This is a genomic window from Actinomadura sediminis (genome assembly GCF_042675525.1).
GTDB classification, from domain to species: domain Bacteria; phylum Actinomycetota; class Actinomycetes; order Streptosporangiales; family Streptosporangiaceae; genus Spirillospora; species Spirillospora sediminis.
On record NZ_JBHTJA010000008.1, the window covers coordinates 55137 to 112807 of the forward strand.

At 70.8% G+C, this 57671-nt stretch carries 47 protein-coding genes, 1 pseudogene and 2 CRISPR repeat arrays (2 of these 50 cut by a window edge); of the genes and pseudogenes, 27 read left to right on the forward strand and 21 right to left on the reverse strand.

Going from position 1 to position 57671, the window contains the following annotated elements; translation table 11 throughout:
- Together fxlM and ACFQ11_RS06915 are read left to right on the forward strand one after the other, a co-directional pair.
- On the forward strand, window positions 1-436 hold the end of the coding sequence (gene fxlM / locus ACFQ11_RS06910) for a methyltransferase, FxLD system (RefSeq protein ID WP_378297044.1). Its footprint begins 1628 nt before the window's first position; the window shows 436 of its 2064 coding nt (coding positions 1629-2064); the start codon falls outside the window, past its left edge; its stop codon occupies window positions 434-436.
- Window positions 437-438: 2 nt separating this feature from the next.
- Window positions 439-1569 carry a hypothetical protein gene (locus ACFQ11_RS06915; protein WP_378297046.1) on the forward strand — a complete coding sequence of 377 codons (1131 nt, stop codon included), beginning with the start codon at window positions 439-441 and terminating at the stop codon, window positions 1567-1569.
- 597 nt (window positions 1570-2166) lie between these two features.
- Here the strand turns inward: ACFQ11_RS06915 and ACFQ11_RS06920 are convergent.
- The 8 genes from ACFQ11_RS06920 to ACFQ11_RS06955 form a co-directional block, all read right to left on the reverse strand.
- Window positions 2167-2460, reverse strand: coding sequence for a superinfection immunity protein (locus ACFQ11_RS06920; RefSeq protein WP_378297047.1), 294 nt, complete (start codon window positions 2458-2460; stop codon window positions 2167-2169).
- A gap of 20 nt (window positions 2461-2480) precedes the next feature.
- Window positions 2481-3350 carry a hypothetical protein gene (locus ACFQ11_RS06925; protein ID WP_378297048.1) on the reverse strand — a complete coding sequence of 290 codons (870 nt, stop codon included), beginning with the start codon at window positions 3348-3350 and terminating at the stop codon, window positions 2481-2483.
- Window positions 3351-3372: 22 nt separating this feature from the next.
- Window positions 3373-5346 carry a toprim domain-containing protein gene (locus tag ACFQ11_RS06930; RefSeq protein WP_378297050.1) on the reverse strand — a complete coding sequence of 658 codons (1974 nt, stop codon included), beginning with the start codon at window positions 5344-5346 and terminating at the stop codon, window positions 3373-3375.
- Complete coding sequence (locus ACFQ11_RS06935) at window positions 5343-6296, reverse strand: DUF2637 domain-containing protein (protein WP_378297051.1); 954 nt, start codon at window positions 6294-6296, stop codon at window positions 5343-5345. Before ACFQ11_RS06935 ends, ACFQ11_RS06930 begins: the two co-directional genes overlap by 4 nt.
- Window positions 6293-6583 (reverse strand): hypothetical protein, encoded by a 291-nt coding sequence (locus tag ACFQ11_RS06940; RefSeq protein ID WP_378297052.1) that lies wholly within the window; start codon window positions 6581-6583, stop codon window positions 6293-6295. Before ACFQ11_RS06940 ends, ACFQ11_RS06935 begins: the two co-directional genes overlap by 4 nt.
- Window positions 6584-6745: 162 nt before the next feature.
- Window positions 6746-8557 (reverse strand): relaxase/mobilization nuclease domain-containing protein, encoded by a 1812-nt coding sequence (locus ACFQ11_RS06945; protein ID WP_378297053.1) that lies wholly within the window; start codon window positions 8555-8557, stop codon window positions 6746-6748.
- Window positions 8558-8572: 15 nt separating this feature from the next.
- Window positions 8573-8905, reverse strand: coding sequence for a hypothetical protein (locus ACFQ11_RS06950; RefSeq protein ID WP_378297055.1), 333 nt, complete (start codon window positions 8903-8905; stop codon window positions 8573-8575).
- A gap of 275 nt (window positions 8906-9180) precedes the next feature.
- A complete protein-coding gene (locus ACFQ11_RS06955; protein ID WP_378297056.1) occupies window positions 9181-9756 on the reverse strand; it encodes a hypothetical protein in 576 nt (191 codons plus the stop codon).
- A gap of 321 nt (window positions 9757-10077) precedes the next feature.
- On the opposite strand from ACFQ11_RS06955, the gene ACFQ11_RS06960 reads away from it, so the two are divergent.
- Complete coding sequence (locus ACFQ11_RS06960; protein ID WP_378297057.1) at window positions 10078-11022, forward strand: DUF6924 domain-containing protein; 945 nt, start codon at window positions 10078-10080, stop codon at window positions 11020-11022.
- An 8-nt stretch (window positions 11023-11030) separates the two neighbouring features.
- Here ACFQ11_RS06960 and ACFQ11_RS06965 read toward each other — a convergent pair whose 3' ends face one another.
- The 3 genes from ACFQ11_RS06965 to ACFQ11_RS06975 are packed head-to-tail and all read right to left on the reverse strand — an operon-like array spanning window position 11031 to window position 15132.
- A complete protein-coding gene (locus tag ACFQ11_RS06965; protein WP_378297058.1) occupies window positions 11031-12278 on the reverse strand; it encodes an MFS transporter in 1248 nt (415 codons plus the stop codon).
- Between the two features lie 47 nt (window positions 12279-12325).
- Window positions 12326-14119, reverse strand: coding sequence for a S9 family peptidase (locus ACFQ11_RS06970; protein WP_378297059.1), 1794 nt, complete (start codon window positions 14117-14119; stop codon window positions 12326-12328).
- A 17-nt stretch (window positions 14120-14136) separates the two neighbouring features.
- The gene (locus tag ACFQ11_RS06975; protein WP_378297060.1) at window positions 14137-15132 is read right to left on the reverse strand and encodes a hypothetical protein; all 996 of its coding nucleotides are present in this window, start codon (window positions 15130-15132) and stop codon (window positions 14137-14139) included.
- A 275-nt stretch (window positions 15133-15407) separates the two neighbouring features.
- On the opposite strand from ACFQ11_RS06975, the gene ACFQ11_RS06980 reads away from it, so the two are divergent.
- From ACFQ11_RS06980 to cas2e, 9 genes are all read left to right on the forward strand, one after another.
- Window positions 15408-16121, forward strand: a complete 714-nt coding sequence (locus ACFQ11_RS06980; RefSeq protein ID WP_378297062.1) for a hypothetical protein — start codon at window positions 15408-15410, stop codon at window positions 16119-16121.
- Between the two features lie 151 nt (window positions 16122-16272).
- Window positions 16273-17087: a CRISPR direct-repeat array (repeat unit 28 nt; unit sequence GAACCATCCCCGCGTGCGCGGGGCCGAG).
- A gap of 145 nt (window positions 17088-17232) precedes the next feature.
- A complete protein-coding gene (cas3, locus tag ACFQ11_RS06985; RefSeq protein WP_378297063.1) occupies window positions 17233-20133 on the forward strand; it encodes a CRISPR-associated helicase Cas3' in 2901 nt (966 codons plus the stop codon).
- Window positions 20134-20357: 224 nt separating this feature from the next.
- A complete protein-coding gene (gene casA, locus ACFQ11_RS06990) occupies window positions 20358-21968 on the forward strand; it encodes a type I-E CRISPR-associated protein Cse1/CasA (RefSeq protein WP_378297064.1) in 1611 nt (536 codons plus the stop codon).
- Between the two features lie 43 nt (window positions 21969-22011).
- Complete coding sequence (gene casB, locus ACFQ11_RS06995) at window positions 22012-22608, forward strand: type I-E CRISPR-associated protein Cse2/CasB (RefSeq protein WP_378297065.1); 597 nt, start codon at window positions 22012-22014, stop codon at window positions 22606-22608.
- 52 nt (window positions 22609-22660) lie between these two features.
- The gene (gene cas7e / locus ACFQ11_RS07000) at window positions 22661-23794 is read left to right on the forward strand and encodes a type I-E CRISPR-associated protein Cas7/Cse4/CasC (protein WP_378297066.1); all 1134 of its coding nucleotides are present in this window, start codon (window positions 22661-22663) and stop codon (window positions 23792-23794) included.
- Between the two features lie 11 nt (window positions 23795-23805).
- Entirely contained in the window at window positions 23806-24594 is a 789-nt protein-coding gene (gene cas5e / locus ACFQ11_RS07005; protein ID WP_378297067.1) for a type I-E CRISPR-associated protein Cas5/CasD, read from the forward strand.
- A gap of 7 nt (window positions 24595-24601) precedes the next feature.
- A complete protein-coding gene (gene cas6e, locus ACFQ11_RS07010; protein ID WP_378297068.1) occupies window positions 24602-25348 on the forward strand; it encodes a type I-E CRISPR-associated protein Cas6/Cse3/CasE in 747 nt (248 codons plus the stop codon).
- Complete coding sequence (gene cas1e / locus ACFQ11_RS07015) at window positions 25349-26374, forward strand: type I-E CRISPR-associated endonuclease Cas1e (RefSeq protein ID WP_378297069.1); 1026 nt, start codon at window positions 25349-25351, stop codon at window positions 26372-26374. It abuts the gene before it with no gap.
- Complete coding sequence (cas2e, locus tag ACFQ11_RS07020) at window positions 26371-26682, forward strand: type I-E CRISPR-associated endoribonuclease Cas2e (protein WP_378297070.1); 312 nt, start codon at window positions 26371-26373, stop codon at window positions 26680-26682. Before cas1e ends, cas2e begins: the two co-directional genes overlap by 4 nt.
- An 18-nt stretch (window positions 26683-26700) precedes the next feature.
- Window positions 26701-27033: a CRISPR direct-repeat array (repeat unit 28 nt; unit sequence GTCGGCCCCGCGCACGCGGGGATGGTCC).
- A gap of 556 nt (window positions 27034-27589) precedes the next feature.
- Here cas2e and ACFQ11_RS07025 read toward each other — a convergent pair.
- Window positions 27590-28774, reverse strand: a complete 1185-nt coding sequence (locus ACFQ11_RS07025; protein ID WP_378297072.1) for a serine hydrolase domain-containing protein — start codon at window positions 28772-28774, stop codon at window positions 27590-27592.
- A gap of 92 nt (window positions 28775-28866) precedes the next feature.
- Here ACFQ11_RS07025 and ACFQ11_RS07030 point away from each other — a divergent pair, with 92 nt between their 5' ends.
- Together ACFQ11_RS07030 and ACFQ11_RS07035 are read left to right on the forward strand one after the other, a co-directional pair.
- The gene (locus ACFQ11_RS07030) at window positions 28867-29553 is read left to right on the forward strand and encodes a TetR/AcrR family transcriptional regulator (RefSeq protein WP_378297074.1); all 687 of its coding nucleotides are present in this window, start codon (window positions 28867-28869) and stop codon (window positions 29551-29553) included.
- Between the two features lie 475 nt (window positions 29554-30028).
- A complete protein-coding gene (locus ACFQ11_RS07035; RefSeq protein WP_378297075.1) occupies window positions 30029-32788 on the forward strand; it encodes an ATP-binding protein in 2760 nt (919 codons plus the stop codon).
- A gap of 4 nt (window positions 32789-32792) precedes the next feature.
- Here the strand turns inward: ACFQ11_RS07035 and ACFQ11_RS07040 are convergent, their stop codons facing one another.
- Window positions 32793-33809, reverse strand: a complete 1017-nt coding sequence (locus tag ACFQ11_RS07040; RefSeq protein ID WP_378297077.1) for an alcohol dehydrogenase — start codon at window positions 33807-33809, stop codon at window positions 32793-32795.
- A 197-nt stretch (window positions 33810-34006) separates the two neighbouring features.
- Between ACFQ11_RS07040 and ACFQ11_RS07045 the strand changes: the two genes are divergently transcribed.
- From ACFQ11_RS07045 to ACFQ11_RS07060, 4 genes are all read left to right on the forward strand, one after another.
- Entirely contained in the window at window positions 34007-34591 is a 585-nt protein-coding gene (locus ACFQ11_RS07045; protein WP_378297078.1) for an ASCH domain-containing protein, read from the forward strand.
- 228 nt (window positions 34592-34819) lie between these two features.
- On the forward strand, window positions 34820-35734 hold the full coding sequence (locus ACFQ11_RS07050) for an alpha/beta fold hydrolase (protein WP_378297079.1): 915 nt from the start codon (window positions 34820-34822) through the stop codon (window positions 35732-35734).
- 85 nt (window positions 35735-35819) lie between these two features.
- The gene (locus ACFQ11_RS07055) at window positions 35820-36275 is read left to right on the forward strand and encodes a MarR family winged helix-turn-helix transcriptional regulator (protein ID WP_378297081.1); all 456 of its coding nucleotides are present in this window, start codon (window positions 35820-35822) and stop codon (window positions 36273-36275) included.
- 149 nt (window positions 36276-36424) lie between these two features.
- Window positions 36425-36646 (forward strand): CsbD family protein, encoded by a 222-nt coding sequence (locus ACFQ11_RS07060; protein ID WP_378297082.1) that lies wholly within the window; start codon window positions 36425-36427, stop codon window positions 36644-36646.
- Between the two features lie 22 nt (window positions 36647-36668).
- On the opposite strand, the gene ACFQ11_RS07065 is transcribed toward ACFQ11_RS07060, so the two are convergent.
- Together ACFQ11_RS07065 and ACFQ11_RS07070 are read right to left on the reverse strand one after the other, a co-directional pair.
- Window positions 36669-37748 (reverse strand): type I phosphomannose isomerase catalytic subunit, encoded by a 1080-nt coding sequence (locus ACFQ11_RS07065; protein ID WP_378297084.1) that lies wholly within the window; start codon window positions 37746-37748, stop codon window positions 36669-36671.
- Window positions 37745-38584, reverse strand: a complete 840-nt coding sequence (locus tag ACFQ11_RS07070) for an SDR family oxidoreductase (RefSeq protein ID WP_378297085.1) — start codon at window positions 38582-38584, stop codon at window positions 37745-37747. The genes ACFQ11_RS07065 and ACFQ11_RS07070 overlap by 4 nt, the downstream gene beginning before the upstream one ends.
- Window positions 38585-38803: 219 nt before the next feature.
- Here ACFQ11_RS07070 and ACFQ11_RS07075 point away from each other — a divergent pair, with 219 nt between their 5' ends.
- The 3 genes from ACFQ11_RS07075 (at window position 38804) to ACFQ11_RS07085 (ending at window position 41127) form a co-directional block, all read left to right on the forward strand.
- On the forward strand, window positions 38804-39640 hold the full coding sequence (locus tag ACFQ11_RS07075; RefSeq protein ID WP_378297087.1) for a metallophosphoesterase family protein: 837 nt from the start codon (window positions 38804-38806) through the stop codon (window positions 39638-39640).
- A 30-nt stretch (window positions 39641-39670) separates the two neighbouring features.
- Entirely contained in the window at window positions 39671-40138 is a 468-nt protein-coding gene (locus ACFQ11_RS07080) for a macro domain-containing protein (protein WP_378297089.1), read from the forward strand.
- Window positions 40139-40239: 101 nt separating this feature from the next.
- On the forward strand, window positions 40240-41127 hold the full coding sequence (locus tag ACFQ11_RS07085) for an AurF N-oxygenase family protein (protein ID WP_378297091.1): 888 nt from the start codon (window positions 40240-40242) through the stop codon (window positions 41125-41127).
- A 91-nt stretch (window positions 41128-41218) separates the two neighbouring features.
- On the opposite strand, the gene ACFQ11_RS07090 is transcribed toward ACFQ11_RS07085, so the two are convergent.
- From ACFQ11_RS07090 to ACFQ11_RS07100, 3 genes are all read right to left on the reverse strand, one after another.
- Window positions 41219-42241, reverse strand: a complete 1023-nt coding sequence (locus ACFQ11_RS07090; protein WP_378297092.1) for an alpha/beta hydrolase — start codon at window positions 42239-42241, stop codon at window positions 41219-41221.
- Between the two features lie 132 nt (window positions 42242-42373).
- Window positions 42374-44218 (reverse strand): DNA helicase RecQ, encoded by a 1845-nt coding sequence (recQ, locus tag ACFQ11_RS07095; RefSeq protein ID WP_378297093.1) that lies wholly within the window; start codon window positions 44216-44218, stop codon window positions 42374-42376.
- A gap of 35 nt (window positions 44219-44253) precedes the next feature.
- Complete coding sequence (locus ACFQ11_RS07100; protein WP_378297094.1) at window positions 44254-44913, reverse strand: HAD family hydrolase; 660 nt, start codon at window positions 44911-44913, stop codon at window positions 44254-44256.
- Between the two features lie 166 nt (window positions 44914-45079).
- Between ACFQ11_RS07100 and ACFQ11_RS07105 the strand changes: the two genes are divergently transcribed.
- Window positions 45080-45541: a hypothetical protein gene (locus ACFQ11_RS07105; protein WP_378297095.1), complete on the forward strand. Its 462-nt coding sequence runs from the start codon at window positions 45080-45082 to the stop codon at window positions 45539-45541.
- 92 nt (window positions 45542-45633) lie between these two features.
- A complete protein-coding gene (locus ACFQ11_RS07110; protein ID WP_378297096.1) occupies window positions 45634-46023 on the forward strand; it encodes a phage holin family protein in 390 nt (129 codons plus the stop codon).
- Between the two features lie 72 nt (window positions 46024-46095).
- On the opposite strand, the gene ACFQ11_RS07115 is transcribed toward ACFQ11_RS07110, so the two are convergent.
- From ACFQ11_RS07115 to ACFQ11_RS07125, 3 genes are all read right to left on the reverse strand, one after another.
- Entirely contained in the window at window positions 46096-50295 is a 4200-nt protein-coding gene (locus tag ACFQ11_RS07115; RefSeq protein ID WP_378297097.1) for a hypothetical protein, read from the reverse strand.
- 116 nt (window positions 50296-50411) lie between these two features.
- Window positions 50412-51422: a hemolysin family protein gene (locus tag ACFQ11_RS07120; protein ID WP_378297098.1), complete on the reverse strand. Its 1011-nt coding sequence runs from the start codon at window positions 51420-51422 to the stop codon at window positions 50412-50414.
- On the reverse strand, window positions 51410-52765 hold the full coding sequence (locus tag ACFQ11_RS07125) for a hemolysin family protein (RefSeq protein WP_378297099.1): 1356 nt from the start codon (window positions 52763-52765) through the stop codon (window positions 51410-51412). Before ACFQ11_RS07125 ends, ACFQ11_RS07120 begins: the two co-directional genes overlap by 13 nt.
- Window positions 52766-53072: 307 nt before the next feature.
- On the opposite strand from ACFQ11_RS07125, the gene ACFQ11_RS07130 reads away from it, so the two are divergent.
- The 4 genes and pseudogenes from ACFQ11_RS07130 to sucD all read left to right on the forward strand — a co-directional run.
- Window positions 53073-54305, forward strand: coding sequence for a hypothetical protein (locus tag ACFQ11_RS07130; RefSeq protein WP_378297101.1), 1233 nt, complete (start codon window positions 53073-53075; stop codon window positions 54303-54305).
- Window positions 54302-55636: pseudogene (locus tag ACFQ11_RS07135) on the forward strand (protein kinase domain-containing protein); the annotation flags it as partial. The gene ACFQ11_RS07130 and the pseudogene ACFQ11_RS07135, both read left to right, overlap by 4 nt.
- A gap of 383 nt (window positions 55637-56019) precedes the next feature.
- The gene (gene sucC / locus ACFQ11_RS07140) at window positions 56020-57198 is read left to right on the forward strand and encodes an ADP-forming succinate--CoA ligase subunit beta (protein WP_378297102.1); all 1179 of its coding nucleotides are present in this window, start codon (window positions 56020-56022) and stop codon (window positions 57196-57198) included.
- Between the two features lie 2 nt (window positions 57199-57200).
- Window positions 57201-57671 carry the 5' portion of a succinate--CoA ligase subunit alpha gene (gene sucD, locus ACFQ11_RS07145; protein ID WP_378297104.1) on the forward strand. It continues 417 nt past the right edge of the window, so 471 of the gene's 888 nt are visible here — the first part of the coding sequence; the start codon lies at window positions 57201-57203; its stop codon lies beyond the right edge, outside the window.

Sequence of the window (57671 nt, forward strand, 5' to 3'; positions counted from 1 at the left end):
GAGCTGGTCCGGAGTGATGTTCCCACCGGACGTCTCGTTCGAATGGCTCGACCTCTGGCTGTGCCTGCGCCTCGACAACCCTCTGATGAGGATGAACGTCCAGCCCGCGGCCAAAGAGCGCGGCCAGGTCACTCCCATGTTCGGCTGGGGATCGATGGCCACCGTCCACGACCGCGACCTCGCCTACCTCACCATTCGCCCCGCTGCTCCCGGCCAGGACGGCGGCAAGCTTTACGAAGTCGGCGCCATCGGCCACGGCCCGTCCGCCGGCCACTTGGTGGACCGCGTGAACGCGGAGATCCGCACCTGGGACGAGCTGTACCGCGACCGCAGCGTCCGGTTCGAGATCCCCGACACTCCGACGAACACCGACCAGGCCAGAGGCCGGTTCGTCCTGGAGCGTCCCCACCACCCCATCACCGTCATCTGGGAGTGACGATGCTCGATCCGGCCACGGCAGCGCTGCGCTGGTTTCCGCTCGTCGCACGCTCGCGACCACGCTGCTTGCCACTCGACGTCCGGATCAGTGGGCTATGCGCCCAGGCAGATGCCGCCGCCCGGGACCAAGACCCGGCGGCGGCGTCCACCGTCTTCAATCAGGCCGCCCTGCTGGCCTCCGATGTCGGTTTGCACGACCTGGCCCGAGACTGGTGCCACCAGCACGCCGCCGCCTACCTGCGCGCCGTCCCCTTGGACGCCGCGTCGGCACGCCGTGCGCTCGAACCTTTCGTCAACATCGCCCGCCTGCACATCAGAGCCGGCAATGGTGACGCGGCACTCCAACTTCTAAACGACCTCACCAAGGCGGTCACGTCTCGCACAGACACAATCATCGACGGCCAGCCGCTGCCCGGCTCGTCCCTAACCTCTTCGCCGCGCGACCACGCTCAACTACGCCAGTGGCTCTGGACGGTGAACCTCGCCGACGGAACCCGCGCCCTCACCACCGCGGGCCGCTGGAACGTCGCCCTCGACCACCTGCATAAACACAACGGCATTGGACAACGAATGCTGGATGGCCGACAGGTCGCCGTCATCGCTCGGATTCTCTCCAATGACCGGGCCATGGCTCAGCAACTGCTTGCTCAGACGGCCCCGGGTATGCCATGGGAAAATGCAGTGACGGCCTGCCTTGCTGTCCTTGGCAGCTCAAGGGTGGCCCAGGATAGCAGCGCATTGCTACAGCACTGTCAAGCCCTGGACTGTCCATCGGACTTGGTGGTCTTCAACACTCGCCTGTGCCTGTTCGCCCTCGGCCTCCTCCGCAACACCGAACATCCAATCGGGGTTCTCGTCGACAACACGGTCCAGCGAGCCATCGACGCGCGCGACGGATACGCGGCTCGCGAGGTCCTGGCAAACGATACTTGTGTGGCTTCGATTGCAAGCCGTCAGGTAAACGATCTAAGCAGAATCATCGAAGACTGTGGTCTAAAAGGTTGCGACGCCCCTCGTGTCTTCCGCGTGGCACTTTCGAAGGCGCTCGCCATCAGCAGATCTGTAATTCTGGCACATGGGAAATCGGTCGTCATTGAGACTGATCTCGACTTTAGTGACGGCTTTGGATGACCAATGACCGAGATTCCCTTTGTGGACGTCCAGGGCGTTCTCGTAGACCATCCCCGCGTGTGCGGGCCGAGCGGCCCGGGAACAGGTGCAGGTACTCGGGGACGGAACCATCCCCGCGTGCGCGGGGCCGAGCAGATCTACGGCGCCGAGAACCGCCTCTACACCGGACCATCCCGCGTGCGCGGGGCCGAGAAACGGGGGTCCTTGTAGTCCTGGCAGGACTCCGAACCATCCCCGCGTGCGCGGGGCCGAGCGTCGCTTCTTCGTCTCCACCAGACCGATGAACGAACCATCCCCGCGTGCGCGGGGCCGAGGCGGCGAGCCCGGCCCGGATGCGGGTCATGGTGGAACCATCCCCGCGTGCGCGGGGCCGAGGCGGCCGCGCTGACCACGGAGCAGCAGGCGGCGGAACCATCCCCGCGTGCGCGGGGCCGAGGCTTTCTGAGCTGGGACTTTAACAGAGGGGAGACGTTCTTTCATTTAGTTGCGTCACGCAACCCATGCTGGCGACCTTAGTCGACGATCTTGGAGCCTTGAGTTGCGAAACCACAGGCCGTGCCCGTGCGGAGCCGTTGTCAGCGGTTGAGAGATCACGCACTAGGGCCTCTTGAAGGGACGGAGTCGTCGTCCTGCGGCGACCGCTGGTGAGGGCAGCTCGCCGGTCGACCTCCGGCTTGGCTGGGGGGAGCGGCGCGGCCATCGGATCGCGAAGTAGAGGGCGATGGGCCACCCGATGACGGTCGCGCAGAACAGGACATTGAGCAGGACGATATACGCCAGGTCGTCCGCGCCTCGCGCGAGTGCGATGAACGTCGGCAGGACGGCGAGCACCACCAGGACCGTGATGAGTCCCAGCCCGAAGATCCAGTCCGACGGAATCTGCGAGATCATTCTTGCTCTCCAATCGATGCTCAGAGGTTCCGTCGCCGGTTTCGGTCCGGTGTGAGGGCATCGGGACGCCGCGCTGGTGACGTCTGGACGGGCTGCTTCGCGGTCATCGCCAGCGCCTCGTCAATGGGGAACGGGAAGTCCTCGGCGGCGGGCCCGGAGCCGAAGGCGCCACGTTGCCGAGCGGATTCCGTGGGTACCGGGACGGCCCTGGCGATGATGTGCTCCGGCAGGTTGGTGGTGACCTCCAGGACCGTCCGCAACTCCTCTGGTTCGGGCTCCCGGCCCTCGGCCTGCAGCCGAGCCTTGAGGTTGTCCGCTATCTGGCGCCCACGCTGCTCCTGGCGGGCCTCATCCCACTCCGTGCGGTCGGGGCCGTGCATGGTGGCCGCCCAGTTGTCTCCCATGCCTTCGTGGAGTGCCTGGCGCGGCGCAGCCGGTTCGCCTGTGTGAATGTTCGGATCCCGGCTGAAGAAGGGCGCAGCCTCACGCATCGCAGTGAGCGGGTCCTTGTTCTCGTTCCGGATGCGGTCGTAGTGGCTCATCGCATGCGGATGCAGTTCACGGAGCCGTGCCTCGCACTTGCCGACGGCTGAAGCGGCCGACGCGTTCTCCGGTGCGTACGGGACGGCCGCGCCCCAGACCTCGGCCACCTCGAGCAGGCTCGCCTGGCGGAGCCACCTGCGATCGTGCGCCGGCGACCATCGGGATTGGGCTTCGGTCAGAGCCGTCCTCCGCGCATGTGCCTCGGCGGATTGCTCCGCGAGCCTTAAACGGCTGCGGCGCCGGTCCCATGCTTCTTTGGCGCCGACGGCCAGGGTGACGATCTGGACGATCCGCTGGCCGCTGTGGGTGAGCCCCTCGTTGATGGGATCGGGGTGCTGCTGGGTCATGTCGTTCTCCACTGTTCGTGCGTCATCTGGAATGGGATCGCCGGGACGGTTTCGGTGCGCGTCCCGAAGTGGCGCGCGGCGCTGGGCCGCTGTCTGCTAGCGGCGGTAAAGGGAAGTCATCCGCGGCCGGCGCGACGCCCGGCTCCGGACTGATGGCTGCAGCAACGGCGGCGGTGACCTCGGTGACTTCCACCTGGGTACGAACGGAGACGCGGACGACCTGCCGGCTGATCTGGGCGGGCGGCAGATCAGCGATGAGCCGAGCGGCGGCCCGTGCCGCGGTCAGCCGGCTCTCGATGAACTCGAGCGTCCCCCCGAACCGCTCGATCGTCTCATCGACTACCAGGTCGACCAGAGGTACTGCTGATTGTAGTGCCTCAGTTACGGAATGGCGTGAATCGTGGGAAAGGAGGTCGGCGGGGTCTAGGCCGTGCGGAAGCACGGCCGCATCGACCGGCCAGGTGACGTCTTGGAAGGTTCGCCATGCGCGCACGGCTCCGGCTCGTCCGGCCGGGTCGCCGTCGAGTGCGATGACGAGTCCCTGGGCGTCGAGGTCCGCGATGGCCGCGAGGGAGCCAAGGTGAGCTGGGCTGATCGCCGTTCCACATGGTGCGACCGCCGCGTAGGTCTGCGGCTTGACGGTGTTGACCGCGATCGCATCGAGCGGTCCCTCGACGAGGAGCGGGCGCGCGGGACCCGCGAGTTGTCCACGCACCTCATGCAAGCCGAAGAGGAGCTCGCGCTTCTTGAACAGGGCCGTCACCGGCGTGTTGAGGTACTTGGGCCCCTTGCCTTCGTCCCGTCGGCGACCGATGAACCCGACGACCGCGCCTTCACGGTCACGGAGCGGGAACAGCACGCGGTCCCGCAGCACGTCGAAGGGCTCCGCGTCGTCCGTCTGCCGCGCGAGACCGGCTTCGACGAGCGTGCGGTCGTCATGACCCAGCTCGCGCAGGTGCCGGACAAGCGCTCTATGTGCCCTTGGCGCTTGCCCGATCTCCCAACGTTCCTGGACCTTCGCGCTGAAGCCACGGCGGGATAGGTAACCAGTGCCCCAACTACCGAACAGGTTCCGCCGGTAGAAGCGGTGGGCGTCAGCCAGCGCGGCCAGCAGCTCTTCTCGCTCCGGCCTTGCCTGCTCGCCGGGCTCCGGCATGGACGTCTTCCGCGGCGCCTCGCTCGCTCCACCAACGGATATGGTCGCCGGAGCTACGGCTGGCTTCGGTGAACCATCTTCCAGCCGACGCCGGAGTCTCGTGGCCGTACGGACGATGCTTTCCCCGACCGCTCGGACGGCAGCGGCAGGAGTTGCTCGCGCGTCCGTTCCCGCCCACGACTCCGCGGGCGCGAAACGCAGGTGGTCGACGGGCAGCCCCATCTCGGCGAGCAGCATGTAAGCGACCGAGTCGGCGATGACGCGGCGGACGCCATGGCATCCCGCCGGCTGACCGTGGGCCCCATCCAACTGCCCCTTGGGCTGGAGGACGTGTGCGAGCTGGTGGGCGAGCAAGGACGCGGCGGATACGTCGTCCAACTCTGGAGGGAGAACGAGCCGCCGACCTGGATGTCCGAGATACGTCCAGCCTCGCCCGCGGTCCACGTAGAGGTCGAGGTCTGCGGCGATCTGCAGCAGCCGCTCCAACCCCTCGGGGAGCCTCTCTGCCGGTAGGTCCAAGGGGTTGCCGTCTGTCTGCTCGATATCGAAAACCGAGCGAACCTTGCCTCGCGTCGAGAGGATGCGGATCCCGGTCTCTCCCCTGCGGACCTGCCGCCCCACCTTCCGCCATCCTTCATACGAGCGGACGTCGGTGGCGGTTCGCCTCTGCGCCGGGATCAGCAACGTGTTGGTGAACCCGTACCGCCCATGCCGGCTCGCGTTCTCCAGCCAGACGTTCCACGGCAGCTCCCCGCTGACGAGGCGGACCACCGCGTGGGCGGCGATGCCTTCAAGAACGTCCAGTCGTCGCTGCTGCTCCTCCGGATCAGGGGCCGTCATGCCGAGCCTCGCTTGGCCGCCTCGGCACGAACAGCGGCGATCATCTCGACGAGCCGATCGTTAGCGATCGTGTGGCCGCGTTCCCGCAGGTGATGCCCGAGGCGGTCTCGGGTGAAGCGGAGGCCCGCCTTCTCGACCTCCTGATAGAGCTCGCGAGCGATAGCCATCAGGTCGTCCCCTTCAGGCGTCTCCTCCTCGACTGCCTGTTCCCCGCTGGCGAGACCGTCCGTCAACTCGTCGGGCAACCTTCGCAGTGACAACCGCTCGGTCAGCGGCGCCTGCCATCGCCACGCCCATCGGCCGTACTCCTGCTTGAGCTCCGAGACCGCCAGGAGGTGGCGGTACTCCAGTTCTAGGCCCTCCCTATATCCGGTGATGTGCCACAGCACCATGCGGCGCCACAGCAGCAGGCTGGACATCGGCGCGAGCATCCAGCGCGCTGCCGGAACCCGCTCCACGCGCGTGCCGGACGACAGGCCGACCCAGCGCCGGATCAGGTGCCGCACTCCCTCGACCACGGTGATGAAGAGCATCGGCATCGCGGCGTTCATCACGCTTCCGGCCAGATCTCCGCCCGCCGCCGCGATGTTCACGAGGACCGTTCCGGCGATGTAGGCCCAGGCCACCCAGCGCAACACCGGCCATGGCAGATCGAGGTACTCCATCAGCAGGTCCCACGCCAGCAGGATCAGGATCCCGACGTCCATGCCGACAGGGACGATCCAGGCCAGCTCGCCGAAGTGCGGCTCGGCCATCTCCCGAACCGTCGCGAATGACCCGACGCCGCCGAGTACCGCGAGAGCGAGAGTCAGGGGAGCGACGACGATGACCACAACCTTGACGACCGTGGCTCGCATGCCGTCCGGCGACATCACCTTCGTGAGCTTGTCGTCGGTAACCGCGGCCTGCGGCCCGGGAGGCGGCGCATCCCCTCCATGCTTCGAGGTCAACGCTGACGCCTCTCGCCCATCCAGGCCAGCAGGCGAGCGACGTGCCGCACCTCGTCGGTCGTGCCGAGCAGCCGACCGTGGGCGGTCACGTAGACGTAGGTGTCTTCGGCGCCCGCGCACAGGACGGTCTCCGACCATCCGCCGCTCCGGACCCTCAACTGCCAGCGCCCGTTTCGCGGCTTACGGACCCTCACCTTCGCACCGTTGCACTTGAGCTCGTAGTGGAGGCGGAGCAGACGAGCACGCCGTCTCTTGAGCTCCACCTGCCCGTTGACTCTCTGCCTCATCAGCGATCCCCCGTGACGTCGGCTGATGAACTCAGCGCTCGTTAACTAAAGTCGTTGATGTGACGATGCATCAGCGATCCGAGATGGTCAACCAACATGGATCACCTGGCGTGTCAGGCAACTTTGATCAGAGGACTGCGCCCGCCGAGGTAAGGCAACAACTCACCGGCCTCGACTTCGGTTTCGGGGCGCAGGGGGCGGCGCACCGCCCATCGATCCTCGTGGAACCGCCCCACGCGAGGGTGCCCACGAGCGCGGGAAGTCGGCCACGGCAAGACGGCCTGGCGCGAACGTGTGTTCGAACACGACATTCCGGCCCAGGGGGCTTCCGGTTGTTGCTCCAACGCGGCCGAGGTGCCGGACAGCTCTCCGAGCCGCGTCGGCCTGCGCCTGCAGACGCTGGAGTCGGCGGACGTGGGCGATGGTGTCCAGCAGCGCGATCAAACTGCTCACGAGCATGAGGACCGTGATCGTCCCTGGGTCTTTGCAGCCCGCCAACACAAGCAGCCGGGTCGCTGTACGCAGGGCGTTTCCTGCGGAGTTTGGCCTAGGGATGCGACCGTGCGGTGCACGGGCGGCACGGTCGTAGGCTTCGGCAGCGCGCCGGAGATGCCGGTTTCCGGTGGCCTTAGCTGCAACGTGCAAGGTGTCGGAGGCCGCCCAGCAGGCGTCTTGAGCGGCGTACGGGTTCGTGACCATGTGCCTGCGGAGCTGCGCTGTCGCATAGGCCGCCGCACGGGCCGCGTCCTCGTAGAACGACTGCCGTTCCTCGGGGGAGAGATCGTTGCCGGGCACGCGGTCCCGTGGGACAGGCAGCGAAGCCCTCCAGCGCCGTTGCAGGCGAGGAAGGGACAGATCGGCCGCGAGCCGACCGCCGGAGAGCCACAACGGTTCCTCGCCGTCGGAACGAATCGGCAATGCGACGGTATAGCCGGTGATCTCGTCCGGTTCGGACTGGCTGAATCGTCGCTTGACCAGCAATCCGTCTTGCTCGAGTCGGCGAAGGAACGCGTCGACGGTCCGCGCTTCGTCCGCCGCCCGGCGGACGGTCGTCCGCAGTACGGCGCGCGCCGTCCGCGCCGACACGTTCCGTCCGGACAGCGGACCATGCCCAGGCGAGGGCCGCCGTTCCGGAGTCCAACGGTGACGCAGTTTGGGCAGCGTGAGGTCGCTCGCCAGTTTCCCGCCGCCGTACCAGACGGGCCGTCCGGAGGCGGCGAGATCGTCGGCGAGCGCGACCGCGTACCCGGTCACCTCTCCGGCTGGGCGCGTGCTGTACCGCTTCCGAACAACCACACCATCGGTCTGCAAGCCGGCGAAGAACTCGTTCTCCGTCCGCGCTGCGGCCGCGATGGTGAGGACGTGCCGCCGTAGGATGCTGCGCGCCGGCTCCGGTCTTCCGTTCCGGGCCGCCTTCTCGGTCTCGGCGCGCTTGGGCCGCCGCGCCGCCGTCCGGTCCGCCGGAGCCGTCCGCCGCAGACCGTAGCGTTCCTCGATCGCCTGGCAGGCGTCTCGGACCCGGTAGCCGTCGTTCCAGACTTCTGGACGGTCGCCGTCCTCTCGTGCCAGCGTGGCGACGATGTGCACATGGTCGTTGGCATGGCGCACGGCGATCCATCGGACGCCCGCGGTACCGCCGCCCGGTGCCAGACCGGTGCGAGCCATCACCTCGCGCGCGGCCTCGGCCCACTGCTCGTCCGTCAGGACGGGGTCCTCCGGCGCGGCTCGCAGCGATAGGTGCCACACCGGTTTCCGGTAGTTCCGGTCTCCCAGGAGGGCCATGGGCTGGGAGAGCAGACCATCGAGCTTCCGAAAGTCCCGGACGCCTGCCGCGTTCGCCGCAGGTTCCAGCACGGCGGGGTCTCGGAAACCTGCCACGATATGAGGGTCGTGGTGCTCTCCGTTGCGTCCGGGGCCGTACAGGTAGCGGATGAGCCCTTGTACTCGCTTGCCGCGGAGCACCTTCCCGATCACGTTCCGCCCGTTCGATCAGGGCAGCCGTAGCCGCAACTCCTCGGCCAGTTCGTCCAGCTTGCGGACTGCACGTGCAGCGGCTTCGGCGTACCACCGCAACTGCGGCGGTGGCTCGCCGGAGTGCATGGCCGCGACCGCCTGGTTGAGGTTCACTCCGATGCGCTGGGCCTGGCCCGCCGCATGCATCACCGTCGCCAGCGCCTCACGTAGCGCGATGTACTCGGGACGCGCACTGCCGCGGGCCGCCGCCAGCGTCGCCTGTGCCGCGAACGCGCCGATGGCGAGCCTTTCGGTCTCCGCAGTCGCCGCGACGATCGCGTGTTCTTCCTCCGACAGCGAGAACCTCACCGACCGGTCGCGACGTGGCGTCCGGTGCGTTCGCCGATTTCGCCGCACCGTCCGCGCCGCCGCCGGGGTCCGTCCGTCCTCGCCGACCACCGGCCACACCCCTCTGGGATCGCGCTCGATCCCGTCCGCCGTCCGGGCCGCGCTTGGTCCGGACGCCATATGTGCACGATTTCCATTTCTTGCCCTGCGGCGGCGGAGCCCGGCGAGCAACGCCAAAGCTCCGCCGGGCGCCCGCCGAACGCGGCGAGGGCTAAGGCATGGCGACTATCGGCGCCTCACAGCTCACGGCGTGGTCGCGCTGGATGCGGTGTCGAGAAACGCTGCCCTGGACTGGCGTCCGCCTTCCCCTCTCCGGAAAGCACTTCGCCGATCGGTGTCGGGAAGTCCCTCATCGCCGGCTCGACACCAGACTCAGCGGAAGCGGGCTGGTCCGCCACCGTCGCGTGGGTCTCCTCTGCCTTATCTAGGGACTGAGCTTCGTCCTCCACAGCGCTGTGGACGGATGTCAGTGCGCCCTGCGCACGGCGGAAGGCCTCGCCGAGCTCGGTCGCGTACTCGTGCGCTCGCCCGAGCGCATCATGCGCCCGAACGGCGGCGACGACGAGCTCGCCGTGATCATGCCCGAGCCGTCCGGCCGAAAGCTCCCGGTCGAGGAACAGGTCGAGCTGCTCGGCCGTCTGCGCCAGCCCGAAGGAGGCCTGTGCCAGATTCCCCAGGACCGTGTATGCCGTCGTCGGCTGCGTCAGGCCCGGCCCATCCTGGGTGCGGCGGTTGAGTTCGCGGACATGGTTATACAGCTCGCCAGCGAGCCGCTCGGTGTCCTCGTCGGTGCGGGTGTCGTGTTCGTCCATGCGAGGTGCCCTCCGGCATCAACGTGAGTCGGACCATCCAGGGACTCCTCTCTCAAGCTCGAAAGCGCTACGGCGGACCTGCCCGCCACCTGACTCGAGCCTGCCCCACACACCCTCCCGTGGCTACGATAAGCGTCAGCGTGTCGCCATATTGCTTTAAGTTGCTGAGTGGATGGGCCTTGGACAGACCCTGAATGCCGCGGGTCTGGAGCAGGAACCAACCCCGAGAGCCGCCGCCTCCAGAACCGAGATTGTCCTACCGGGTGGTCACCATGGCCCGAGACCGTCATTAGCGGCCGTTGCGGACTTTCAAGGAGAGCCATGCCGTTTCCGGAGCTTCCCGCCCCTGCGGATGACCAGGTCTTGCTGGTTTCCAACTGCTACGAGGGCGGCAAGGCACGGTGGGGCAGCCTGCTAGAGGAGATCGGGGGCCGCCGCGAAGGCGATGTGCTCGTCCTGGAAGGCGGTGAGGTGCGGCTCAGGTTGCTCGAGAGCACGGGATGGGCCCGCCTGCACGGCGGAAACCTGCCGGCACTCGTCCCGGCCAGTGGTTCGGCGCAGGCGGTCGTCGTATTGGCGGACAGCCTCGTGGTCTACGGTGGCGGCGGCCCATTGCTCGTGGACGTGGCATCGATACCCGGCCGTGGTGTGCGCGTCCGATCGGGTCGGCTGGGCGAGATCCTGACCGCGATGCTTGCAGGCACGCTCACGTTCGACCATCTAGTGCGTGACATGGACACGAGCGGCGTTTACCAGGGCGATGACGGCCGCCCGGCTTTCCCCGCTCCGGTGTGGACGCCGCACCGGAGCTTCCCGGCACTGCCCGCTACGACCGAAGCTCTTCTCGTCCGCACCTCCTTCGATGACGAGGACGGGTGGCAGGCTTTGCTCGCAGAACTGGGCGGGGTCGATGAGGACGGTTGGGTCGGCGCGGATCTGGACCCGGAAGAGATCGACGTAGAGAACTACCCGCTGACTGCCTTGGTCGTCGACGACCAGACCTTCGAAGACCTCCACTCGGGCCAGGTTCCGGCACTGGTCCCGCCCGAGAAACACACCACGCTGGTCGCGCTCGCCGACACCAGGACCTTCATCGAACCCGGTTGGCCGCTGACTGTCGTCGACCTGTACGAAACCCCAGGGCAGCCCGCCGTGCTGCCTTGCCGCAAAGTCGGGTCGATGGCGTGCAACCTACAGATCGCCAACATGGACTTCCGCGACTACGTCGCCCGCGAGGGCACGCGGCCGTGGTGGGAGAACTCCTGAGCTTCACGTCAGGACGGAACCGGAGCCTGTTCCGGTGCCTGCTTGGCGGTGGCCGGCCTGCCGAAGTTTGCACGGAGTGCCACGATCGTGCCTGCGGTGGCGGCGAGGGTGAGGAGTCCGGCACCGAGGGCGGCACTCTGCGGGCCGATGCTCTTCACCAATGGTCCGGCGACCAGGAGGGTGACGGGCATGAGCGCGTACCCGGCGATGATGTTCCAGCTGTTCACGCGGGCGAGCACCTCGGGAGCGAAGGTGTTCTGGAGCGCGGTTGTCCACAGGACGTAGAACACCGCTTGGCAGGCTCCCGGGATGAGGCCCAACGCGGCGATCAGGGGCCAAGGGGTTCCGGAGGCAAGCAGGGCCATCGGGATGGCTCCGGCGGCCGGAAGGGCGGCGGCTACGAGCACGAGACGGGCCGGCTTCCATCTCGCGCCGATGAAGGCGCCGATGAGCGCGCCGACGGCCTCGGTGGCCGTGATGATGCCCCACGCGCGTGCTCCGCCGTTGCCGTCGTCCATGTAGACCGGTCCGGCGATGTCGACGTAGCAGACCGTCGCGATGATGACGGCGGTGTTCTGGACGGTCAGGATCCACACCCAGCGGTGGGCGGTGAACTCTCGCCAGCCGGTGCGCAGGTCGCGCAGGACGCGCGTTCGATCGTTGTGCCAGCGCGTGGTGTTGAGGCGGCTCAGGAGGACCGCGCTGACCGCGCACAGGGCGCCTCGGGTGGAGGCGGCCCAGCCTGGGCCGAGCATGGAGACCACGAAACCGGACGCCGCGAGTCCGGTCAGCAGCCCGACGGACTTGGTCTGGCTGATCAGGGCGTTGCCCGCTGAGCGTCCGGTTCGTGAGAGCAGGTCGGCGATGATGCCGCGGATGGTCGGCAGGAACATTGCGGTGGCCACGCCGGACGAGAGGGCGAGTCCGCAGAGCAGGAGCAGCGGCGCTTCCCCTACGAGGAAGCACGTACCCAGGCCGAGCCATGCGACGCACGTGATGACCTCGGCCGTCATCAGGACGTGGTGGCGGCGGAAGCGGTCCCCGGCCAGGCCGCCGAAGAGGACGAGCAGTGCCGGGGCCGAGTTGCAGGCGAGGACGATCGACAGGCCGCCCGGCCCGTATCCGAGGTCCATGACGCCCCAGGCGAGGGCGAGCTGCCCGAACCCCACACCGATGCTGGACAGCAGGCGCGCGAAGAAGAGCGGCGCGACGGAAGGCTCGGTGAACAGAGCCAGGGGCGAAAGGACCTTGAGCACGGGTTACTGCCTCACACGTGTTGCCTCGTCGGGAAAGACCGCGGTCGTTACTGCGTCAGGAGGTGCTGGAGCAGGAAGTCCGCGACCTGCTCGTAGGCCCGGAGCTCGTTCGCGCGGTTGGTGAATCCGTGGCCTTCATCGGCGAAGACCTCGTAGAGGACGTCGACGCCCCTGGAACGGAGCCGGGTGACGAGCTGGTCGGACTCTGCTTGGGGGACGCGGGGGTCCCGTGCTCCCTGCAGGATGAGGAGCGGGGCCGTGATGTTGTCGGCGTAGGTCACGGGTGAGCGGCTGGTGAGGCGGTCGGCATCGGTGACGGGGTCGCCGAGCATGGCTTCGACGAAGTGTTTCCAGGTGGGCGGGGATGCCTGGGCGAGGGTGACCAGGTTCGTGGGGCCGCACAAGGACACCCCGGCCGCCCATGGGAAGGGAAGGCGAGCCAGGCACGAGAGGGCTGCGAATCCTCCGTAGGAGCCGCCCATGACGGCGACGCGGTCGGTGTCCAGGTCGGGAGCCGCCTGCAGGTAGCGGGTGGCGTGGTCGAGGTCGTCCAGGTCGATGCCGCCCCAGTCGCGGTAGATGAGGCGTTGGTGGGAGCGTCCGTAGCCGGTGGAGCCGGCGATGTTGGGGGCGAAGACGGCGATGCCCTTGTCGAGCAGGTACTGGAACAGGCCGGTGCGCGAGTAGCGGGGGCGTTCCTGCGCCTCGGGACCACCGTGGACGAAGAGCAGGACGGGGTGCGGCCCGGGCTTGCCGGGGCGGTAGAGGAGTGCGTGGACGCGCCGGCCTCCGGACGCCGGGTAGGTCACCGGCTCGGGTTCCACGGGGCGGACCGCCTGGACAGCGGGAGGGCGGGTGTCGGTGAGGTAGCGGAACCCGGTGTCGGGGGCCAGGACGGCGACCTCCGTCGGGCGTGCCGGGGTGTCGAGGAGCAGGGCGACGGGAGAGGCTTCGGGGCCGAGCGCCATGGTGACGACGACGCCGGTGGGGATGTCCGGCAGGGGCAGCGGCTCGCCGCAGTGGCGGGCGTGCAGGATGGATCGTCCGTCCTGGTTGACCGACCACAGGAGGGTGTCACCGGCGACATCGATGTGCTCGACATCCCAGTCGTGCTGGACGACCGGTTCCATGACGGCCTCGTCGATGAGGTAGCGCGCGGCAGCCTTGAACTCGCCCCACCGGTCGGTGATCAGGTGGAAACCGGAGGAGTCGGCCATCCAGGGACCGGGTTCGTACAGCCCCTCGCCGTGCTCGCCGGTGATGCAGAACGGCTCTGCGTCGCCCTGCAGGTCGATGAGGTACAGGGCGATGTCGCTGTTGCTGCGGAAGCCCGCGGTGAGCAGCCATCGCCCGTCCGGGGACAGTTCCGCCGGTTCGAACACCACTCCCGGCGGCGGGACGAAGCGTCGCTCGCTGCCGTCGTCCAGGTCGCGGACCAGGATGTCCTGGACGGTCGGGTCCCGGTCGTTGGCGGCGTAGGTCAGGTAGCGGCCGCTGGTGTCGAAGGGGGAGGACGCGAGGATGCGCTGGCAACGCGGGCCCGCGCTGATGTCGGTCGGTTCCTCGTCGTCCAATCCGATGCGGTACAGGCGGTACTGCTCGTCGCCTTCGCGATCGGCCGTGAACACCAGGTTCTTGCCGTCCGGCGCCCAGGCGATGTTGCGCACCGCCTGCCCGGCGAGGTGCGTCAGGCGCCGCGGCTCGCCCCCGACCGCGGGAACGATCCATAGGTCGTACTGGCCGCTCGCGTTCCCCGAGTAGGCGATCCACGTGGCGTCCGGGGAAAGGGCAAGGGTCGCTTGGAAGCTGTGTCGGGGGACGAAGTCGCTGTAGGAGGACATGGCACGCCTTTCCGCGTTCATTTGATCCAGCCGCGCCGGACCGCGGCGGCGCCGGCGGCGAAGTGGTGGTCGGCGCCGAGCATGTTGCGAAGGGCCGTCGAGTGCCGCCGAATCGTCGAGATGCTCACACCCGCGCGCGTGGCCATCTGCGCGTCCGTCAACCCCTCCACGAGCATGTTCAGAATCTTTTTCTGGATGTCAGAGAGCGGGCTGTCCGGGCTGGCGGCCCCGAACGGTGTGGCCCGCTCCCACAGAAACTCGAAGTACTCGCGAAGTGCGCCGATGATGACGGACGAGCGGATCAGCAAGGCGCCCGTCATGCCGGTCGGGGTCAGCGGGAGCAGCGCGATCGCATCGTCGGCCAGCTTCATCTTCATGCCGATCCGAGGCAGCAACCGAGCCTCCTCTCCGGCCTCGACCGCGACCTCGATGGTCTTGAGCCCGACCGGGTGCTCCGCACACGCGGATTCGTAAATGGCCCGGCACCTGACATGGCCCTCGAACGACGGCGGGGGCGGGACGGCCGTCAGTTCGTCCATCGGGCGTTCCACCGACTGGTTGTCCAGCGTCATCCACTCGTGCCTGGCCGAGCTGATCAGGCCGCGCGCGACCCGTCCGATCTGTTCGCGGTCGACGATGATCTGCACCAGCCGCTCGGTCGAGCCGTCCATGGAGGCCGGCAACGGGTGCGTCTCCGCCATGCGGCGATGGCCGGTCAGCAGCCGTTCCTGCTCGGCCACCATCCGGCGCGACAGTTCGGCGAGCGTGCTCTGCAGTGCCAGGTCGGGAGGAACCGGCACCAGCCGCCGCGGCAGCCCCGGGCCCGAGGACCGCACGAGCGCCATCCCTTCCCTGATAAGGGCTTCCACCTGCTCCGGACCATCAAGCAGATCGGCTGCCTCGTCCCGTTCACACCCATCTATTCGCAGCAGCCGCATGTAGAGGTCCAGCAACTCGTCGGGAACGATGTCCTTCAGGAGCCGCTTCGCCGTCTGCTCGGCTTCTATGTGCACGCGCCACCTCCTTGGGTACAGAGAGTAGCTATATCGAACCGGCGTGTTACAAGAACCGTCAGTGACCGTTTCTGCTCAATGAGTAGAAGTGGTCAACCTCGCGGCCGACGGCGGTACCCCCGCCCCCATCGCCGATCCCGCGGACATGGACGCCCGGAGCGCGCTGTCGAAGTTGATCACTTCTCACCATGGCGAGTTTCGATCAGGGGTTTGACCTGCGGACTTCCGGTTCCATCGTGCTCCGGAAAGCCCAACCCGACCCGGGAGGTCACAACATGAACGTCCTCACCCGTACCTGCCCGTGCAAGCACGCGGCGGCGAACAACCGTCCGCAGCCGTGCGCGTCCTCCGACACGACCCCGGCGCGCCCGCACACGCGGGAACGCATCGGCACGGCGCTTCGACAGCGCATCACCGGTCGCCTCCGGACGTCTTCCCCGCCCAGCGGCGAGGCCGTCGAACCGCTGGCCCTGGCCTTCGGGCGGCCCCGCGGGGCCGGCTTCATCGGCGACGGCGCCGACGGCTTCCTGCGCGCCGCCCTGACGGAAGTGCTCACCTGCAAGGTCGGTGTCTCGTGGGTCATCGCCACCGGCCACGACCTGCGGTGCCTGTTCGGGGACGCCTTCGATGACACCCTCGCCGAGAGCCTCGCCCCGCGCCTGCACGTGGCCGAGACCCTCGAAGAGGCCACCGAACGCCTGGAGTTCGAGGCCGACGTCATCCGCGCCCTCGACGTCAACGACCGTTTGTCCTTCACCGTCTCCACGGTGCTGTGGTTCGCGGCCCCGGGCCCGGACGCCGACGTCGTCCACGACACCCTCCAGAGCTGGCCCGGCACCGGCCTCATCCCGCTCATCGCCGGCCCCTGGCCCTACGGTCCGACCTACCTCATCGACGCCGACGGCCCCCGACCACTTCCGCGCCGTTCGATCGACCTGCTCACCGCTCAGCAGGCGACGGCCGAACTCCATGCCGCCTCGGCGGCCTGAGCCTATGGACGCTGTGAGCCTGGAGCATTCTGGGCTCACAGCGCTGTTTGGTCACTGGTGTGGATCGAGGTCGACGCGCGGACACTGGCGGATTTCTCTCATGTGCGTGCCAGGGGCGGACAGAACGCCCCCTGGCGGGAACGGCGGGTTCTACTGATCCCCGCATGCGCGGGGCCGAGAGTCAGGGTGAGGTTGGTCCCATGGACAGCGCCGAACCATCCCCGCGTGAGCGGGGTCCGCAGTTGTCGCAGCAGATGCCGATCTGCGGAACCATCCCCGCGTGCGCGGGGCCGAGGCGCTCGGCCGGTACGACGACTGGTACGCGGAGGAACCATCCCCGCGTGCGCGGGGCCGAGGAGTACCGCGTCGAGGGGCACAAGAACCTCGCAGAACCATCCCCGCGTGCGCGGGGCCGAGGTACTCCTCCATCGCGCACTCGAACCGGCCCAGGAACCATCCCCGCGTGCGCGGGGCCGAGACGGCGTGACGCTCGCGCAGGAGATCGAGCCGAGAACCATCCCCGCGTGCGCGGGGCCGAGTAGGTCGATGGGATCGCCAGCGGTGATCCGCGGGAACCATCCCCGCGTGCGCGGGGCCGAGGATCTTGGAGCGCTTCGCCGGTCCGCGGGTGGCGAACCATCCCCGCGTGCGCGGGGCCGAGTACGGCTTGTCCTTGGCGATCTTCTTCAGGGCCGAACCATCCCCGCGTGCGCGGGGCCGAGGAGATGGTGCCCTGCGACACCTCCGACCGCAAGGAACCATCCCCGCGTGCGCGGGGCCGAGGCTACCTGATCATCCGATCCAACCTGCGGCCGGGAACCATCCCCGCGTGCGCGGGGCCGAGAGCCCGGAGCCTCTGGCCCCGGGCTTTTATGGTGAACCATCCCCGCGTGCGCGGGGCCGAGGTCGGCGGCGGCCGCCACCAACGCGCGCGCGGCGAACCATCCCCGCGTGCGCGGGGCCGAGGCTTCGTGACCTGGGGCGTTAACAGCGGGAGGGGTACTTCTCATTTAGTTGCATCGCGCAACTCGCCCCTCTCTGTGATCTTGGGCTGGTTGAGCTGAGGAGTCACAGCGTCAGTTTGTCAGTGGGGCTGGATACTTTGCCAGCTGTGACGCGTACGGAGCACGAACAAGGCGGCCAGTCTTCGAGCCTCACCACACACTCCGTCGCTCTGCCGCCGTTGGGTGCGCTCTGGGGCAAGAGTGCAGGCAAGGCAGGGGGGCGCGCCAACCTGTTGTTGCAGCATTTGCTCGACACCGCGGCGGTCGCCGAACTCGTGTGGGATCACTACCTGGCGCCGTCGCTACGTCAGACGCTCAACGACATTGCGGGCCCTGGGAGGGGGCGCCGGTTCTTCGCATGGCTGTGCGGAGTCCATGACTTCGGCAAGGCGACTCCTGCGTTCCAGCATTTGGATGAGGCTGGTGCTGCGCGTGTTCGTCGAGCCGGTCTGGTCTGGGATCAGCGCGTTGTCCGGCTGCATCGCTGGAGGCATGATCGGGCGGGCGGGTGCCTCATCCGCGGATGTCTGTCGGAGGTGGGGTGGTCGGAGGCCAGCATCGACTGGGTTTGGCCTTTGATCGCCGGCCATCATGGATTGTTTCCCACGCTCGGTGGGGCAGCGGAACCTCGCCGAGCCGGAGGACGACTCCAGGGCAAGGGCCGCGAGTGGAAGCAAGCTCGGTGGGAGCTGCTGAACGCTTTCACAACAGCGCTGGGGTTTGACGACGTTGCAGGCGTAGAGCCGAACAACACCCCGAATCGTGCGGTGCAGTTGCAGCTCAGCGGTTTCGTTGTGATGGCCGACTGGATCGCCAGCGACCAAGAACACTTTCGAGGCGTCGACTCGCTGGCCGAGGTCAGCATGCATGGTGCCCGTGAACGGGCAGAGGCGGCCTGGAAACGGCTGGGGCTGCGGGGTGGCTGGGGCGAACTTGTTGCGCCAGGTCAGAACACATTCCAAGCCCGATTCCGGAACGATCCTCGGCCGTCGCAGACGATGCTGGCGGACGTCGCGCGCCAGATGGGCGCGCCTGGCTTGGTCGTGGTCGAGGCTCCCATGGGGGAGGGGAAGACCAAAGCCGCGTTGGTGGTCGCGGAGGTGCTCGCTGCCCGGTGGGGGATGGACGGCGTGTTCGTCGGAATGCCCACGCAGGCGACCTGCGACCCGATGTTCAGCAATGTCCGTTCATGGTTGGAAGGCATCGCACCGGACTTGGCGTCGCAGGTCGCGCTTCTGCACGGCAAGCGGATGTTCAACAGGCAGTGGAGGGACCTGCTCACCGAGGATGCCGCGCCGGACGACCGATTCACCAGCGTGGACGAAGACGAGTTCGGTCTCGATGACCCCTACGGCGTTTCCGCCCAGGCGTCGGCGGACGTCGTTCCAGAACGACTGGCTCCCGCGGAGTGGTTCATGGGGGCCAAACGAGGGCTGTTGAGCCCGTTCGTCGTGGGGACGATCGACCAGTTGCTTTTCGCCGCGACTCGGACCAAGCACGTCATGCTGCGAATGGCCGGTTTGGCCGGCAAGGTCGTCGTGCTCGACGAGGTGCACGCCGCAGACGTCTACATGTCGCAGTTCCTGGCAGAGGGGCTGCGGTGGCTGGGCCAGGCCGGCGTTCCGGTGGTGCTCTTGTCGGCGACGTTGCCTCCTGCGCAGCGTCGCGAGCTGATGGCCGCATACCTGGCCGGCGCCCGATCCGCCGATGCCGTGGCGTCGGAGGTCTCGGCGGTGCCGGAGCCCAGTGGTTATCCGAGTGTGACGGCCGTGTGGCGTTTTGGCTCGGAGGTGGGCCACGTCGTGAAGGCGAGCCGGTCTTGGCGAGACGATTTGCAAGTAGCGGTTGAGATCCTTCCCGAGCCGTTCGATGACGCGGCGAAGGAACCTGATGGGCGTGCATCAGGTGAGCAGGTGGCAGCTCTGCTTCGGGAGCGCCTTGCCGACGGCGGGTGTGCACTGGTCATTCGAAACACGGTCCTGAGGGCTCAGCAGACGTTCGAAGCGCTGCGCGAGGAGTTCGGTGATGAGGTCCGCTTGCTGCATGGGCGCCTCTGTGCGGCCGACCGCGCCGACCGGACCGAGGAGTGCCTGGAGTTGCTTGGTGCTCCGAAGCCGGGCGGCTCTCCTCGTCCACCTCGCATGGTCCTGGTGGCGACGCAGATCGCTGAGCAGTCGTTCGATGTGGACGCGGACCTCCTGGTCACCGATCTGGCCCCAATGGACTTGCTGCTGCAGCGGATCGGCCGTGCGCACCGGCACGCCGGCGTGCGGCGACCCGACCGGGTCAGCGACCCACGTGTGATCGTTACCGGGTTCGCCCCTCAGGACGGCAGACCTCCGCGCTTCGTGAAGGCGGCCGAGGGAATCTACGGCCGCTACCTGCTGCTGCGAACCGCCGCCCAGGTTTGTGCCGCTGCGGGGGACCGCTGGTCGATTCCCGGACAGGTGCCGCAACTGGTGTCCGAGGTATACGCCCCCGACCGCTCTGTCGTGCCCGCGGCATGGGAGCAGGCAGAACGGGACGCTTACACCGAATGGGCCGACCGTCAGCGCACGCGTGCGGAGAGCGCCGAGCCCTTCCTGCTCACACGGGCAGGGGAGCACGGACGCCAAACATTGGAAGGGCTGCACCGCGGAGGCTCGAAGGACGTCTTGCCCGACGAGCAGCACCGCGCCATGGTGCGCGACGGCGACCGGAGCGTCGAGGTCGTTTTGGTGCGTCAGGACGACCGAGGATTCCGCACGCTGTCGGGCAAATCGTTGGGTGTGCACGGCGAAGCATCTCGTGATCGTTTGGACGACGTCCTGGGCGGGACCGTGCGCCTGCCGGCGAAGCTCACCGAGGACGCTGAGCGCGAGCTCGGTCCGCTCGACGGATGGCGGGAGGACCCATGGCTGCGTTACAGCCGGGCTCTGCCCCTGGACGCCTCCGGGAAAGGCCGGATCGGTGACCACGAGGTTCGATACGACCGGCTTCTCGGCTTGACGGAGGAAAGAACGCGGTGAAAGCGGGCGGGGCGGCCCAGGCCGCCCCGCCCGCCCCCGCGTGCCGCGGGGCCAACTACCAGCTCACACGAGATCGGGAGCCATCCCCGGCTCGACCGGGGCCGCGACCCGCGGCCTTGTCCACCGGAAGGCCGCGTCCGGCCAACCTTGCCATATGACCGGCATGGCTCCTCAAGTCCCCATATCGTCATCTCACCTACACGTGATCGTTTGTGAGGTGGATGATGCCGGGATTCGGCCTGGTCGACGCGCCGTGGCTCCCTGCGCGCGTCGGGGATGCACAGACCACCGAGGAGTTCGGTGTACTGGGCTTGCTGCGTCGCGCAGGGGAGATCACCGAGATCGTCGTTGATCTCCCCACGCAACTACCGGCGCTGTTCCGGCAAGTGCTTCTCCCCATCGTCATGGACGCGCTCGGATCGCCGGACGACCGGCGGACGTGGGCGCGGCGGTTGGTCCAAGGCGGCTTCACCGCCGCCGAGCAGGATACGCTCGAGGACTACCTGCAACAGCACCGGGAGCGGTTCGACCTGTTCCACCCCGAGACGCCCTTCGCGCAGGTCGCCGGGCTGCGTACGGCCAAGGACGAGACGAAAGGGTCGGGTCTGCTGGTCGCGGTGGAGGCGACCGGCAACAACGTCCCGCTGTTCTCCGCGCGGACCGAGGGTGACCCTCCCGCATTGTCGCCCGCGAAGGCGGCGCTGTGGCTGTTGCACGCCCAGTGTTGGGACACCGCGGCCATCAAGACCGGCGTCGTCGGGGACCCGCAGGCCAAGTCGGGCAAGACGACCGGCAACCCCACCGGGCCCTTGGGGCAACTCGGTGTGGTGATGCCAATCGGCCGGACGCTCTACGAGACGCTCCTGCTGAACGTTCCCATCGGCGTGCAGGAACGGCTCGGTGCACCACAGTGGACCCGATCCATCGGACCCGAGTGGGAGAGCCGGACGGCACGAGGCCTGCTGGACCTGTGGACCTGGCAGTCCCGCCGCATCCGGCTCGTGCCCGAGGAAACCGACGACGGGATCCGGGTCACCCGCGTCCTCGTCGCCGCCGGCGATCGGCTCTCCGCGCCCCCGGATTGGGAACCGCACACCGCCTGGAGAGCCGAGCGGACGTCGAAGAAGGCCAAGACGTCCGCCCCACTGCGTCCGCTCCGGCACACGCCCGGCAAGCAGATCTGGCGCGGCATGAACGCCCTGCTGGCGGCCGAGTCCGAGGAGACCGCCTCCTTCCAGACGAGTGAGCTTCTCGACCAGATCCGCGGCTTGCAGGACGAGGAGCTGATCGACGCGCACTATCCGCTGCGCGTGGAGACGTTCGGCATGGTCTACGGGAACCAGTCCGCGATCGTGGAGGACGTCCTGCACGATCTGACTCCGCTGCCGATCGCCGCGCTCCAGCCCGGCAGCGACGTCCACATAGCCGTGCTGGACGCTGTCGAGCAGGCGGAACAACTGGCCCAAGCCGTGAACTACCTGTCGGCGGACCTTCGCCGTGCCGCAGGGCTCGACCCCATTCCCTGGGACAAGGGGCAACGCCCGGGCGAGCGGCTGCTGCACCTGCTGGACCCGGTCGTCCGCCGCCTACTGCACGGACTGCAGAACGTCGCCGACGACGACACCGTCGAGCGTGGCGTCCAAGCCTGGGAGGCGACCGCCCGCCGCCTGACGCTGCAGGTCGCCGACTCGGTGCACTCGACGGTCCCCGAGAGCGTCTTCTCCGGCCGTGAGAGCCGCAAGCCCGACGGGACCACGGTGCCGGGCCTGCCGCTGGGCGTCGCCGTGAACGACTTCTACGGACGCCTCAATCGCGTCCTTCCCCGCGCCGTCTAGAGCCGGCGCCGACCGCACACCCTCACTCCTCCGCGAGGCATCCATGACGCAGCGCTATTGGCACCGTGTCGACACCAACGGCACCTGGCTCACCCACGACCCGAGAACGGGCCGTCCGCTGGGAGCACCACCGGGAGAAGACCTGGCCGCGTTGCGCGCCGGGCTGGGACGTCCGGCGGGGGACGTGCCGCGCATGTGGCGGTTCTACACCTGCCCCATCGATGACCGGCTGGCACAGGCCGGCGAGGTGTCCAACGAGCAGCAGGCCGAGCATGCCGCCCTCGCCCTCTACGGGCTGCACCAGCAGTCCAAGAAGAAATCGATGCACCACCCGAAAGTGCCGCTGGGCAAGGCGCTGTACCTCTTGCGTGCAAGCAGCCGCTTCAGCGCGCAGGCCGTGGACGCGCGCGTCAACGCGGCCGCCACGACCACGGGTCCCGCACCGCTGCTGATGCGGCTGCGCGGCCTGATCGACCAGCTCCGCGTCATCGACCAGCCCCTCGACTACGACGGGCTCATGCAGCTGATCCACGACTGGCACTACGAGGACGGCCGCCGCAGGGCCCGCCGCCGCTGGGCGGTGGAGTACCAGGTCTGGGCGCAGCAGGACACCGACACCCCCGAAGCGCCCGCCTCCTGACCCGCAGATGCCGCGCCACTTCCCTCACCCACGATCTTCTCCAGGAGCCACCATGCCCGAGCACCAGTACGTCGAGTTCCACATCCTGCAGACCGTCCCGCCGGCCAACCTGAACCGAGACGACCAGGGGAACCCGAAGGAAGCCTTCTATGGAGGCGTCCGCCGATCCCGGGTCTCCTCGCAGGCGTGGAAGCGCGCCACCCGCATCGAGTTCGACCGGGACCTGCCCGAGGCCGACCAGTCGACCCGCACCAAGCAGATCGCCAAGCAGCTGGCCGAACGCATCGAATCGCGCACCGATCTGGTGGAAGAGCAGGCGCAGCGGCTGGCCGGGGCGTTGCTGGAGCCGTTGGGCATCAAGGCAGGGCGCAAAGCCGGCGACACCGCCTACCTGCTGTACTACGGCTACGGACAGCTCGACCGGATCGTCGACCTGGTCGCCGACCGTGCCACGGAGCTCGCCGACCTTCCCGACGACGCGCTGAGCACCGCCGCCAAGGACCTGAAGATCGCCGACGAGCTCAAGACCGGCCATCCGATCGGGGTCGCCTTGTTCGGCCGCATGGTCGCCGACATCCCGTCCCTCAACGTGGACGCCGCCGCGCAGGTCGCCCACGCCCTGTCGACCCACCGAGTCGACCTCGAATCCGACTACTACACGGCGGTCGACGACGCCAACGAGGCCGACGAGACCGGCGCCGGAATGATTGGCAACATCGGCTTCAACTCCGCCACCCTCTACCGGTACGCCAACATCGGCGTGCACCAGCTCATCGCCAACTGCGGCACCGTCGACGCGGCGCTCGACGCCGTGCGCCGCTTCGGCCGCGCGTTCTCGCTGTCCATGCCGACCGGCCACATCACCTCCTTCGCCCACCGAACGAGGCCGAGCCTGGTGGCTGTCACCGTCCGCGACGACCAGCCGGTCAACCTGGTGTCGGCGTTCGAACGCCCCGTTTCGGCCACCGCCACGTCCGGCGTCGCCGCCGCGTCCGCCACCGAGCTCGCCAAGGAGTACCTGCGTTCGGTCCGGCAGTGGGGCGACCAGCCGTTCCACGCGGCCGTGTCGCACGCGTTCGACGACGACGCCGAAGACCTCGCTCACGCGTTCGGCGCCAATCAACCCTTCGACCGGATGCTCGACGGCCTGGACCAGGCGCTGACCCGGGCATGGAAGCAGAGCTGAGGACCACCGCCATGGCCAACGACGAACCACACGTCCTGCTCCTGCGGCTCGCCGGCCCCCTCCAGTCATGGGGCGACCAGAGCCGCTTCAACCGCCGGGAGACCCGCCCCGAGCCGACCAAGTCAGGAGTCATTGGCCTGCTGGCGGCCGCGCAAGGCCGCCGCCGCGACGATCCCCTCGACGAACTCCTCGGCCTGACCCTCGGGGTGCGCGTGGACCAAGCCGGGACCCTGCTGCGCGACTACCACACCGTCAGCGACTACCGGGGCCGGCCGCTGCCGCAGGCGGGCGTGAACGCCAAAGGCGTCCAGAAACCCACATCGCCGGCCAAGCACACCCACGTGACACAGCGGTTCTACCTGCAGGACGCGGTGTTCGTCGTCGGCGTCGCCGGCCCGGCGGACCTGGTGACCTCGCTCGCCGGAGCCGTCCGCAGCCCCGCCTATCCGCTCGCGCTCGGGCGCCGCTCCTGCGTGCCGACCCAGCCGCTCGTCCTCGGCCAGCGCCCCGGGACGCTGCCCGAAGCACTGCAGAGCGAGCCCTGGCAGGCCGGGCAGGCAGCACGCCGAGAATTCCAGCGCCGCCACGGCCGTCCGGCCCACATCCAACTGTCCGCGACGATCGAATCTCCCGATGGTGACGACGTCGTCCACGACGTGCCGCTGTCATTCGATCCGCGTGGTCGCCGCTTCACCAGTCGGCGCGTCTCCCACTCCTGGATCTCGGCGCCCACTGGTTTCTCCGACCCCGACGGACCCGTCAGCGAAGACCACAACCCCTTCGCGCTGCTGGGCTGGTGAATCGACGATGCCCTACCTGTCACGCGTCCGCATCAACCCGCTGCGCAAGGAATCGCGCACGCTGCTTGCCAACCCGCGGGCCATGCACAGCAACGTCTGCGCCGCCGTCCCGGCCACACCCGACACCGAGCGATCGCTGTGGCGCCTGGACACCGACAACGACCACCGCCCCTACCTGGTCGCGCTCACCGCGTCCAAACCCGACTGGACCCACCTGGTCGAAGCCGCCGGCTGGCCTGCAGCAGACGAAGACCACTACACCGTCGCCGACTACTCCCCCCTCCTGGCACAACTGGCAGTGGGCCGCGAATTCAACTTCCGCCTGACCGCCAACCCCGTGCAGAACACCTCCCGCCCCATCAAGCAGACCGACGTCCAAAAGAAGCAGCTCGCCCAGGGCACCCGCAGATCGTTCCGCATCGGACACCGCACCGCGGAAGCCCAACTCGCCTGGCTCCTGGCCCGGGCAACCAAGCACGGCTTCGAGATCCTGCCGGCCCGCACCGATCCGGGGCTGCCCGACCTCCCCCTCGAGGACTCCACGCCTGCACCCGACGTCCGGATCCTCAACCGCGACCGTCTGTCCTTCAGCAAGAAGTCGCACAAGCCGGTCGTCCTGCACACCGTCACCTTCCAAGGCCACATGCGAGTCACCGACACCGAACTCCTGAGCCGCGCCCTCCTGCAGGGAATCGGCCCGGCGAAGGCATACGGCTGCGGCCTGCTCACACTCGCCCCACGAGGCGGACACTGAATGGCCGACATCTGGTGGCGTGCACACCCGCACGACCTGCACCGCCTCGAAGACCGTGTCTCCAGCGTCTACGTCGAGCGAAGCCACGTCGACCGCGACGAGAACGCAGTCGTCGTCATCAACAAACGCGAAACCGTCCGAATCCCCGCGGCCCTGGTCGCCGTACTGCTGCTCGGCCCGGGCACACGCATCACCCACGGCGCGGTCAACCTGCTGGGCGACTCCGGCACCGCGATCTGCTGGGTCGGACAGCAAGGCGTCCGGCTGTACGCATCCGGCCTCGGGCCCGCCCGCGGCGCCGGCCTGCTGCACCGCCAGGCGTACCTGGTCACCCGCCCCAAAGAACGCCTGAACGTCGCCCGCGCCATGTACGCCATGCGCTTCCCCGACGAAGACGTCTCCACCGCGACCATGCAGCAACTACGGGGCCGCGAAGGCACCCGCATCCGCAAGCTCTACAAGGTCCACGCTCAACGCACCGGCGTGGACTGGACCCGCCGCGAATACAAAGCCGGCGACGCCCACGCAGCCGGCGACGACCTCAACCGCCTGCTGTCGGCCGCCAACGCAGCCCTCTACGGCGTCTGCCACGCCGTCATCGTCGGCCTGGGCGCCAGCCCCGGCCTCGGGTTCGTCCACACCGGATCGGCGCTCTCCTTCGTCCTGGACATCGCCGACCTGTACAAAGCCGAATACACCATCCCGCTCGCCTTCGACCTCGCCGCTCAAGGACTCACCGAAGAACGCGACGCACGCACCGGCCTACGCGACCTCATAGCCGAAAACCGACTCCTGGGCCGCATCGTGCACGACGTCAAAACGCTCCTCACCCCCGACGAAGCAGCCCGCATCCCCATCGACGAAGACATCAACCAACTCTGGGACGAACAAACCGGCGCCGTCCCCGGAGGACTCAACTGGTCGGGCACCGAAGACCTCGTCGAACCGGGCATGGGCACCCAGCACGTCGCCATCATCGGCCCCGAGTTCGACCCGCCCACCGACAAGCCCGCCCCGACCACATGACCACCGTCATCGTCCTCATCGCCGCCCCCGAAGGGCTCCGCGGCCACCTCACCCGCTGGATGGTCGAGGTCCACGCCGGAGTCTTCGTCGGCAACCCCAGCCGCCGCATCCGCGATCGGCTGTGGGAACTGCTGGCCGCCCGCATCGGCGACGGCCAAGCCATCCTCGTCGAACCAGCCACCAACGAACAAGGCTGGGCCGTCCGCACCGCCGGCAAGGACCGCTGGCGGCCCGTCGACTTCGACGGCCTCATCCTGACCGCCCGACGGAGAAACCAACTAAACGAAAACCACCCTCCTCGCGGATAGAACCGCAGGTCAAAAAGGGTCGGCCCCGCGCACGCGGGGATGGTCCTGACATTCGCACTAACTCCACAGCCTGGGTCCCGTCGGCCCCGCGCACGCGGGGATGGTCCCTCCATCCACGCCTCCGCGCTGTCGTGCGCGGTGTCGGCCCCGCGCACGCGGGGATGGTCCGAGCGGGGCGAGCTGCATCTACTTCTCTGCGGAGTCGGCCCCACGCACGCGGGGATGGTCCCAGCCCGATCAGACGCGGCGTGATCACCCACCGGTCGGCCCCGCGCACGCGAGGATGGTCCGCACCTGGATTTCGAGCGGCCGGTCGCGGTGCTGTCGGCCCCGCGCATGCGGGGGTGGTCACCATACGGTTGACGGGGGCTGAGTCGACACCGCAGCGGCCCATGGGATGGAGGGCCGCTCGATTACTCTGCGCATCCAGTCGCCCAGGTCTGCGCGTGCGGCGGTTGGTGAGCACAGGGTGGGCACGAACTGTAGTGGATCATGGTGAATCGGGGTGCATCACATGGACGCTGACCTGGGGAAACGTGGACTTGTCGATACGACAAACCATGCCAGAGTACGCCTGGAATGGTACTGCTAATGCGGTTTGGGTTCACGCCCATCCGGGGTTCAAATCCCCGATCCTCCGCCACCTGACCAGGGGCTTCGCCGAAAGCAAGATCATCGGCGAAGCCCCTGTCGCGTTCGAGATGTCCGTTTTTCTTCGCCTGGTGTGCACATGGTGTGCACAGGATGTCGGGAGAGTGCTCGACCGGGAGACCGCGCGAGGTCCTCGCCGATGCCAGAGTGGAGCCCGCTGCCTGTGCCCCGCGCCCCCGCAGGTCGCACGTCCCGCGCGTCCGGTCGGCGGGCTCGTGGGTCCGCCGCCTTGGGAGGCGGCGGGCCCCTGGGCGGGTCAGCGGCGCTGCGCCACGGCGTCGGCGACCGCGCGGAATGCGTGGAGCGCCTCACCCATGTGGACGGCGGAGTTGAGGTCCTCGCTCGTCTTGACGATGACGACCCCGTCCTTCGGGGAGACGTAGACGAACTGCCCGAGGATGCCGACGGCGGTGTAGTCGCCGCGGTCGCCGTCACCGAGCCACCACTGGTAGCCGTACCCGTAGGCGTTCTCCGGACTGTCCGGCTTGTCGGGGACCAGCCGTCCCGGTCGCAGGTAGGGCGCGGAGCTGTGCGTCGAGTTCCGTACCCATTCGGCCGGGATCACCTGGCGGCCGCCCGCGCGGCCGTCGCGCAGGTAGAGCAGGCCGAAGCGGGCGAAGTCCCGGACCGTCGCGTGGTAGCAGCAGTACCCGATGCCGCTGCCCGCGTAGTCGCGGCCCATCAGCATCGGCGTCTCCATGCCGGCCGGTCGCCAGATGCGGTCCTGGACGTACTCGGCGAGCGGCCGTCCGGTCGCCCTGGCAACGATCCAGCCGAGCACGAAGGTGTTCATCGAGTCGTAGTTCCACCGGGTGCCGGGCGGACGTTCGCGTTCCGCCTTCCGGGCCTGCGCGGTGAGCGGCGTCCCGAGGACCATCCGGATCGTCGTGGCGGTCGAGCCCTTGGTCGGGTCGGCGTAGTTCGTCTCGTCGTAGCGGTGGCCGGACGCCATTTGCAGGACGTCGCGGATGGCGACTCCGTCGTAGGCGGTGCCGCGGAGTTCGGGGACGTACCGGGTCACCGGATCGTCGACCGAGCGGATGCGGCCCTCGGCGACGGCCGCGCCAAGGGCGGTGGCCGTGATGGACTTGCCGACCGACCACGAGTTGAACCGGCTGGTAGGGCCGTACCCGCCGAAGTACCGCTCGTCGACGATCGTCGCGCCGTCCAGGACGAGGAAGCCGAGCGTGGACGAGCGGGCCAGGAAGTCGCGCACCGTTCGCCGTTCGCCCTGGAAGTTGTAGGTGACGTCGAGTTCTTGAGCCCTCGGCAGGAGAGGCTCGGGACGGTCGGCGGGTCTGACGGTGGCCGTCGGGTAGAAGGGCAGGTGCGCCAGGAGCGGCAGCGGCAGCGGCCGGTCGTCGGCTTCGGCGGGGGCCTGCAGCACGGAGGTCAGCAGGACGGCCGCCGACGCGGCGGTCGCCAGGCTTCGCTTGATCATCGGCACTCCGTTCGTCGGGGGGTGCCCGTATCAAAGTCCTAAGCACCAATGGTGTCAACGCTGGTGCTTAAGGTCGCGGCTATCCTTGCGCAGTGACCGATCCAGCCTCCGCACCCCCGCGCCGTCGCCGCTCCCTGGGGTTTCTCACCCCGGAGCGCATCGTGGACGCCGCCATGACGATCATGGAAAGAGATGGTGCGGAGTCCCTGACGTTCCGGCGGCTGGGCGCCGAGCTCGGCGTCGATCACACAGCCGTCTTGCGGCACTTCGGCGGCAAGGACGACCTCATGCGGGCGCTCACCGACCGGCTTCTCGCCGAGTCGCTGGAAGGGTTCGCCCCGTCGCCCGACTGGCGCCGCACCCTGACCGACCTCGCCCGGCGGGTCCGCCGGGCCTGCGGCGCCCACCCGCACGCCGCCGCCCTGGTCGCCGCCCGAACCGCCCGCCGCGACGCCGAGTTCGCCGCCGCGGACATCGTGATCGGCGCGCTGCTGCAGGCGGGCCTGCAGGGCCGTGAAGCCGCCTCCTACTACCGGGCGCTGGTCGACATCGCGCTCGGCTACTCGGCGTTCGAGGCGTCCCGGCTCACGCTGCCCGCGGACATCGTGGCCGGTGAACGCCGCGCCTGGAGCCGCGAGTACCTCGCGCTGTCGCCCGACCGGTACCCGAACATCGCGGCCGTCGCCCCTCACTTGCCCGACGTGGACTCCGAAGACCAATTCGAGGTCGCACTCGAACTCTTTCTGGACGCCGTAGAACTCCGCGCCGCACGCGCCTGAGAGAGTGCTGGGTAACTTGGCTGAGACGTAACGAACTCTCAGGGGAGCGGCCTAAGCATCGCTCTGAGCTGGTGAAACTCGCCGACCCTTATTGAGTCGACGGACGCCTGGGCATTTGTGTGCTACTGCGGTTTGGGTTCATGTCCATCCGGCTTCAAATTGGCGATCTTCGTTACTTGGTCGGGGCTTCGGGGCGGACTGGTGTCTTTTCGAGTAGCTGACCAGAGGGCGTCCAGGATGGCCTTGTGCTTGGTGAAGGCGCCCATGCCCTCGGGGCCGCCCTCACCGCCGATGCCGGACTGCGGAGGTGGTCGCGTGTTCTGGACGGGCATGTGGTCGTTCCTTCGTATGTGAGGGGACGGGTCGGGCGGCGAGCAGCCGTTCGGCCGCCTCGGCGGTGATTGGGTACGGACGGGCTCGGCGTCGGTACGTACGACGGGTGTCGGGACGGCGTGCTGCGATTACGCTGCCGGGGGTGAGGGGTCGGCAGGTTGAGCGCGCGGCGGTTGACCGGCTGGTCGCGGAGGCGCGGAACGCCCGCAGCGGCGTCTTGGTCGTGCGTGGCGAGGCCGGTATGGGCAAGACGGCGTTGCTGGCCCACGCCCGCGATGCGGCGTCCGGGTTCCGGGTGGTGCACGCCGCGGGCGTCGAGGCGGAGATCGGGTTCGCGTTCGCGGGGCTGCACCAGCTGTGCGGCCCGCTCTTGGACCGTCTCGACACGCTCCCCGAGCCGCAGCGGATCGCGCTGGGCGTGGCGCTGGGACGCCGCACCGGCGGCCGGCCCGACCCGTTCCTCGTGGGCCTGGCCACGCTCAGCCTCCTGGCCGACGCCACGGTGGAGCGACCGCTGCTGTGCCTGGTGGACGACGCTCAGTGGCTCGACGTCGTGTCCCTGCAGACGCTGGCGTTCGTGGCGCGGCGGTTGGACGCCGAGCCGCTGGCGCTCGTGTTCGGGCTGCGCGACCGGGCACCCGACAACGGGGCCGGCCGGCTGCTCGCCGACCTGCCGGGGGTGCGCCTCGAGGGGCTGGCCGACGACGACGCCCGGGCCCTGCTGGCCGCGGCGGTCCGCGAGCCGCTCGACGACGGCGTGCGCGACGCCGTCCTCGCCGAGGCCGGGGGGAACCCGCTGGCGCTGCTGGAGCTGGGGAGGCACGCCGGGACGACGGAGCTCGCCGGCGGGTTCGGCCTGCCGGGCGCCCTGAGCGTCCCGGACGGGATCCAGGAGAGCTTCCGGCGTCGCGTCGCCGCCCTGCCTGCGGCGACCCGGCTGTTGCTGGTGGTCGCGGCGGCGGAACCGGTCGGCGACCCCGGACTGTTCCTGCGTGCCGCCGACCGCCTCGGCCTCGGGCCGCAGGACGCCGAGCCGGCGCAGGACGCGGGGCTGCTGACGATCGACTCCCGGGTGCGGTTCACGCACCCGCTGGCGCGCTCGGCGGTCTACCGGGCGGCCGCGCCGGTCGACCGCCGCCGGGCGCACGGCGCGATCGCCGCCGTGACCGACGCGGGGACCGACCCCGACCGTCGCACCTGGCATCGGTCGCGGTCGGTGCTCGGCACCGACGACGCGATCGCGGCGGAGCTGCGGCTCTGCGCCGACCGGGCGCGGGCACGGGGCGGGCATGCCGCGGCGGCCGCGTTCCTGGAGCGGTCGGCGGAGCTGACCTCCGAGCCCGGCGTCCGGGCTCGGCGCACGCTGGACGCCGCCGGCGCCAAGCACCGGGCGGGTGCGTCCGACGCCGCCGTGCGACTGCTCGCCGCCGCCACGGGCGGACCGCTCGACGCGCTCCACCGTGCCCGGGCGGAGCTCCTGCGGGCACAGATCGCGTTCTACGCGACCCGCGGCAACGACGTGCCGGGCATGCTGCTCGACGCGGCCGGGATGCTCGGCCCGCTGGACGCCGCACTGTCGCGAGAGACCTACCTGCACGCGCTGAAGGCGGCGATGCTCGCCGGTCCCCTTGCCCGCGGCCACGGCGTCACCGAGGTGGCCGAGGCCGCCGGGGCCGCGCCCGCGCCGCCGACGCCGCCGAGACCTCTGGACCTGCTGCTGGACGGTCTGGTGACGTATTTCCTCAAGGGCTACACCGAGAGCGTGCCGGAGCTGAGGCGGGCGGTGGAGTCCTTCGCGGCCCCGGCGCCCGCCGAGGACGGCGAGCCGCGGTGGGAGTGGCTGGCCTGCCACACGGCCATGGCGCTGTGGGACGACACCGCGATCCACGTCCTCGCCGACCGCTTCGTGCGGCTCACCCGGGAGACCGGTGCCTTGACCGCGCTTCCGTGGGCGCTGAACTTCTCCGCGGCGGCGCTGACCCACACCGGCGAACTCGCCCGCGTGGGGGACCTCGTCGATGAGAGCGACGTGGTCGCCCGGGCGACCGGAACCGCGCCCATACCCCACGGCAGGCTGCTGCTGGCGGCCTGGCGTGGGCGCCGGGACGAGACGGCCGCGCTGCACCGGACGAGCGTGGACGACGCCACCCGGCGCGGCGAGGGCACCGCGATCACGATCGCCGACTACGCGCTGGCCGTGCTGAGCAACGGGCTGGGCCGTTACGACGCCGCCCTCGCCGCGGCGGAACGCGTCCGGAAGTCCGGCGAGATGGTCCACGCGGGCGCGGTGTTGCCGGAGGTGGTGGAGGCCGCGGTCCGCGCCGGCCGGCCCGGGTCCGCGGCCGCGGCGCTGGAGCGGCTCGACGCTCAGGCACGCGCCACCGGCGCCCCGTGGGCGCTCGGGCTGGCGGCGCGATCACGCGCGCTGGTCAGCGACGGCCCGGCCGCGGAGGAGCTGTACCGCGAGGCGATCGAGCGACTCGCGACGGGCCGGACGCCGCCCCACCTCGCCCGCGCCCATCTCGTCTACGGCGAGTGGCTGCGCCGCGAGGGCCGTCGCCAGGACGCGCGAGAACAGCTCCGCACCGCGCACGCGCTGCTGTCCGACCTCGGCGCGGACGGCTTCGCGTCGCGCGCCGCCGGGGAGCTGCGCGCCACGGGCGAGCATCCCCGCAGGCGGTCCGCGCAGCCCTTCGACGTGCTCACCGCGCAGGAGCTGCGCATCGCCGGGCTGGTGGCCTCGGGCGCGACCTCCAAGGAGGTCGCCGCGCAGCTCTTCCTCAGCTCGCGCACCATCGACGCCCACCTGCGCAACATCTACCGCAAGCTGGGCATCGACTCGCGCCGCCGGCTCAGGGAGATGCGCCTGCCGGAGGTGCCCGGCACGACGGCGCGCCCGTAGTGGGTCACCTGCCGGTGGTCAGGACGACGCGGAAGCGCGCGTCGCCGGAGAGCATGCGTTCGTAGCCGGCGGTGATCTGGTCGAGGGGGTAGGTCTCGGTCATCGGGCGGACGCCGGTGAGGACGGCGAAGCGCAGCGTCTCCTCGACGTCCCTGGCGGTGCCGGAGGGGTGCCCGTGCACGGTCTTGCTGGTGGGGAGGATCTGGAACGGGCTGACCTCGATGGGTTCCGGAGAGGCGCCGACGACGAGGAGTTCGCCGTTGTGGCGCAGCCCGTCGATGGTGGCGGTCATCGCCGCGGAGTTCATCGCGGTGGCCAGCACCACCTTCGCGCCGCCCAGAGCCTGCAGCCGGGCGGACACATCCCCGGCGGTGGAATCGATGTAGTGGTGCGCGCCCAACCGGGTGGCCAGTTCGGCCTTCTCCTCGCCGCGGGCGATGGCCACGGTCTCGAGGCCCATCTTGTTGGCGAACTGGACACCGAGGTGGCCCAGGCCGCCGATGCCGAGCACGGCGACGAGATCACCGGGGCGGGCGGCGCTGCGGCGCAGCGAGTTGAAGGTCGCCACGCCCGCGCACCCCAGCGGGGCGGCGTCGACCGCACTCAGGCTCTCGGGGACACGGGCGAGCGCGTTGGCCGGCACGACGGTCGCGTCCGCGTAGCCGCCGGGATACTGCCAGCCCGGCACCGCGATCTTCGCGCAGTGGATGAAGTCACCCTCCCGGCAGGCGTCGCAGATGCCGCAGTGCCCGCCGAACCACCCCACGGCCACACGGTCCCCGACACTCCACCCTTCAACGCCTTCACCGAGTGCAGCGACACGGCCGGCGATCTCGTGACCGAACACCGCCGGCCACTCCACCGGATACCCACCGTTGATGAAGTAGTAGTCGGTGTGGCACACCCCGACCGCCTCCACCGTCACCCGGACCTGGCCACGCCCGGGCACGGGCATCTCCCGTGACACGACCTCGAACTTGCCACCCATCTCAGCCACCTGAGCAGAACGGACTGCGGACATGAATGCTCCTCTTGTGCAGTGCGATGAACGGTGCAGTGCCTGCGCCCGTCACGCTGCCGGAACGGATCGGGCGGGCACGTACTCACCGTCCCGCACGTCACCCAGCCTTCGCGTCGGCAGGAATTACTTACGGTTCTGGCCGTTCTCTGGTTCGTCCAGAGAGGATTGTGGAGAGGCGGACCACTAACGGGGGAACGATGCTGTTCAAGCGGGAGGTCCTTGAGGGGATCGTGGACGGGCGGATCGATCGGGTGTTCCGGGTGTGGGCCAAGCCTCCGGTGCGCGCGGGGAGCACCCAGCGCACCTGGGCGGGGATCGTCGTCATCGACTCGGTCACGGCCGTGACTCCCGAGGAGATCACCGGGGAGGACGCCCTGCGCTCCGGCTTCGCGGACCGCGCGGCCCTGCTCGCCGCCCTGTCCAAGAGCACCAAGGTGGGCGGCTACCACCGCGTCATGCTGCACCTCGGCGGTCCCGGCCCCGAAGCGGAACTGGCCGGGAAGGCTGACCTGACCGAGCGGGAGCTGGGCGAGATCGAAGCCGCCCTGGACGCCATCGACACTCGCAGCCGCCGCGCTCCCTGGACTCGCGAGGTCCTTCGCCTCATCGAGGAACATCCCGGCCTGCGCGCCGTGGACCTGGCCGAACGCATGGGCCGCGAGAAGCTCCCGTTCAAGGCCGACGTCCGCCGCCTCAAGGCCCTGGGGCTGACCGAGAGCCTGGAGACCGGCTACCGCCTCTCCCCGCGCGGCGAGGCCCTCATGGCCTACCTGCGTCCCTGACCGACGATCGGCGGACCTGCCGAATCGCCGCGGGACGGGCTGTTCGTCGTGGACCCGCGAGGAGACCGTCCAGGGGCGTCGACGCCGCGAGTGCGCTGCGCTCGTTCCGCGACGACGGTCGGGTGGGCGGTCAGATGTTCTCGCCTCGGATGATTTGACTTGAGCATGTATTGCTTCCTATCGTTCTCAGGTCAGAAGATATGAACCTAGAACGTTGGGTGGTACGTCATGGACGCTGCGGTGAACGCGGCACTGGCCGAGTCTCTGGAGGGCGGCTTCTCCAGCCGTCTGGCGGCGATCGACGGGGTCCGGCTGCACTACGTGGAGGGCGGGCGGGGGGAGCCGCTCGTCCTGCTGGGCGGCTGGCCGCAGAACTGGTGGCAGTTCCACAAGATCATGCCCGCGCTCGCGGAGCGCTACCGGGTGATCGCGGTCGACATTCGCGGCATGGGCGGCTCGGACAAGCCCGAAGGCGGGTACGACAAGAAGACGATGGCACTGGACGTCCTGGGGCTGCTGCGCCACCTCGGCCACGACAGGGCCCACATCGCCGGGCACGACATCGGCGCCATGGTGGCCCAGGCCCTGGCGGCCGACCACCCGGAGGTCGTGAAGAAGCTGGTGCTGCTGGACGTCCACCACCCTGACGAGACCTTCACCGGCCTGACGCTGCTTCCGCAGCCCGACCAGCATGTGGACGGGGACTTCACGGCCGGCTCCCGCATCTACCTGTGGTGGTTCGCCCTCAACCAGGTCCGCGGCCTGCCGGAGACGCTGCTGGCCGGGCGCGAGCGGGCATGGATCGACGCGCTGTTCGACTACATGCTCCTGGACCCCCGCTCGATCGGCGACCGGGACCGCGATCTGTACGCGCGGGCCTACTCCTCACCGGACGCGGTCCGCGCCGGCAACGCCTGGTACCAGGCGTTCATGCAGGACATCGAGGACCAGAAGGAGCACCCGCCGCTGAGCATGCCGACCCTGGTGCTGGGCGGCGACCATAGCAACTACGACTTCCTGGCCTCGGTGCTGCCGAGCAAGGGCCCGGACGTTCGGGTGGCGCCGGTCAAGGACTGCGGCCACTACCTCCCCGAGAAGCAGCCCGAGGCGATCGTCCGGGAGCTCGTCGAGTTCTTCGGCTGAGCCGCCGTCCCGTCCCGCCGGACGGCGGCTCACGATGGTCTAACGTGAGAAGGTCCGGGTTCGTACTTCTACGGGGAGGGTGACCATGGCGGTCCGCCCGTTGCGCGACGACCTCGTCCGCCTGCTGGCGGTCGCCGCACACGTCTCCAAGGAGACCGTGGACGAGAACCTGGCGAGGATGGACCTGAGCGTGCGGGAACACGTCGTCCTCACCGCCATCGCCGAGGGCGCGCCCACCCAGCTCGCCATCGCCCACAGGTCCGGTCTGGACAAGAGCACCCTCATCCCGGTCCTGGACCGGCTCGAGCGGCGGGAACTGATCGAACGGCGCCCCGATCCCGCCGACCGGCGCGCCCGCGTCGTCACCATGACCGACGCCGGACGGCACGCGCTGGCCAGCTCCACCCGGACCGTCACCGGGATCGAGACCGAACTCCTCGCAGACCTGACGCCGGCCGAGCGGACGCAGTTCCGCGAGCTGCTGCAACGCATCACCGAAGGACACATGAGCAACCTGTCCGTTCCCGGCTCCTGCCTCTGACCGGGGCCGCCGCGATCACCTCGCGCGGCGGCCCCTCGGTCCCGTCCGGTCCGAAGGGCCGTGATCGCGGCGGCCGGCGCTGTCCGGATGCCGGGACGCCGGTGCGCATGGAAGGTCCCGTGCAGGGCACATGGCGATAGAAGCGAAATATGAGCCACTTCGGAGAGGAGAGCCCGATGGGGCTGATGGACAACCTCAAGAACAAGACGCAACGTGCCAAGGGGCGCGCCAAGGAGAACGCGGGCCGCGAGTCGGGCGATCCGTCCATGGAGGCGGAGGGCCGCAAGGACCGGGTCTCGGGCGGCGCCAAGCAGGCCGGAGAGAAGGCCAAGGAGGCGTTCCGCGAGGTCAAGCGCACCGGCGAGAAGTGACGCCGGGAGGACCGGCGGCGGCCTACCGCGTGCCGCCGTCCAGGTTCTCGCCGAGGGTCTCGATGAGCCGGGGAGCATACCCGGCCTGGACGAGCGGCGCGACGACGTCGCGCCGGAGGTCGGGCAGGTAGCCGAACAGGACGTCCGCCGGCCCGGCGATCTCGACGTCGCCGAGAGCGGCCGGGAGCAGCAGCGTCTCGGCCCGGCCGAGGCGTTCGCGGTGCTCCCCGGCCCGCACCGTCACCGGGGCGCCGACATTGGACAGGATCTGCGCGGTGGCGAAGCGGCGCCGCAGCGGTTCGGCCGTCCCCGCCCGCCAGCGTTCGAGGGCGAAGTACGGGCCCGCGCACAGGAAGAGCCGCTCCACACCGTCGCCGGCGGCGATCTTCAAGCCGGGGACGGGGTCGGGGCTCGGCCCCGGTTTCACCTCCCGCATGAACATGTCCAGGTTCGCGGCGAACTGGTCGTCTCCGATCGTGGAGCCGTCCTCCATGTTCCAGTGCATCACGTGCTGCTGGATGTCGGAGGTCTGCTCGATCTCGTAGACGAGCGTGTCCGGGCCGAAGCTGTGGGGTGTGCCGCCGGGCACGTAGAACGTTTCCCCGGGCCGCACCGGCAGACGGCGCAGGACGCGGTCGAAGTCCTGGGCTTCGAGCGCCGCGCGCAGCTCGTCCTCGGTCACGCCCGCTTTGACGCCGCACAGTGCCGTGGCCCCCGGTGCGGCGTCCAGAATGTGCCAGGCTTCGGTCTTGCCGTTGCGCTCGCCTTCCAGCCGACGCGCGGTCTCGTCGTCGGCGTGCAGGTGGACGGGCAGGGCGCCGCGGGCGTCGATGAACTTGGTGAGCAGCGGGAACTGCTCTCCGGACCACCCTTCGCCCATCAGCTCCTCGGGGCGGTCGGCGACCAGCGCGCGGAGCGGACGTCCGGCCAGCGGGCCGTTGGCGACCTCCGCGGCGGAGCCTTGGACGTCGCTGCACTCCCAGGTCTCGCCGATGCTCCAGTCCGGAAGGTCGCTCTTGCCCAGCCGTTCGGCGATCGCGCGTCCGCCGAACACCAGGGGACGGGCCGTGAAGGTGAGCCGCAGCGGGTACGCGCCGCTCATAGGATCGGCTGCCCGCCGGTGACCGCGACGCGGGCGCCGGACACGTAACCGGCCTCGTCCGAGGCCAGCAGCACGTAGACCGGTGCCAGCTCGGCCGGTTCGCCGCGCCGCCCCAGCGGCGTGTCGTCGCCGAAGCTCTCCACCTGCTCCGGCGGCATGGTCGACGGGATCAGCGGCGTCCAGATCGGCCCGGGGGCGACGCTGTTGGCGCGGATGCCCCGGGGACCGAGCATCTGGGCCAGCGAACCGACCATGTTCGCGATCCCGGCCTTGGTGACGTTGTACGGCAGCAACTGCGGCGGCGGCATGTCGGAGTTCACCGACGTGGACCCGATGATCGACGAGCCGGGCCGCATGTGCGGGACGGCGGCCTTCGCGAGATGGAAGAAGGCGCTGATGTTGATCGCCAGCGTGCGGTCCCACTCCTCGTCCGGGATGTCCTCGATGGAGTCCCGCGTCATCTGGAACGCCGCGTTGTTGACCAGCACGTCCACGCGGCCGAACTCCTCGACGGCCCGGTCGATGATCGCCCGGCAGTGCGCGGGGTCCGCGACGTCGCCGTCCATCAGCACGCAGGTGCGCCCGGCGTCCTCGACCCACCGCCGGGTCTCGGCCGCGTCCTCGTGCTCGTCGAGATAGGCCGCGAGGACGTCGGCGCCCTCGCGGGCGAAGGCGATCGCCACCGCGCGTCCGATGCCGCTGTCCGCCCCGGTGATCACCGCCGCCTTGCCCGCCAGCCGTCCGGACCCGCGGTAGCTCTCCTCGCCGTGGTCGGGCCTGGGGTCCATCTCGCCGGTGAGCCCCGGAGGGGTCTGCTGCTGGGACGGCTGGGGCATCGGTCTCTCCCGGTCCGGTCGAACTGTGCACGAGGTGACTGACCGGGACCGCTACCCATCGCGTCGCGTGCTGCACCGGTGCTCGACCTCAAAAGACACCCGCAACACCGAGTGTTTACGGAGGACGGGTGATCGCTCGGAACCGGCCGTCCGGCCGTCCGGGTGTTGCGGACGGGCGCCGGTTCCCGTTCGATACGAGAGTCGAAGATCGGAGGCGGGATGAGGATCGCGTTCGTCGGGGACGTACACGGGTGCGTGCTCCACGCGCTCGGGGCCGTCGCGAAGCTCGCGGAGGCGCGTGGGGGGCTCGACGCGGTCGTCCAGGTGGGGGATCTCGGGGCGTTCCCCTCGGCGGACCGGTGGGACGACGCGTCGCGGCGGTTCGGGGTCGAGCATCCCGCGCAGCACGACTTCTTCCGGTTGCTGGACCCGTCGCCGGAACTCGCCGAGGGCGTGCGGCTCGCGCTGGCGCGGATGCCGTCCGTCCGGTTCGTGAGCGGGAACCACGAGGACCACGCGTGGCTCGCGGGCCTGCGGGGCGCCGTGGACCCGCTGGGCGCGTTCGTCCACGTCCCGTGCGGGACGATCGCGGACGTCGCCGGGTTGAGGTTCGCGTTCCTGGGGCTGATCGAGTCGGACGGCATGGACTACGACGACGCGGCCTATGCGAAGCTCGCCGACACCGAACCGGGAAGCGTCGATGTGCTCGTCACCCATGACGGGCCCTATGCGATGTCGAGTTACCGGGGCACCGTGCAGGGGTCACCGAAAATGACTGCACTTCTTGAACGTCTCCAGCCCCGCCTGCATGTCAGCGGTCATTACCACCACGAGAACGGACCGCGGCGGTACGGGGAGACGGTGTCGTACTGCCTGGGCCAACTGGTGCAGCCGAAGACGAAACGGGGCGAACCCTTCAACCCGCGGCAGGAGGTCATGCCCGGCAGCATCGGCGTGCTCGACACCGAGACCCTCGGGTTCGAGTACGTCCACGACGCGTGGCTGGCCGACGTCCACGGCGACGACCTCGACCTGGCCCGGCTGCTCTCGCGCTGAACGTCGGAGGCCGCGGCTACCGTTCGTCCGGTGGGGATCCGGTACATCAAGGGGGACGCGACGTCACCGCAGGCGGCCGGCGTGAAGATCGTCGCGCACGTGTGCAACGACCTCGGCGGGTGGGGCAAGGGGTTCGTCCTCGCGGTGTCCCGGCGGTGGAAGGAGCCGGAGGCCCGGTACCGGGCGTGGCACCGGGCACGCGCGAAGAACGGCTTCGAGCTGGGCGCCGTCCAGTACGTGCAGGTCGAGCGGTACGTGTGGGTGGCGAACATGGTCGCGCAACGGGGCATCAGGCCGAGCCGCAACGGGCCGCCGATCCGGTACGACGCGCTCGACCGGGCGCTGGAGTCGCTCGGCGCGAAGGCGCTGGAGCTGTCGGCGAGCGTCCACATGCCGAGGATCGGCTGCGGCCTCGCGGGCGGCCGCTGGGACCGCGTCGAGCCGCTGATCGAGCGGCGCCTGACCGAACGCGGGGTCGCCGTGACCGTATATGACTAGGACGCAAAAGCGGGCGCGGCGGCGCGCGCCGGGCGAACATGGCCGCGGCTTCGCGGCGGGGGGACGGTTGGTCCGTCCATTTCCCGTCTGCTGGAGCGGCGATGAAGGTGAAGGAACGGGAGGCCACCGCGCGGCGGCTGCTGCGTTCGGCGGCCAAGGCGTCGTTCGATCCCGGTGTGGAGATCGACTGGGACGCCCCGATGGAGCCGGGCAAGTACTTCCTCCCGCCCGAGCGCGTGTCCCTGTACGGGACGGACGTGTGGCGGGCGCTCGACGAGGAGCGGCGCATCGAGCTGTCGCGGCACGAGCTGGCGAGCATGACGTACGTCGGGGTGTGGCTCGAAGTGTCGCTGATGCAGCTGTTCATGCGGTTCGTCTACGACCTCGATCCGCGGAGCGCGCACGCGCAGTTCGCGTTGACCGAGGTCGGGGACGAGACGCGGCATTCGGTGATGTTCGGCCGGCTGCTCGACCGGCTCGGCGCGCCGCGGACCCGGCTGCCCGCGATCGTCCATCGGGGCGGGCGGCTGTACAAGGCGGTCGGGTCGGGGCCGGCGATGTGGGCGACGTTCCTCGTCGGCGAGGAGGTCTTCGACCGGATGCAGCGGGCGATCATGGACGATCCGCGCGTGCAGCCGCTCGTGCGGGACGTCAGCCGCATCCACGTGATCGAGGAGGCCCGGCACGTCCGGTTCGCCCGCGAGGAGATCGTCCGGAGCATGCGGGGTCTCGGACGGGCGCGGCTCGCGGCGCACCGGCTCACCGCGGCGGTGACGGCGACCGCGCCGATCGGCTTCATGATCGACCCGGAGGTGTACCGGTGCGTCGGGCTGGAGCCCGCGCGGGGACGGTCGATCGCGCTCGCGAACCCCCACCATCGCGAGACGCTCCTGTGGATGGGCGCGAAGATCGTGCCGTTCCTCGAGGAGCTCGGCCTCGTGGCAGGGCCGGGCCGGGCGCTGTGGCGGCACACCGGGCTCCTGCGGTGAGGCGGGCGGGCCCTCGGCCGCGGGAGCGCCCGGGGGCCCGCCGCCCGGCCCGGACGGCCGGAACGCGGCGGGCCCGGGGCCCGGCGCGGAGTCAGGCGCCGATCGCCCGCATCATCGGCGCCCAGTAGCGGTCCATCTCGGGGCGCCACGCCTCCCAGTTGTGCCAGCCGTCCTCGTACACGTGGGACGTGACGGGGATGCCGAGCCGGCCGAGGCGGCGCAGGAACGACTCGGTGGTGCGGCCGCAGATCACCTCCTGGACCTGCACCGACTCCTCCTCACCGGGGGCCGGACGGTCGTGCGGGCCGGGCAGGCCGGTGCGGCCGCTCGACACGAACAGGCCGACGCCGCGCAGGTTCCGCGCCAGCACCCACGGGTCGTGCGCGAGCCAGTTCGCGTCGTGGACGCCCGGGACGCCCCAGACGTCCGTGGCGTCCTCGGTCTCGGTGTAGAGCGCCTGCGTCAGGACGAGCATGGTGGGCACGCCCGGCATCGTCGTGTGCATGACGCCGCTGGACGCGGCGATGTACCGGAAGATGCCGGGGCGGCGGCCCGCGTACGTCATCGCGCCGCCCGCACCGGACGAGATGCCCATCGCGGCGCGGGCCGTCCCGGCGTGGAAGTTGCGTTCCATGAGCTGGAGGACCTCGACGGTGTGGAACGTCTCCCACATCGGCGGCCCGCCCTCGCCGTCGTTGTACCAGTCGGTGTACGCGCCGTTGGCCGCCTCGGGCATGACGACCATGACGTCGTGGGGCGCGGCGTACCGTTCGATGTCGGTGCTGCGCGTCCACGACACGTAGCTGTCGCGGCCCCCGTGGTACGCGTACACGACGGGCCAGGTGCGCGCGGCGTCCGGCGTCCAGCTCTCCGGGACGATGATCCGCGTCTTGACCCGCTGCGCGAGGCTCGGCGTGTCGATCGTGACGTCGAAGGTGCGGTCGTCCAGCCAGGTCTGGTCGACGATGCGCGCGCCGGTGTCGGCGGGGGCGAAGGACGGCGCGGCGGTGGCCGGGGCGGGTGCCAGAGCGGGCACGGCGGACAGCAGCGCGGCGCCCGCCGCGCCCGCGAGGAACCGTCGGCGGCGCGCCTGCGCGCGCGTGAGGTGGGTCATGCGGAGGAAGCTAGGTGCGCCCGCCGGAGCCGGCGCCTCACACGGGCAACGAAAGCCGCGCCGCCGATTGCGCGGCGGGTGCGTGGACGCCGGTCGGCGGGTGCGGCCGCCGGTCGGGCGGTGGTGCGAACGTCAGTCGGCGGCGAGGGTCTCGAGGACCTGGTCGCCGTACTTCGCCAGCTTGTTCTCGCCGACGCCGCTCACGCCGCCGAGTTCGGCGAGGGTCGTGGGATGCACGGTGGCGATCTCGCGGAGCGTGGCGTCGTGGAAGATCACGTAGGCCGGGACGCCCTGTTCCTTCGCCGTCGCGGCGCGCCAGGCGCGCAGGCGCTCGAACAGCGGAGCGGCCTCGGCGGGCAGCTCGACGGGGGCCTTGCGGTCCTTCGCGGTCTTCGCGGCCTTCGCGGTGGGCCGTTCGGGTTCGCGGCGCATCATCACGCGGCGGTCGCCGCGCAGCACCTCGGCGCTCGCGTCGGTGAGGACGAGCGCCCCGTAGTTGCTCTCGACGGCGATCAGCCCCTGCGCGAGGAGCTGCCGGACGACGCCGCGCCATTCGACGTCGCGGAGCTCGGTGCCGATGCCGAACGTCTTCAGCGCGTCGTGGTCGAACTGGATGATCTTCGCGTTCTTCTTGCCGAGCAGGATGTCGATGATGTGCCCGGCGCCGAACTTCTGCCGCCGCTCCCGGTCGAGCCGCACGACCGTCGAGAGCACCTTCTGCGCGGGGACGGTCGCGTCCCACGTCTCGGGCGGGGTGATGCACGTGTCGCAGTTGCCGCACGGCTCGGCGTCCTGCCCGAAGTAGTTCAGGAGCTGGACGCGGCGGCACCCGGGCGTCTCGCACAGCGCGAGCATCGCGTCGAGGTGGGTGCTCTGCCGGCGCCGGAACGCCGCGTCGCCCTCCCCGGAGTCGATCATCTTGCGCAGGTTGACGACGTCCTGCAGGCCGTAGGCGAGCCACGCCGTGGACGGGAGCCCGTCGCGGCCCGCGCGTCCCGTCTCCTGGTAGTAGCCCTCGACCGACTTCGGCAGGTCGAGGTGGGCGACGAACCGGACGTCCGGTTTGTCGATGCCCATGCCGAACGCGATGGTCGCGACGACGACGAGCCCGTCCTCCCGCAGGAACCGGGACTGGTTCGCCGCGCGCGTCTCGGCGTCCAGCCCCGCGTGGTACGGGACGGCCTCGATGCCGTTCTCGGTGAGGAACTGCGCGTGCTTCTCCACCGAGTTGCGCGACAGGCAGTACACGATGCCCGCGTCGCCCGGGTGCTCGGTCTGCAGGAGCCGCAGGAGCTGGCGTTTCGCGTCCGTCTTCGGCTCGATGCGGTACTGGATGTTCGGACGGTCGAAGCTCGCGACGAAGTGCCGCGCCCGCTCGAGATCGAGCCGGGACGCGATCTCCGCGCGGGTCGCCTCGGTCGCCGTCGCGGTGAGGGCGATGCGCGGGACGTCCGGCCAGCGTTCGTGCAGCCCCGACAGCATCAGGTAGTCGGGCCGGAAGTCGTGCCCCCACTGCGACACGCAGTGCGCCTCGTCGATCGCGAACAGCGCGACGTCGCCGCGGTCGAGCAGCTCCACGGTCGCGGGGAGCCGCAGCCGCTCGGGCGCGAGGTAGAGCAGGTCGAGCTCGCCCTGCACGAACTGCGCCTCGACGATGCGGCGCTCGTCCAGGTCCTGGGTGGAGTTGAGGAAGCCCGCGCGGACGCCGGCGGCCCGCAGGGCGTCGACCTGGTCCTGCATGAGGGCGATCAGCGGGGAGATCACGATGCCGGTGCCCTTCCGGACCAGCGCCGGGATCTGGTAGCACAGCGACTTCCCGCCGCCCGTCGGCATCAGGACCAGCGCGTCCCCGCCGGAGACCACGTGCTCGACGATGTCGCGCTGGCCGTCCCGGAACGTGTCGTAGCCGAACACGCGGCGCAGCGTCTCGTCGATCTCGTCCGTCACGAACGACTCGGGAGTCTCGGGGGAGGACATTCGCCCATACTAGGAGCCGCCGCCGACACCGTGCGTCACTTCGCCACCTTGTGGACGACCTCCGCGGTCAGGTCGTCGAGGCCGTCCGCGACGTGCGCGGCGAGCGCCAGGGCGTCCGGCGCGGGCGGGTGCGCGGGACGCGGGATCGCGATCACCCGCATCCCGGCGGCGTGCGCCGAGCGGAGGCCGTTCGAGGAATCCTCGATCGCGACGCAGTCCTCCGCGGGGACGCCGAGCTGCGCGGCGACCATGAGGTAGCCGTCCGGTGCCGGTTTGCCCCGGTCGACCTCCTCGGTCGAGACGGTCGCGGGGAACAGCGACTCGACGCCGAGCCGTCCGAGGACGATGTCGATCAGCGCGCGCGGGGACGAACTGGCGAGGCCCAGCCGGCGGATCTCGGCCATCCGGCGGACGGCCTCCCGCGCGCCCGGCAGGACGGGGAGGTGTTCGGCGTACCGCTGCGACATGCGGTCGATCACCTCGTACGCGACGTCCTCCGCGGACACGCCCTCGACCAGGTCGGACGCGATGTACTCGGCCCACTCGTCGGTGCTCATGCCCATCAGCCGCTCCTGCGTGTCCGGCAGCCAGCGCCCGCCGAGGTCGGCGACGTAGGCCCGCCGGACGTCCTCCCAGACGGGCTCGGAGTCGATCAGGACCCCGTCCAGGTCGAACACGATTGCCTGCAGGGGCATGGTCGTCCTCCAGGTGCTTCGTTCGCCGGTTCTCGGTCGTACCCGGGCCCGGGGGACCGGAACCCGAATCGGGCGAATGCTGATTTTTCGGATCCGGGCGTGGGGGGTCTGGCATGGTGGGGGTCCTCCGTACCCCCTCCGGAGTCACAGCAGAGGAGCTCTGCACATGGTTTTCGTCGGATTCCTCCTGGTAGCTGCGGCGATCACGGTCGGCGCGGGCGTCCTGCTCGCCAACACCGGCCCCGCCGAACTCGTCGTCTTCGGCCAGGACGTGCCCGTCGTCGACAACGAATGGCAGGTGTTCGTCGCGGGAGCCGCCGTCGCGGCCGTCTTCGTCATCGGCACGATGTTCACGTTCATGGGCGCCGGACGCGTCCTGCGCGCCCGCCGCGACCTCCGCGACCTGCGCGAAGAGCACGAAGAATCGCTCACCACCCTCGAAATGGAGAAGCGGCGGCTCGAACGCGAACTCGCGCGCGTCCGCCGGGGCGAGGCCGGGACGCCCCCCGCCGGGCGGCAGCCGGGACGCCCCGGCGCCCAGGTATGGCCGCCGCGCCCCGCCCCCGCTCCCGCCCCCGCCGGGCAGGGGCCGTCCGCCCGGTCCCCCTTCTTCGACCGCAACGAATGAGGCCGTCTCCTACCAGACGGTGACCGACGCACCCCGCGAAATCGCCGCACGGACTGATGGCGGCCCCAGGCCCGGCCGCGCACTCTGGTGATGTGCGCATTCTTCTCAAGGTCGGCATCACCGCGGTCGCCCTGTGGGCCGCCACCGCGCTGATCCACGGCATCACCGTCCAGGGCGTCACGGGCGTCGGCGACACGACCGGCGGACGTGCGCTGACCCTCCTCGGCGTCGCCGTCGTCTTCGGCATCGTCAACGCGATCATCAAGCCGATCGTCAAGACGCTGGGCTGCGCCTTCTACGTCCTGACCCTCGGCCTCATCGGCCTCGTCGTCAACGCGCTGCTGCTCTTGCTGACCAGCGAGGCCGCCGCGCGCCTCGAACTCCCCTTCCACGTCGACGGCTTCTGGCCCGCCTTCTGGGGCGCGATCGTCGTCGGTGTCGTCGGCTGGGTGCTGAACCTGCTCGTCGGCGACGACGACTGACCGCCCGCCCCGCGGCCCGTCCGGCCGCCCGAACCGCCCGAGGACGCCCGCCCGCTCCTCGGGCGCTTCGCGTTACCGGCCGCCGTCGCCGGTCCCGTCCGTGCGGCGGGACGCGGACGCCTCACCGGAACCGGCCGCCCCACCGCCCCCCGCGTCCCCGGAGGACGCGTCCCCGGAGGACGCGTCCCCGGGGGACGTGTCACCGGGGGACGTGTCCACCCGCGTGGTGTCTTCGGGGGGTGTGTCTGCGGGCGCGGCGTCTGCGGCGGCCTCTTCGGGGGACGCGTCGGCACTGGCCTCGTCGGCGAACGCCGCGCCGCGGGACCTCGGGAGGCCGGGCGTCGAGTCGTCATCGGAGGCCGGGGAGCCGGGTGCCTCGTCCACGAGCGTCGCGTCTGCCGTCCCGTCTTCAGGGGACGCGTCGGCACGGGATTCGTCGGTGAACGCCGCGCCGCGGGACGACGCGTCCGGCTCGGGTTCGTTCTCGGGGGCCGGGACGTCGGGCGCCGCGTCCGGGGCGGGCAGGTCTCCGGGGACCGGTTCGTCGGGCGCCGCGTCCGGCTCGGGTTCGTTCTCGGGGGCCGGGACGTCGGGCGCCGCGTCCAGGGCGGGCAGGTCTCCGGGGGCCGGTTCGTCGGGCGTCGCGTCCGGGGCGGGCAGGTCTCCGGGGGCCGGTTCGTCGCGCGTCGCGTCCGGGGCGGGTTCGTCCTCGGAGGTCCGTTCGTGGGGTGTCACGTCCACGGCGGGCTCGGCCCCGGATGTCGGTTCGTGGGCGCCGGACGTCAGGACGTCCGGCGCCGCCTCCGCGTCGGGTTCGTCGTCGGGCGTCGGGTCCGGCGCGGGTGGGGCCTGGAGCGTCGGTCCCTCGGGAGGATCGTCCCCGGTGGGGCCGTCGCCGTCCGGTGTGCCGGCGGACGGCGGGGCGTGGGGGGTCGCGTCTTCGGGGTGCGTCGCCAGGGGCGCGGCGGCGGCGCGGCTGAGCGGGCCGCGGGAAAGGCGGTCGGCGGGCTCCGCGTCGGCGTACTCCCGGTGGGCGGGCGGCGGTGCGCCGGGCGGGCCGACCAGGACCCAGCGGCGGGTGCGGACGGCGCCGACGAGGAAGTCCGCGTCCCGGACGTCCCCCGCGGTGATCAGCGCGTCGAACTCCGCGTCGTCCAGGGCGAGGCCCGCGGCCACGGGCGTCGCGACGACCACGTCGGCGGTGCGGAGGAGGAGATCGCCGTCGGGCGCGCGGCCGTCCAGGTACGCGGCGAGTTCCTCGATGCGTGCCATCACGCGGTTCTGGTTCGCGGCGATCGCGTCCGGCTCGACGGACGGGTCGGCCCCGCAGATCTCCTCGACGTGCTCCCGCCCGCGCGCCTCCGCCTCCTCGGCCGTCCGCAGTTCGGCTTCGCGCGCGGCGAGTTCGTCCTGCGCCTCCGCGGAACGGCGTTCCAGTTCGGCGGACGCCTCCGCCGCGCGCCGCGCCGCCTCCTCGGCGGCCGCGCCCTCCCGTTCGGCGACGGCCAGCGCCTCCTCCCGCGCGGCCCGCGCCGCCTCGACGCGCTCCTCGATCTTCCGCGCGGCCTGCTTCGCGACCCGGGCCGCCAGGCCCGCCTCCGTCGCGCGATGCACCGCCTCCGCCGCGAGACGCGCCTGCTCACGGTGCTCGGCGTCGGCCCGCTCCCGCTCCGCCGCGAGCCAGGCCAGTTCCTCGCCGAGCCGCTGCTGCGCCTCCCGCGCCGCCCCGATCCGGGCGCTGCCGTCGGTGACGAACTGGTCGAGGCCCCGCCGCAGCCGGTCGGCCTCCTCCGCCGCGTGCCGGGCCTCCGCCGCCCGCTTCGCCGCCTCGTCCGCCTCCCGCCGCCGCGCCTTCACCTCGGCGCGCATGCTCCGCAGGCCGGACGGCGGGGACGCCACGTGCAGCCGCTGACCGAGCGACATCTTCTTCTGCATCGCCGACAGCGCCGACTCGGCCGACACCAGCCGGTAGTAGCTCGCGTGCCCCTCCGCCGCCGCGTCCGCGTCCGCCGCCACCGCCCGCTCGGCCTCCCGGACCGCCGCCGGCAACGCCTCCCGCGCCCGCTCCAGCTCGTCGGCCAGCGACTCCTCCGTCTGCCGCGCCGCCTGCATCTCGCCCTGGGCGGCCTGCTCCCGCCGGGACAGCTCCATGCACCGCGCGTGGGCCGCGTCCGCGACGCGCGTCAGCTCGCCGGCCTCCGCCGACACCGTGTCCGCGGCCGCCTGCAGCCGCTCCGCCTCTTCCCGGGGGCCGGCCAGTTCCGCTTCGGCCGCACGCTGCTCGACGTCCAGCCGCTCGGCGTCCGCCGACGCCTCCGTGGCCGCGCCCGCCGCGACCGCGGCGGCGTCGCGCGCCTCCTCGATCGCCGTGGCCAGCGCCGCCCGCTCCGCCTCGAACGCCTCCCGCCGCCGCACGTTCTCGGCCCGCACCGCTTCGAGCGTCGCATGGTCGCGCGGCCACTGCTCCAGCCACATCAGCCCGCGCCGGAGCGTCCGCAGCTCCGTCTCCCACGACTGCCGCCACGCCACCCCGGCCGCCCGCAGCGCCGCCCCGCGCACCCACGTCTCGGGCGCGGACGGCACCGGCAGCGCCTGCGCCCGCGTGACGTTCGGCACCCGCTTGAACTCGACGGTCCCGTGCGGCGGCTTCGGCCGCTCCGGCGGCCTGCGGGGCGGCTCGGGCGGCGCGTCCCCGGGCTCGGTGTCCACGGCCAGCGCGAACACCCCGGCGTCGTCCTCGACCTCGCGGAGCACCGCGGCCGCCCGCAGCGCCGTCGGCGCCAGCACGAGGACCCGCTCCCCGGCCGCGAGAAGCCCGTCCAGCACCTCCCGGACGGTCGCCGCCACGTGCGCCTCATCGGACACGGGCACGATGCGGACACCGTCCGCCTCCGGCACGCCCCGTCCCTCGATGACGAACCGGGCGAGAACGTCCCAATCCCCGACCACTCGCCGCTCGCGGAACGCCCGGAGCGCCGCCAACTGGCCCGCCCAGCCGACCGTCCCGTCCTCGCGCGGCGCCGCATCGAACCCCTCGTAGACGTCGATCAGCGCCGCGCAAACCCGCTCAACACCCTCGTCGAAGCCCCCGTCCCCGCCCGACCCGCCGCCCGAACCCCCGTCCCCGCCACCGTGGCCGCCCCCGGCACCGGTCGGCGCGTCGCCGCTCGCCTCGCGCTGGGTGCTGGTGGTGGGGACGTCTTGCGGGTCGCCGTCGTCCGGATCCGCGATCCCGGGCGCCTGGTCGTTCGGCGTGTCGCCGCTCTCCGAGCCGGTCGGGGCGTCGCCGCCGCTTGCCTCGGGCTGGATGCTGGTGGTGGCGTCGTCCTGGGCGGTGCCGGACGCGCTGGGCGGTGCGGGCTCGCTCGCGGAAGCCGCTTCAGTTCCGGCGTCGGTCGTCGCGGGCTCGTCGGGGGTTGCTTCGGGGGTGGGCGTGTCGTCGGAGGCGATCCCTGGTCCGGCGCCTGCGCCGCCGTGCTCGGTCGGGGTGGCGGCGGACGTTTCGTGGTGGGGCGCCTCCGCGTCGGGGAGGTCCCCTCGCTCGTCGGCGGCACCGCCCTCCGGCGCCGTCGCGGGGCGGTCGTCCTTGTCGTCGCTCGCTCTAGGGCGCGTGCCGCCGGTCTCGCCGCGTTGCGCCGCCCGCTCGTCCGAAGGGACGTCCCGTGCGTCGTCCGGGGGCGTGGTGCCGGACGTCCGGCCGTGCGCGGCCTCGTCGCTGCTCGGCTCGGCCGGCGTGCTGCTGGTCTCACCGTGCTGCGAGGCTCGCTCGTCCGCGAGGGCGTCCCGTGCGTCGCCGTCGTCGCCGTCCGTCGCGCCGGGAGTCATGGCGTCGACCCCCGGGCCGGGCGCGGGGTGGTCGTCCTGGGCGTCGCTCGGTTCGGGGTTCGTGCTCTGGCCGTGCCCCGAGATGCGCTCGGGGTCGGGAGCGCCTTCCGCAGCGGGGGCGCCCACCGGCTCGGCCGCATCGGCCTCGGGGGATGCGTCGGGCAGGACGCGCTCGTCCGTGCGCGTGGTGCCGGGCCCGCTCGGCTCGGCCTGTGCGCCGGTGCTCTGGCCGTGCTGCGGAGCCCGTTCGTCCTCGGCGGGTTCGGGCGGCGGGGGCGTCGCGCGGGTTCCCGTGGCCGTGTCCGTCTCCTCGGACGGCGGCGGGGTCTCGGCCTCCGCGTCCGGTTCCCCGGGGGTCGGCAGCGGGAGTACGGCCGTGGGGATCTCGGATTCGGGGACGTACGTGGTGACGGCCTCGTCGCCAGGTTCGCTCGTTGACTTGTTCACCGACGCCATCCCCGTCCCGATCGACCTCGCGGCCGTTTTTCTCCTCTTCTGCTCGTGTCTAACGTCTCACACCCGGCGAAAGTGCGGCCTCGTGATGATCTTCACGGGCGGACGTGTCAGTGCGGGTTCGTCGCGAGGAGTTCGGCGAGCAGGTCGTCGAGGGTGACAATGCCCGTGAACTCGCCTTCGGTGTCGTTGACGACGGCGAGGGGGGCGCGAGTTCGGCGGAGGCGGCTGACGGCGTCGAGGACGGTGGTCTCGGCGGTGAGGACGGGCGCGGGGTGCGCGAGGTCGGCGGCGCGGCGTTCGCCGTCCGGTTCGGTGATCGCCGCGCGGACGTGCACGATGCCCGGGCGGCTGGGGTCGCGGACGAGCAGCCGGCTGTGGCCGCTCGCGGTGGCGACGCGCCGGATCTGTGCGGCGGTCGCGTCGGGGGCGATCGTGGTGACGGACGTCGCGGGGACGACGAGGCGGCCGACGGTGACTTCGCGCGCGGAGATCGCTCGGCGGAGGAGTTCGTGGTCGTGCCGGCCGATGAGTCCGAGGCGGCGGGATTCGCCGAGGAGGTGGCTCAGGCGGGCGGGGTCGGTGTGGTCGTCGAGTTCGTCCTTCGGGGTGACGCGGAAGAGGCGCAGGAGGGCGTTCGTCGTCGCGTTGAGGGAGGCGAGGACGGGACGGGAGATCTTCGCGAACGCGCGGAACGGGAGCGCGAGGATGAGCGCGGCCCGTTCGGGGTGCGAGATCGCCCAGGACTTGGGGGCCATCTCGCCGACGACCATGTGCAGGAACGTGACGACGGCGAGCGCGCACGCGAGGGCGATGGCCTTCGTGGCGGCTTCGGGGACGCCGAGGGCGTGCAGGGGCGGTTCGAGGAAGTGCTCGAAGGCGGGTTCGGTGACGATGGCGAGGCCGAGGGAGCACATGGTGATCCCGAACTGGGCGCCCGCGAGCATCAGGGACAGTTCGCGGACGCCCGCGAGGGCCGCGACGGCGGGGCGGCTGCCGGAGGCGGCGGCCCGTTCGAGCTGGGGGCGGCCCGCGGCGACGAGCGCGAACTCGGCGGCGACGAAGAAGCCGTTGCCGGCGAGGAGCAGGACGGTGATCAGCAGGGTGGTCAGCGGGTCCATGCGGCCTCCCGCTCGGCGGCGGCGTCGAGGCGCTCGTCCCCGGACAGGTTGATCTTCACTTTCTGCGCCACCCGGCGTTCGATGCTGACGACCTCGATCTCCACGCGGGCGGCGGGGAGGCGCAGGTCGAGGGTGAGGCGGTCGCCGGGGGCGGGGAGGCGGCGGAGTTCGGCCATGACGAGCCCGCCGAGGGTGTCGTAGGAGTCGCCGCGGGGGAGGTCGAGGCCGATGATGCGGGAGACCTCGTCGACGCGCAGGCCCGCGTCGACGAGCCAGGAGCCGTCGGGCGCGGACGTGGGGGCGTCCTCGTGGGCGTCGGTCTCGTCGGCGATCTCGCCGACGAGTTCCTCGGCGACGTCCTCGAAGGTGAGGATGCCGGCGAGGCCGCCGTACTCGTCGACGACGCACGCGAACTCCTCGCCGGTGTCGCGCATCTGCTCGATGACGCCGTACAGCGGCTGGCTGCCGGGGACGAGCAGGGCGGGGCGGGCGATGCGGGCGAGGGGCGTCGCGGGGTCGAGGGAGTCGTCGGCGACTTCGCGGACGCCCGCGACGCCGACGACGTCGTCGACCTCGGTGCCGTAGACGGGGTAGGCGCTGTGCCCGGTCTCCCGGATGAGCGCGACGAGGTCTGCGGCGGTGGCGTCGGCGGGCATCGAGCGGACCTGCGGGCGCGGGACCATGACCTCGTCGGCGGTGCGGTCGCCGAACGACAGGGCGCGTTCGAGGAGGCCGGACAGGTCGGCGGGCAGGTGCCCGGAGCTGTGCGACTTGCCGATGATGTCGCCGAGTTCCTCCAGGGTCGCGCCGCTGTGGAGTTCTTCGACGGGTTCGACGCCGACGGCGCGCAGGAGCCGTTCCGCGGAACGGTCGAACAGCCGGATCAGCGGCCCGAAGATCGTCAGATAGACGAGGGTGGACGCGGCGAGGGCGCGGGCCAGCGATTCGGCGCGGGCCAGCGCGAGGTTCTTCGGGAACAGTTCGCCGAGCAGCATCTGGATGAGCGTCGCGAGGACGAATCCGGTGGCGAGGGCGATCGCTCCGGTGGCGCCGTCGGGGATGCCGGCGACGGCGAGGACCGGTTCGATGAGTTCGGCGAGGGCGGGTTTGGCGATGAAGCCGACCACGAGGGTCGTCATCGTGATGCCCAGCTGGGCGCCGGAGAGCATGAACGACACGCGGCCGATGACCTTCACGGCCCGTCTGGCGGAGGTGTCGCCGCGTGCGGCGGCCTGTTCGAGCGTCGCGCGGTCGGCGGCGACGAAGGCGAATTCCTGGGCGACGAAATAGCCGGTGGCGGCGGTGAGGACGATCACCGCGAGCACACCCAGTACAGCGGTCACCACGATGCACCGGGTCTATGACTGGGGTCCGACACTGCGGACTCACTGCTCCTTTCAGTCGAGGCTCATCTGGGTAACGCCATCTTGCGTCATGACGTTCCCGGTGGAAAGAGTACGGCCACGGCTTTCGAACACCGGAAGCCGTGGGCGGCGAGAGGGTGCCTGTGGAGAAAGAAGCTTGTCTCGCCTAGTGTCACGGATCACACTTGTTGGGGAGTGTCTGCCCGATCCTGGTGCGATCCGTGCTCCCAGTCGCACGGGCGGGCGACGCGCCCCCACGGGGACCTACAGAAGACGCGGGGCTGACGTGGACGAGAGCGGGGCCGGGGCCGCCGCGCCCATGAGCCGGGAGGGGGTCGACCATGCCCTGCGCGGGCTCGAGGCGGAACGCGACCGCATCTCGGCGGCCCTGGTGGACCTGGAGGGGCACGAGGGGCTGCGGCTGCTGAAGGGGGCGCGGCTCGCGGGGGAGACGTCGCGGCGCTGGGAGGCGGCGCGGGCGCGGCTGACGCTGCTGTGGCGGCTGTTCGAGGCGTACCGGGGGGTGCTGGACAGGGCGGTGGAGCTGCGGGGGCGGGGCCGGGCGGACGCGGCGACGGCGGCGGAGCTGTCGGGGCTGCTGTCGGGCGCGTCGGTGCCGCTGCCGGACGGCGAGGTCCCGCTGGCGGACCGGACGCTGCTGGGTCCGCGGGAGCGGAGCGTCTCGCTGGACGAGGCGGTGGCGCTGATGTCGGAGGCGTTCGAGTTCGTGGCGCGGGAGGTCGCGGCGGCGGACGCGGCGTGGTCGGCGCTGCTGCTGCCGCTGGAGGAGGCGGAGCGGCGGTGGCGGGACGCGGCGAAGCTGGCGCACGCGCTGGACGGGACGCGGCATCCGGAGCTCGACCGGCTGGGGCGGGAGCTGACGGCGCTGGGCCGGGTGGTGCGCACCGATCCGCTGTCGCTGGTGCGGGACGGCCGCGCGGACACCTCGCGTCTGGACCGGCTGTGCGGGACGCTGCGGGCGCTGGGGGACGAGCTGGCGGGCGTCGCCCGGTTGCGGGACGGCTACGACGCGGTCGCGGGGCAGCTCGCGGACGCGGTGGCGGAGGTGGCGCGGGTCGAGCGGGAGGCGGCGGAGGCGTACGAGACGGTCCGGGTGAAGATCGGGTCGTCGACGCTGCCGGAGCCGGCGCGGGATCTGGCGGCGGGGCTGCGGGACCGGATGGCGGCGCTGGAGCGGCTGCGGGAGGCGGGCCGCTGGGTGGAGCTGGCGGGGCGGGTGGCGCAGCTCGAGCGGGCGGCGGACGACGCGCTGGAGCGGGCGCGCAGCGATCTGCGGCTGAGCACGGGCCTGCTGGACCGGCGGGCGGAGCTGCGGGGGCGTCTGGACGCGTACCGGGCGAAGGCGGCGCGGCTGGGGCTGGCGGAGGACGAGCGGCTCGGCGCGCTGTACGAGGAGGCCCGGGACGTGCTGTGGACGGCGCCGTGCGATCTGCGGCGGGCGACGGCGCTGCTGGCGGAGTATCAGCGGACGGTCCGGGCGGGTGAGGCCGCGCGATGAACCGGTGCGCCCAGCCCGGCTGCGCGGGCGTCGTGGACGAGGACGGTTTCTGCGACGTCTGCGGCATGGCGCCCCCGGACGAGCCGGTGCCCGAGCCGGTCGCGGCCCCGGCCGGGGCGGCGCGGACGGTGCCGGGCGCGTCGGGCGGGTCGCGCGGTTCCGGGTCGTCGGGCGGGAGCGGTTCGGGGCGGCGCGGGATGCTGGGCGCGGGGCTGGTGGAGGTGCCGCCCGTCCCGGCGCGGGACCCGGCGTCGGCGATCATGCGGGATCCGGTGGTGCCGGAGGGCCGGCGGTTCTGCAGCCGGTGCGGGGAGAAGGTCGGGCGGGGCCGGGACGGGCGTCCGGGCCGCACGGAGGGGTTCTGCCCGCGCTGCGGGCACGCGTTCTCGTTCACGCCGAGGCTGCGTCCCGGGGATCTGCTGGGCGGCCAGTACGAGGTGCTGGGCTGCCTGGCGCACGGCGGGCTGGGCTGGGTGTACCTGGCGCGGGACCACAACGTCAGCGGCCGGTGGGTGGTGCTGAAGGGCCTGCTGGACGCCGGTGACGAGGATTCGCTCGCGGCGGCGGCGGCCGAGCGGGCGTTCCTCGCGGAGGTCGAGCACCCCAATATCGTCAAGATCTACAACTTCGTGCGGCACGGCGACTCCGGCTACATCGTGATGGAGTACGTGGGCGGCCGGTCGCTGAAGGACATCCTGCTGAGCCGCCGCGACGAGGCGGGCGAGGACGCGGCGCTGCCGCTCGGGCAGGTGCTCGCGTACGGGCTGGAGGTGCTGAGCGCGCTCGGGTACCTGCACGGGGTGGGGCTGCTGTACTGCGACTTCAAGCCCGACAACGCGATCCAGTCGGAGGAGCAGCTGAAGCTGATCGACCTCGGCGGGGTGCGGCGGATGTCGGACAGGGACGGGCCGGTGTTCGGCACGCCGGGATATCAGGCGCCGGAGGTGGCGTCGCAGGGCCCGTCGGTGGCGTCGGACCTGTACACGGTCGGGCGGACGCTGGCGGTGCTGAGCTTCCCGTTCCGGGGGTACACGGGGCGGCATCTGCGGAGCCTGCCGCCGCGCCACGAGGTGCCGCTGTTCGAGCGGTTCGAGTCGTACCACCGGGTGCTGCGGCGCGCGACGCACCCGGACCCGTCGCGCCGGTTCCGGAGCGCGGCGGAGATGGCGGACCAGTTGACCGGGGTGCTGCGGGAGGTGCTGTCGGCGGAGGACGGGCGGCCGCGCCCGGCGCCGTCGCCGCAGTTCGGGCCCGAGCAGTTCACGGCGGGCGCGGAGGTGGCGGCGGCGCGGCCGGGCGGTGCGGCGCCCGCGCCGCGCGCCGCTCCCGGCCCCCGCGGAGGCCGGGCCGTCCGGACGCCGTCGCGGTCCTCGTGAACGCGCGCGGCTCGTCCGACATCGCCGTCCGTCTCCCCCCGGTCGGCCGCGCCCGGTCGGGCAGAGTTCTCCGGGGCGGCGAAAGAAGTACATCAAACTACGTCAACCGGTTCATCCTCCTCAGGGACAGACGTCCCCTCCTTCCCGGGAAGCACACGCGACCTACCGCACGAAGCCGACATATGGTCGCTACATATGGCCCCGGCGGCGTCACCATGCAGGCGGGTTGACTAGGCTGCATCGACGGAGCGGACCGCAGAGTGCCGGCCGCACGGAGACCCGTGTAACCCCCACTCGTGTGGTCGTCGTTTGGCTGTCAATCCGTAAAAGGAAGCCTCGTGGACCTGTTCGAACATCAGGCGAAGGAACTCTTCGCCGAGTACGGGGTACCGGTGCCCACCGGCAAGGTCGCCCATACTCCCCAGGAAGCCCGGGCCATCGCGGCGGAGCTGTTCGCCGCGGGGAGCTCGAAGGTCGTCGTCAAGGCCCAGGTGAAGACCGGTGGCCGCGGCAAGGCCGGCGGCGTGAAGCTCGCCGACACCGCCGACGAGGCCCAGGAGCTCGCCACCCAGATCCTCGGCATGGACATCAAGGGCCACACGGTCCACAAGGTCCTGATCGAGGAGGGCAGCGCGATCGCGCAGGAGTACTACTTCTCGTTCCTGCTCGACCGCGCCAACCGGACCTTCCTGTCCATCTGCTCCGTCGAGGGCGGCGTGGAGATCGAGGAGGTGCCGCACGACCGGCTCGCCATGGTGCCGATCTCGCCGCAGGACGGCGTCGACCGCGCCAGGGCCCGCGCGATCGCCGAGCAGGGCCGCCTCCCGCAGGAGGCCCTCGACGGCGCCGCCGAGCTCATCGAGCGCCTGTGGGCCGTGTTCACCGACGAGGACGCCAGCCTCGTCGAGGTGAACCCGATGATCCTCACCGCCGACGGCCAGGTGAAGGCGCTCGACGGCAAGGTCACCCTGGACGACAACGCCTCGTTCCGGCAGGAGCACGAGAAGCTCGAGGACAAGGCCGCCGCGGACCCGCTGGAGGCCGCCGCCAAGGCCAAGGACCTCAACTACGTCAAGCTGGACGGCAGCGTCGGCATCATCGGCAACGGCGCCGGCCTCGTCATGTCCACCCTCGACGTCGTGTCGTACGCCGGCGAGGAGTTCGGCGGCCAGAAGCCGGCCAACTTCCTCGACATCGGCGGCGGCGCGTCCGCCGAGGTCATGGCCGACAGCCTGGAGATCGTGCTGTCCGACCCCGACGTCAAGTCGGTGTTCGTCAACGTCTTCGGCGGCATCACCGCCTGCGACGCCGTCGCCAACGGCATCGTCACGGCCTACAAGCTGCTGGCCGACCGCGGCGAGACCGTCAACCGCCCGCTGGTCGTCCGGCTGGACGGCAACAACGCCGACCTCGGCCGCAAGATCCTCACGGACGCGGGCCTGAACGGCGTGCAGCAGGTCGACACCATGGACGACGCGGCCAAGCGCGCCGCGGAACTCGCAGCGGCAGGTGCATGAGCATGGCCATCTGGCTCACCGAGAACAGCAAGATCATCGTTCAGGGCATCACCGGCTCCGAGGGCACCAAGCACGGCCGCCGGATGCTCGCCTCCGGCGCCAACGTCGTCGGCGGCGTGAACGCCCGTAAGGCCGGGCAGTCCGTCGACTTCGACGGCACGACCCTCCCGGTGTTCGGCACCGTCGCCGAGGCGATGGCCGAGACCGGCGCGGACGTCTCCGTCGTGTTCGTCCCGCCGAAGTTCACCAAGGACGCCGTCGTCGAGGCGGTCGACGCCGAGATCCCGCTCTGCGTCGTCATCACCGAGGGCATCCCGGTCCACGACACGGCCTTCTTCTGGTCGTACGCGGAGTCCAAGGGCGGCAAGACCCGCATCATCGGGCCGAACTGCCCCGGCATCGCGTCCCCCGGCAAGTCGAACGCGGGCATCATCCCCGCCGACATCACCACGCCCGGCCGCATCGGCCTGGTG

What these genes read in the sequence shown, in the direction of transcription:
- ACFQ11_RS06915 (WP_378297046.1), top strand. Translation starts at nt 439, where the DNA reads ATGCTCGATCCGGCCACGGCAGCGCTGCGCTGGTTTCCGCTCGTCGCA.
- ACFQ11_RS06920 (WP_378297047.1), bottom strand. Translation starts at nt 2,460, where the DNA reads ATGATCTCGCAGATTCCGTCGGACTGGATCTTCGGGCTGGGACTCATC.
- ACFQ11_RS06925 (WP_378297048.1), bottom strand. Translation starts at nt 3,350, where the DNA reads ATGACCCAGCAGCACCCCGATCCCATCAACGAGGGGCTCACCCACAGC.
- ACFQ11_RS06930 (WP_378297050.1), bottom strand. Translation starts at nt 5,346, where the DNA reads ATGACGGCCCCTGATCCGGAGGAGCAGCAGCGACGACTGGACGTTCTT.
- ACFQ11_RS06940 (WP_378297052.1), bottom strand. Translation starts at nt 6,583, where the DNA reads ATGAGGCAGAGAGTCAACGGGCAGGTGGAGCTCAAGAGACGGCGTGCT.
- ACFQ11_RS06955 (WP_378297056.1), bottom strand. Translation starts at nt 9,756, where the DNA reads ATGGACGAACACGACACCCGCACCGACGAGGACACCGAGCGGCTCGCT.
- ACFQ11_RS06960 (WP_378297057.1), top strand. Translation starts at nt 10,078, where the DNA reads ATGCCGTTTCCGGAGCTTCCCGCCCCTGCGGATGACCAGGTCTTGCTG.
- ACFQ11_RS06970 (WP_378297059.1), bottom strand. Translation starts at nt 14,119, where the DNA reads ATGTCCTCCTACAGCGACTTCGTCCCCCGACACAGCTTCCAAGCGACC.
- ACFQ11_RS06980 (WP_378297062.1), top strand. Translation starts at nt 15,408, where the DNA reads ATGAACGTCCTCACCCGTACCTGCCCGTGCAAGCACGCGGCGGCGAAC.
- casA (WP_378297064.1), top strand. Translation starts at nt 20,358, where the DNA reads ATGCCGGGATTCGGCCTGGTCGACGCGCCGTGGCTCCCTGCGCGCGTC.
- casB (WP_378297065.1), top strand. Translation starts at nt 22,012, where the DNA reads ATGACGCAGCGCTATTGGCACCGTGTCGACACCAACGGCACCTGGCTC.
- cas7e (WP_378297066.1), top strand. Translation starts at nt 22,661, where the DNA reads ATGCCCGAGCACCAGTACGTCGAGTTCCACATCCTGCAGACCGTCCCG.
- cas5e (WP_378297067.1), top strand. Translation starts at nt 23,806, where the DNA reads ATGGCCAACGACGAACCACACGTCCTGCTCCTGCGGCTCGCCGGCCCC.
- cas6e (WP_378297068.1), top strand. Translation starts at nt 24,602, where the DNA reads ATGCCCTACCTGTCACGCGTCCGCATCAACCCGCTGCGCAAGGAATCG.
- cas1e (WP_378297069.1), top strand. Translation starts at nt 25,349, where the DNA reads ATGGCCGACATCTGGTGGCGTGCACACCCGCACGACCTGCACCGCCTC.
- cas2e (WP_378297070.1), top strand. Translation starts at nt 26,371, where the DNA reads ATGACCACCGTCATCGTCCTCATCGCCGCCCCCGAAGGGCTCCGCGGC.
- ACFQ11_RS07025 (WP_378297072.1), bottom strand. Translation starts at nt 28,774, where the DNA reads ATGATCAAGCGAAGCCTGGCGACCGCCGCGTCGGCGGCCGTCCTGCTG.
- ACFQ11_RS07040 (WP_378297077.1), bottom strand. Translation starts at nt 33,809, where the DNA reads ATGTCCGCAGTCCGTTCTGCTCAGGTGGCTGAGATGGGTGGCAAGTTC.
- ACFQ11_RS07045 (WP_378297078.1), top strand. Translation starts at nt 34,007, where the DNA reads ATGCTGTTCAAGCGGGAGGTCCTTGAGGGGATCGTGGACGGGCGGATC.
- ACFQ11_RS07050 (WP_378297079.1), top strand. Translation starts at nt 34,820, where the DNA reads ATGGACGCTGCGGTGAACGCGGCACTGGCCGAGTCTCTGGAGGGCGGC.
- ACFQ11_RS07055 (WP_378297081.1), top strand. Translation starts at nt 35,820, where the DNA reads ATGGCGGTCCGCCCGTTGCGCGACGACCTCGTCCGCCTGCTGGCGGTC.
- ACFQ11_RS07060 (WP_378297082.1), top strand. Translation starts at nt 36,425, where the DNA reads ATGAGCCACTTCGGAGAGGAGAGCCCGATGGGGCTGATGGACAACCTC.
- ACFQ11_RS07065 (WP_378297084.1), bottom strand. Translation starts at nt 37,748, where the DNA reads ATGAGCGGCGCGTACCCGCTGCGGCTCACCTTCACGGCCCGTCCCCTG.
- ACFQ11_RS07070 (WP_378297085.1), bottom strand. Translation starts at nt 38,584, where the DNA reads ATGCCCCAGCCGTCCCAGCAGCAGACCCCTCCGGGGCTCACCGGCGAG.
- ACFQ11_RS07075 (WP_378297087.1), top strand. Translation starts at nt 38,804, where the DNA reads ATGAGGATCGCGTTCGTCGGGGACGTACACGGGTGCGTGCTCCACGCG.
- ACFQ11_RS07085 (WP_378297091.1), top strand. Translation starts at nt 40,240, where the DNA reads ATGAAGGTGAAGGAACGGGAGGCCACCGCGCGGCGGCTGCTGCGTTCG.
- ACFQ11_RS07090 (WP_378297092.1), bottom strand. Translation starts at nt 42,241, where the DNA reads ATGACCCACCTCACGCGCGCGCAGGCGCGCCGCCGACGGTTCCTCGCG.
- recQ (WP_378297093.1), bottom strand. Translation starts at nt 44,218, where the DNA reads ATGTCCTCCCCCGAGACTCCCGAGTCGTTCGTGACGGACGAGATCGAC.
- ACFQ11_RS07100 (WP_378297094.1), bottom strand. Translation starts at nt 44,913, where the DNA reads ATGCCCCTGCAGGCAATCGTGTTCGACCTGGACGGGGTCCTGATCGAC.
- ACFQ11_RS07105 (WP_378297095.1), top strand. Translation starts at nt 45,080, where the DNA reads ATGGTTTTCGTCGGATTCCTCCTGGTAGCTGCGGCGATCACGGTCGGC.
- ACFQ11_RS07120 (WP_378297098.1), bottom strand. Translation starts at nt 51,422, where the DNA reads ATGGACCCGCTGACCACCCTGCTGATCACCGTCCTGCTCCTCGCCGGC.